Raw genomic sequence first — 57,671 nt, forward strand, 5'->3', positions numbered from 1 at the left:
GTGGAATCGGAGTTGGAGCACATTCTCAAGGATGCCGAACGCTCTTTCGAGCAGAGCAACCGTTCCTTGGAGGATGCGGGGCTCAGCCGCGAGGCCTTGGCGGAAAAGTACCGTCCGGTGGCCGAGAAACAGGTGCGTCGCCACTTCATTCTTGCCAAACTAGTCGAGCAGGAGCAACTGACCTTGGACGATGAGGCGCTGGAACAGGGGTTCCGCGACATGGCGGCCAGTTTCGGCCAGCCGGTGGAACAGGTCAAGGCGTATTATCAACAGGATCCGGACAGTTTGGAATTTTTTAAGCACACTTTGCTTGAAAAGAAGGCGCTCAAGATTATCATTGATAACAATACGATCACGGAAGCCGAAGCGGCGCCAAAGACCGAAGGAGAAGCGGCAAATTCATAGTTTCGATCAGCGCGCCCCTTGCGCTCCAACAGATCGGCGATATAATGAATTCTAACGCACGCACGGCCAAGGGGCCGTGCAAACCCGATGCATCAAGTGCTGCAAAACCAGGGCGAAGCCAATGTGCGTCGGAGTGTAAATATTTGAAAATTATAACTATAATTACCAATAAGGAGTATCGGCGTGCCAGTCATTCCAATGGTCATCGATCAATCCAGTCGCGGCGAACGTGCTTACGATATCTATTCGCGTTTGCTCAAGGACCGTATCATTTTCTTGGGAACCGCCATCAACGACGAGGTGGCCAATCTGTTGATCGCCCAATTGTTGTTTTTGGAATCGGAAGATCCGGACAAGGACATCAATTTTTATATCAACTCCCCCGGCGGTTCGGTAACCGCCGGGTTGGCGGTTTATGATACCATGCAATACATCAAACCGGACATCGCCACCGTCTGCATCGGCCAGGCGGCCAGCATGGGCGCTCTGCTGCTGGCGGCGGGCAGCGCCAAAAAGCGCTATTCGCTGCCCAGCTCGCGGATCATGATCCATCAGCCCATGGGGGGCTTTCAGGGCCAGGCATCGGACATCGAGATCCAGGCCAAGGAGATTCTGCGGGTGAAGGAGATTCTCAACCGGATTCTCAAGGAGCATACCGGCAGGGATCTGACGCAGATCCAGAAAGATACGGATCGGGACTATTTCATGTCGGGGCAGGAAGCAATGGATTACGGCATTGTGGACCATGTGATCCGCAATCGCAATGACCTCGACCAAATCGACAAGATGGAGAAATAACCATCATGGCCAAAAAAGACGACACCAACGACAACCTCTTCTGTTCTTTCTGCGGCAAAAACCAGAAAGAGGTGAAGAAACTGATCGCCGGGCCGGCCGTCTATATCTGTGACGAGTGCATTCAGCTGTGCAGCGAGATCATCGAGGAGGAGGCGGAGAAGGACGAGAGCGAGCTGTCCCACCTGCTGATTCCCAAGGAGATCAAGGGGCGGTTGGATGATTATGTGATCGAGCAGGAGACGGCCAAGCGGATTCTGTCCGTTGCGGTCTACAACCATTATAAACGGCTCGATTCGGCCATCAGCACCAGTGAGGTGGAGATCGAGAAGAGCAATATTTTGCTCATCGGTCCCACGGGCAGCGGCAAGACCCTTTTGGCCCAAACCTTGGCCCGCTTTCTGAACGTGCCCTTCACCATCGCCGATGCCACCAGCCTCACCGAGGCCGGTTATGTGGGCGAGGATGTGGAGAACATCATCTTGTCGTTGTTGCAGAACGCCGATTACGATGTGGAAAAGGCCAAGCGCGGCATCGTTTACATCGACGAGATCGACAAGATCGCCAGCAAATCGGACAATCCGTCCATCACGCGGGATGTGTCCGGCGAAGGGGTCCAGCAGGCCTTGTTGAAAATCATCGAGGGAACCATGGCCAGCGTGCCCCCCAAGGGCGGGCGCAAGCACCCGCAGCAGGATTTCGTCAAGGTGGACACCTCCAATATCCTGTTCATCTGCGGCGGCACCTTCAATGGGCTGGATCAGATCATCAAGCGGCGCCTGGGGTCCAAGACAATGGGTTTCGGCGCCAAAATCCTCAAGGAGAAAGATGCCACCCTGGGTGAGATATTAAAGGAGGTGCAGCCCGAGGACCTGATCAAGTACGGCCTGATCCCCGAATTTCTGGGACGTTTGCCGGTCATGGCCACCTTGGATGAGCTGAGTGCCGAATCCCTGGTGCGGATCCTGACCGAACCGAAAAACGCCCTGGTCAAACAGTACCAGAAGCTGTTCGAGGTGGAAGGGGTCAACCTGCGTTTGACCGACAGCGCCCTGTCGGCGGTGGCCGACCAGGCCATCAAGCGCAAGTCGGGCGCACGGGGCCTGCGCGCCATCTTGGAGGATTGCATGCTTGAAATCATGTACGAATTGCCCTCCATCGAGAATGTCAAGGAGTGCGTCATCGGCGAGGATGTGGTGCTGCACAAGGAAGACCCCATCTTGTTGTACGAGCAAACCAAAAAGCAGGCATAGATTTATAAATGGTTAACATTACACGTTTTTTCAAGGGCGACGACAGTGACAAGGCGGGGCATGTGCTGCCCCTCCTGCCCTTGCGCGATATCGTGATTTTTCCCCAGATGGTCGCGCCGTTGTTCGTCGGACGCCCCAAGTCGGTGGCGGCCCTCTCCAAGGCCATGGACACCGCCGACAAGCACATTTTTCTGGCCACCCAGCGCAGCGCCAATGTGGACAACCCCACTGAAAAGGATATTGCCGTGGTGGGGGTGATCGGTACGGTGTTGCAGCTGTTGCGCCTGCCCGACGGCACGGTCAAGGCACTGGTGGAAGGTCAGGTGCGCGCCAGGGTGCGCCGGTTCATCAAGACCGACGAGCTGTTTCAAGTGGCCCTGGATCCCATCGAAGAGGTGACGGCTTCGGAGCCCGAAGCCGAGGCCCTGGCCCGGTCGGTCAAAGAGGGCTTCGAGGCCTATGCCAAGCTCAACAAGAACATCGCCAAGGACTTGGTGGCCAAGGTGGCCGCCATTACCGATCCGGGTCGGTTGTCCGACGCGGTGGCGTCCCACTTCTCCTTCAAAATTGAAGACAAACAGCGTCTTTTGGAAGCAACACCCATCGAGCGGCGGCTCGGCCTCTTGGTGGAGCTGATCAATCTGGAGATGGAAGTGTTCCGGATGGATCAGCGCATCAAGGTCCGCGTCAAAGAGCAGATGGAGAAAACCCAGAAGAACTACTATCTCAATGAACAAATGCGGGCCATCCGCAAGGAGATGGGGGCCGAGGACGAAGCGGCCGACGAGCTAAAGGAGCTTGAAAAGCGCATCAAGCGCAAACGCATGCCTCGGGAAGCGGCGGCCAAGGCGCGCCAGGAGTTCAAGAAGCTGAAGTTGATGACGCCCATGTCGGCGGAAGCCACCGTGGTGCGCAACTACATCGAGTGGATCATCGGCCTGCCGTGGTACGAGCGCAGCCGGGTGCGTATCGACATCACCGATGCGGAACGGATCCTGGAGGAAGACCACTACGGCCTGGACAAGCCCAAAGAGCGAATCCTGGAGTACTTGGCCGTGCAGGCCCTGGTCAAGAAGATCCGGGGGCCGATTCTTTGTCTGGTGGGACCGCCGGGGGTGGGCAAAACCTCCCTGGCCCGGTCCGTGGCGCGCGCCACCGGACGCCGCTTCATCCGCCTTTCCCTGGGCGGCGTGCGGGACGAGGCGGAAATTCGCGGCCACCGGCGCACTTACATCGGCGCCATGCCGGGCAAGATCATCCAGTCCCTGAAAAAGGCCGGCACCAACAATCCGGTCTTCTGCCTGGATGAAGTGGACAAAATGAGCATGGATTTCCGCGGCGATCCCAGCGCGGCGCTGCTGGAGGTACTCGACCCGGAGCAGAACTACGCCTTCAACGATCACTACCTGGACTTGGATTACGACCTGTCGGAGATCCTGTTCATCACCACGGCCAACACCCTGCCGGACATTCCCCTGCCGTTGCAGGACCGCATGGAGATCATCCGTTTGCCGGGTTACACCGAGCACGAGAAATTCAATATCGCCCGCGCGTTCCTGGTACCCAAACAGATCAAACTCAACGGCTTGCAACCGGAGCAGATCGCCATTTCGGACAACGCCGTTTACACCGTGATCAACCGCTACACCCGGGAAGCGGGGGTGCGCAACCTGGAACGGGAGTTGGCCGGCATTTTCCGTAAGGTGGCCCGCCATGTGGTCAAAACCGAAACCGACAAGGTGGTGCGGGTGACCGACAGTTCCGTGGCCAAATACCTGGGGCCGCCCCGGTTCCGCAGTTCGGCCATCGAGGAGCAGGATCATGTGGGCATGGCCACCGGCATGGCCTGGACCCAGGTGGGCGGGGAGCTGTTGTTCGTGGAAACGCTGACCATGCCCGGCCGGGGCCAGGTGAGCGTAACCGGCAAATTGGGGGATGTAATGAAGGAGTCGGCCCAGGCGGCGGTCAGTTTCGTGCGCTCGCGGGCCGCCCAGTTGGGCATCGATCCACGCTTTTACCGCAAGCTGGATCTGCACATTCACATTCCCGAAGGCGCGATTCCCAAGGATGGCCCTTCGGCCGGCATCGCCATGTGTACCTCGGTGGTTTCGGCCCTGACCAAACGGGCGGTGCGCCGGGAGGTGGCCATGACCGGCGAGATCACCCTGCGCGGGCGGGTGCTGCCCATCGGCGGGGTCAAGGAGAAACTGCTGGCGGCCCATCGCGGGGGCATCAAGAAGATCGTTTTGCCCAAGGAGAACGAAAAGGATCTGAGAGATATTCCGGCCAGCGTCGCCAAACAGTTGGAGATCGTCACCGTGGAGCACATGGACGAGGTGTTGCCCCATGCCCTGGTGCTGGCCGAGGGTGAGCGGCTGTTCTCCGACCACGATATGCCCTTCGATATGAGCAGCGCGAATACCGGCGAAAAACCCGAGGAGCGGGCCCCGATCAATTAAAAATTCCCTTGACACGTTCGGGGTGAAATGATAGCAAAGGCTTTCTGTTTGGGACCCTCGACAGGTTCCATGTATTGGGGGCGGGTAGCTCAGTCGGGAGAGCACCGGCCTTACAAGCCGGGGGTCACAGGTTCAAGCCCTGTTCCGCCTACCATGCAGAAAGTCGTTTTTTGGAAAATTCGTTTTGCGGGGGTGTAGTTCAGTTCGGTTAGAACGCCGGCCTGTCACGCCGGAGGTCGCGAGTTCGAGTCTCGTCGCTCCCGCCATTCATATCAGAGGGCTTATGAGGTATCACTCATAAGCCCTTTTTCTTTTCACCGCCGGGCGCCGCGTTCGGCCCATCCGCAAAAGGTAAACCATGGCCCGTAAAACCAAAATCGTCGCTACCATATCCAATTTGAACTGCGAACCGGCCTTCATCACCCGGCTCTACAAAGCGGGAATGGATGTTGTGCGGCTCAACACGGCCCACATGTCTCATGACGATGCCCTGGTGGTGGTCGGGGCGGTGCGCCAAGTGTCCGACAAGATCGGCATCCTGCTGGATACCAAGGGGCCTGAGATCAGGACCTGCGCGGTGGCCCAGCCGTTTACCGTAAAGAGCGGCGACACCATTCGGGTCAAAGGCGCACCCGACGAGATGTCCCGCGAAGGGATGATCTGCGTCTCCTACCCCGATTTCGTTCGCGATGTGCCGGTGGGCAGTTCGATCATGATCGATGACGGCTACATCGCTCTGGCGGTGATGGACAAGGACGACGAGTGGTTGATCTGCACGGTGGAGAACGACGGCACGATCCGGGGACGCAAAAGCATCAATATCCCGGCCGTGCATGTCAAGCTGCCGGCCCTGAGCGAAAAGGACAAGGGTTTCATCCGTTTCGCCGTGGACAACGATCTCGACTTCATCGCCCACTCCTTCGTGCGCAACAAGGAGGATGTGCTGGCCGTGCAACAAATATTGGATGAACGCGGGTCCGCCATCAAAATCATCGCCAAGATCGAAAACTATGAAGGGGTGTCCAATCTGGAGGAGATTCTGGACCATGCCTACGGTGTGATGATCGCCCGTGGCGATTTGGCGGTGGAGGTGCCCACCGAGCAGATTCCGTTGATCCAGAAGCGGATCATTCGCAAATGCATCGAGCGGCGGCGGCCGGTGATCGTGGCGACGCAAATGCTCCATTCCATGATCGAAGCGCCTCGGCCCACCCGGGCCGAGGTGTCCGATGTGGCCAATGCCTGCCTCGATCATGCCGATGCGTTGATGTTGTCGGGAGAAACCGCCAGCGGCCAATATCCAGAGATGGCGGTGCGCACCATGGCCAAGGTGATCGAGGCGGTGGAGGGCAAGGAGGACGGCGGCTACATCAATGTGCCCTACCGCCAAGAGAACCGGATCACGGCCTATTTGGCCAAGGCGGCGGTCAAGGCCGCGCTTCGGCTCAATACCAAGGCCATCGTGGCCGATTCGGTGAGCGGCACCTCCATTCTGGCGCTGGCGGCCTACCGCGGCGGAAATCCCATTTATGCCCAGGTGTACAATGAGCGCGTGATGCGGCAACTGGCCCTTTCCTACGGTGTGTATGCCGATTACCTGCCGATGGACGAAAACTCCACCGAGCCGTTGCACCAATCCATTTGTCGCCTGGTCGCCGAAAAGCGGTTCGCCGCCGACGATCTGATCATTGTGCTGGCCGGCAGTTTCGGCGCCCGTGCCGGTGCATCCTACATCGAGATCGCCACGGCGGGCCTGTTGCAGGACAAGTGCGCGCTGCCGCGCTGAACCGGTCACCACACATTCCGGTCGGGGAAATCCATGGCTGCGATGAAGGCTTCGTAAAAGCCGGGGTGTAACGAGAGCTCCACGTGGTCGGCCAGATCGGCGATGGCATTGGCCCTTTGCCATTGGGCCTTGGAAATCAAGGCCAAGGTTGCGCCGGTGGCCGCGGCGTTGCCCATCGAAACGATTTTGGCCGGGTCCAGGAAAGGGAGCATGCCGATGCGCATGGCGCTGAGGGGGTTGACGTAATTCCCCAGGGCGCCGGCCATGCAGACCCGGTCGATCCGGTCCACCGTGACCCCCATTTCATCCATCAGCAACTGGACCGCGGCGGCCACGGCGCCTTTGGCGAGTTGCAGCTCGCGGATGTCGTTTTGCAGTAGCTTGATGGTGCGGCCGTCGAAACTCTCTTCCGGCGTGGCGACCACAAAATCCATCACCTCGCTGCGGGGCCGGGGCGCCAGTCGGGCAGGCAGGAGTTCGAATTCGGTGTCCCGGCCATGGTGTCCGAGCACCCCCTCTGCGTCCAGCACGCCGTGGTGCAGCAGCACGGCCGCCAGGTCCACCAGGCCGCTGCCGCACAGTCCCTTGGGCTTGATGTTGCCGATCACATTGTACCGCAGTTCACCTTCCAGGCCGCGTACGCTTTCGATGGCGCCCGACTTGGCGATCATGCCGTGCTGGATGCGGGCGCCTTCCAGGGCCGGACCCGCTGCCGCCGAGCAGGTCAACAGCCGGCGGCCGTTGCCGAGAAAAATCTCTCCGTTGGTGCCCAGATCGAGCCCCAGAACCAGTTCCGTTTCCTGGTCGGCGGCGCCCGAGGCGAGGATGAAGCTGATCAAATCGCCGCCGATGTAACCCGATTTGGCGGGCATTACATAGAGCATGGCATCGGGGTGCAGCTCCAATCCCACTTTTTGGGTGGGGAAGGTGACCCCCTCGGTGATCACCGGTGCAAAGGGGGCTTCGGCGATGCCGCTGGGGTCGAGGCCCAGCAGCAGGTGCTGCATGGTGGTGTTGCCGGCGGCGACGGCCACGAAGATGTGGTGGGGTTCGATGCCGCCGGCACGCGCCAGCCGGCGCAGGATGGCGTTCAGATCGTTGAGCAGCAGGCGGCGCAGGCGACGCAGGCCGTTCTTGGTGTCGCGCAGGTATTGAATGCGGCTGATGATGTTGCTGCCGAAGCGGGTCTGGGCGTTGAGGCGGGAGATCACCCCTTTTTCCACGCCCTGATCCAGGTCGATCAACTTGCCGACCAGGGTGGTGGTGCCGATGTCGAAGATCACCCCGTAGCGCCCGTTGGGGCTGCCCACCGGGGACCAGGCCAGCATGCACTCTCTGTGAAGCAACGCTTCGCCGCGAAATTCGGTGGCGCGCAGATCGGCATAGAGGGTGGACAGACAGCCATGGGTGATTTTCAGGTTGTCACGGGACGCGCCCAGCACACTGCGCAGGCGATGAAAATCCGATGCCGCCGTTTGCAGGTCGGGCGGCGGGACCAGAACCGGAATCCGGTCCAGCAACGGATCGAGGGCGATGTCTTGGGTTTGTCCGTGCTTGAGAATCTGGAACAGCTCGGTGGGATCGCGCTGGGTGTCGCTGAACACCACCAGGTCTTTGCGGATCGGTGTGCGGCAGGCCAAGCGGATGCCCTGGTCCAACTCCTCGCTGCTGAGCAACCGTTGTTCCTGGCGGTCGGGTGGGCCGATGGGGGTGATCACCTTGATTTTGCATTTGCCGCAAGTGCCCAGGCCGTTGCACTCCGTATCGAGGTCGAGGGTGGTTTTGCGCAGCGCTTCATAGATGGTGACGCCGTATTTGACGCGGATCCAGAGATCGTCGGGCAGCACATTGAGCCAGAGGCTCTTTTTGGCGCCGGTGGCGGGGGGCGTGCGCAAGGGGCGTTTTTTTTTCTTGATTTTCGGCGGTTTTTTCATACGGTCAGCCGTTTTGGTGTTGTTTCAGAAAAGCGATCAGGTCGTCGTAATCGGCATCCAGCACGAGCAACGGCAAGGACAAAAAATCGGCGATCCACTGTGCCCGCGCCGTTAGATCGGGGTCCCGGGGCTGGCGAATGTAGACGGTTTGTCGGTAGTGTTCGAAGGTCCAGGCGCGAATTTGTGGATCGTCAAGCTCCAGCGGCGTGCGGCACAAAACATCGAAATTGAGGATCACCTCCTTTTCCAGAAAAAAGGTGCCGGGCTGTCGATCCATTAAACGGCGGTAGGCCGTCCGGCCGAGCAAGATTTCGTAGCAGTGGCCGCAGGCAATGCGGTCGATGCCGCGCGGTTGCAGCAGTTGGTCGATATCCGGACAGCACTGCCCGAAAAGACAGCCGGCGGGTTGACGATCCGTGCTGCGGCAGGCGATGCACTGTTGGAGTTGGTCACGCAGTTTGTGCGGCCGCAGGTGCAGATGGGCGGGCAGGTAGATGATGTTGCCGCTTTCATCCGGCCGGTCCACCCCCAAATGCTGCAAGGCGCTGCGAAATACGTCGCAGGCGATCAGGGGATGGTCCGCATCGATGGTGACCGCAAGCGGCCCACGCCGCTCATGTCCGTTGGTTTTCTTCAATTTCAATGTGCCTGATTTCGGGAAATTGCTTATCGATTTGGTTGCGGCAAACAGCGTCCAATCGGTCTCGACGGTTGGCCAGCATGGTCCGGACCTGGTCGCGGCTGCGGGAGACGAGGGTCGGCTCTCCTTCACGGGTCCACAGGTCGTAGGGCATGCGGACGCTGTGCTGCGGGTAGAAGTGTTGCGTCATCATGTGGTTGACGGTGTGGTCCGCCAGCACATAGTTGCCCCCCGGCCCCGTCGCCACGATCTCCTCCACCGCCAGGGTGGCCGGGGTCACATCGATGCCCTGGCGCAGGCGTTGGATCATGCCGATCATTTCGTGATCGATGAGAAACTGTTCGAAGGCGATGGCATTGCCGGAGTCCAGCATGCCGGCCGCCAGATGGATGTAATCGGCCCCGGCTCGGGCCACCAACAGGTAGGAGAGCATCTTTTCGCCGCCGGCTTGGGCGTCGGGCACCTTGGCGTCGGTGAGTCCGGCCGAAGCATAAATGGGCAGCTGATGCCGATGGGCCAGGGCAACGGCCGCACCGTTGAGCATGGCCGTTTCCACCGAGCCGATGGCCAGGTTCATGCGGCGCAGATCCATGGTGGAGGGAACCGCACCATAGAGCACCGGTGCGCCGGGGTGCAGCGCCTGGATGACCGCCACGGCGCCCAATGCTTCGGCGTGCAGTTGGACCAACGTGCCGGCCAGGGTCACCGGGGCGGTGGCGCCGGCCATGGGGGCCGGCGCGCAGGTCAGGGGGACGCCCCGGCCGGCGCAGAAATCGATGATCGCCAGGGTGCCCGCGTCCAGGGTCAATGGACTGATGGGGTTGGTGATCACCGAGACAAAAGGCCGCTGCCGCAGTTTCTCCGCGTCGCCGGCGATGGCGGCCGCCAGGGCGTGCATCTGACGGGCGCCGGATACGGTATCGCAACCGCCCATGACATGCTTGGCCGTGTTGTTGAAAGCCTGGAAAAAATCGTTCAGGTGATAGTGGGCCGCCGGCAGATCGTGGGCCTGGCAGGGGATGATGAAAAATTGCAGGTGCGGCAGCTGGTCCACCAGGCAGGCGGCGCGGGCGATGTCCGCCAGCACGGTGGGTCGCATGCGGCGGGTGGCGGTCTCCAGAATTTGAAACACGCGTCCACCGTTGCCGAAATGCACCCGGCCGCCGCCCAGCACCAAGTCTTTATCCGGGTCACGGCCGCAGAGGGTGATTTGCCGTGGCGCATCGGCCAGTCGCGTTTTCAACCAGTCGTGCGGCATGCGCACCGTTTCGCCGGTGCTGTCCACGGTGGCCCCGCTGTCGGCCAGGCGCCGCCGTACCATCGGGTCGCTGATGCGCAGACCGGTACGCTCGAGGATCTCGCGCCCGGCGGCATCGATGGCCGCGAGCTGTTCCATTGTCAGCAACGGATCGGATATCGGCATGTCTGGGGCGGGAAGCGGCATTTTATCGGGCGGCCTCCAACAGTTGGTTGATTTGTTGCAGCAGTGCGGCCTCCTTTTCCGGTGCCGGGTTGTGCTCGGCAAGGATGCGGCGCACCTTGTCGTTGCTGCGGCGGTAAAGATCGGGGCCACCTGCGGCCTGCCAGGTGTCGTAGCGCGAGCGGTCCAACAGATCCGGCAGGAACAGCGCCGATTCGAAATGGTCGAAGGTGTGGTCGTCGGTTAGAAAGATGCCCTTGGCACCGGCATCCTTGACCCTTTCCAGGGCGTCCAGCGCCAGAGTGGCGGGGTTGACCGGAATGCCGGCGGTAAAGTGGCGTGCCATGCCGATCAGCTCGTCGGCCAGGGTGACCATTTCCAACGAGGAGGTGCTGCCGTACTCCAGATAGCCCACATCGTGGATCAGGTTGCAGCGCGACAACATGGCGGTGGTGATGGAGAACATCGCTTCGGCGCCGGCCTGGGCATCCACGGTTTTGGCATCGGTGGCGCCGGCAAAGGACCAGATGGGCAAACCGTACAGCTCGTCGCGCATGTCCGCCAGGGCCGCCTGGGTCAGGCTCCATTCGGGGCAGCCGTAGGAGACCACCGCCGACTTCATGTCGAGGGCGCTCACATTGGGACCGAACAGAAAGGGGGCGCCGGGTTGCGTAAGCTGATGGATCACCAGGCCGGCCAGGTTTTCGGCAATACCCAGGGCCATGGCGCCGGCCAGGGTGATGGGGGCGCCACCGCCGGCGTTGGAGCCGGAGGGCAGGCAGATGGGGACCTCCTTGCGGGCGCAGAAGATCAGTTTGTCGACCACGTTTTCGGGAAAGCGCAGCGGGCTGATGGCTTCCGAGTAGTTGAGCAGGAACGGCTTGCGGCGCAGGGCTTCCTCGCCACCGGCCACGGCACATGCGATCTGGTGGATCAGTGCCATGTCCTCGAGGCGGTCGGCGATGAAGACCATCGGTTTGTTGGTGTTGCGCACCATTTCGGCAAAGGCCTGCACATAAATGAAGTCCATATTGGGCACATCCCGGGGGTTGCTCATGGACATGGCGAAGCTGAGATTGGGCAAGGCATCCACCAGACGGGCGAAGCGTCCGGTGTCCGCCAGCACGCAGGGGCGGCGCTGGCCGCTTTCCAGGTCGAGGGTGAAGGTGGTGTCCGAACCGGTGCCGAAGTAGAAATGATCGTCCCGCAGGGCCATGGCCCGTTCGCCCATTTGGTTGTAAAGCAGGATCTGGCGCGGTGCGCTGCGCAGGGCCGCTTCTGCCATGTGGGCCGGTATGCGCACCCAGTATTCGTCATAGAGCCGGGCGCCGTTGGCCAGCAGCAAATCGCGGGCGCCGGCGTGGGCCATTTGGACGCCGAATTTTTCCAATATTTCCAAGGCCGCACTGTGGACGGCCAGGGCTTGCCGGCGATCGAAAACCTTGAGCCGGGGCTGGTGCGTGGGCACCGTGGGCAGTTGCATGGGGTCCTCCTGTGGGGGTTTCCGGGTTACGGTTGGATAGAGGCGCCGACGGGTGTCGCAAGATGCTACACATCGAGCAGCCGCTTGGCTTCCGTGACCGCGCTGCCCGCATCGGGGGCGTAGCAATCGGCACCGACACTGGTGGCGTAGTCGGCGGTCACCGGTGCACCACCGATCATGATCTTGACCGTCTCGCGATGACCGGCCGTGGTCAAGGCGGTGATCGTTTCGGCCATGGCCGGCATGGTGGTGGACAGCAGGGCCGACATGCCCACAATCTGTCCGTTTTCCTTGGCCACGGCCTCCACGAAGGCGGCGGGGGATACATCCACACCCAGATCGACGATCCGGAAGCCGGCCCCTTCGAGCATCATGGCCACCAGGTTTTTCCCGATGTCATGCAGGTCCCCCTTGACCGTACCGAGGATGATGGTGCCTTTGGTGGTCATGCCCGCGCCCTGAAAATGGGGTTTGAGCACCTCCACGCACTGCTGCATGGTTTTGGCCGAACGCAACATCTGGGGAACGAACATGGCGCCTTCGGCAAACTTCCGGCCCACCACGTCCATGGCGGCGATCAGACCCTGATCCAGAATCTGCTGGGCATCGGCACCGTCGTCCAATGCTTTTCGGGTCAGCTCGGCCGCTGCCTGCATATCGCCCTTGATCACTGTTTGCGACAATGTTTCGAATGACATGAAACCTCCGTTGCAAGATGGTTTTGAAGGTTGAGCGACGCGTTGCACACCTTTACGCCAGCCATCCCTGTTCATAGGCCTCGATGAACGCCTCGCAGTAGGGGTCTTCGCCCAGCACCATCGCGGTGGTGAGACGGGAGGCCCGCAGTTGTGGGTCGGTGGGGTCGAGAATGGCGGCATCGAGACCGGCGTGCATGGCCAGGGCCAGGAAGCTGCGATTGATCCGTTTGCGTTCCGGCAGGCCGAAAGAAATGTTGGACAGGCCGCAGATGGTGTTCACCGACGGGTGGTTGCCCTTGATGCCGGCGATGGCCTCCAGGGCGGCGCGCCCCATTTGGGTATCCACGGATACCGGCTGAATCAGAGGGTCTACGAAAATATCCCCGACCGGTTTGCCGGCGGCGGTCAGACGGCCGATCAGCTCGTCGGCCGCCGCCATGCGCTCGGCGGCGGTTGTCGGCATGGCGGTTTGTCCCATGCACAGCGCCACCACTTTACAGGGCCGGTCGAGCACCAGGGGCAGCATGGCCTCATAGCGTTCGGGCTCCAGGGAGATGGAGTTGATCATGGGCACTCCCTGGTGAACGGCCATGGCTTTGTCCAGGGCGGCCGGATTGGGGCTGTCGAGGCACAAAGGCTGCCGGGTGACCGCCTGGACCGTTTCCACCAGCCACAACAGATAATCGGTTTCCTTTTCGACGAAAGTGCCGGCATTGACATCGATAAAGGCGGCGCCGGCCTCGGCCTGGGCGCGGGCGACGGCCTGGATGCGCTCCCGATCGCCCGAGCGGACGGCTTCAGCAATGGAGCGACGGCTGGTGTTGATCAGTTCACCCACGACAATCATGACCACCTCCCTTGGTTGCGGGGTTTGGATCGAAGAAGGGTTGCAGCGACACTTAACAGCACGTCGATCGGCGAAAGCCATGGGGCAGCCGGTTGGGAACAAGCGCGGCGGCAGTTGCAAGAGGTCGAGGAAGACCGGCGGCTAAGGAGACACGAACCGTTAAGCCGTCATGATGTTTGTTGTCATCAGCTTACTACACACCTTTGGGGGGCTGTCAACCGGTAGCGGGACAAAAGGGGGACGGACGGGGATGGCGTTGATCCGTGTCCAAGGGGTTGGAAACGGCGAAGGGGGTTGGATTGTCGCACTGACCGATCAGCTGGGTGGCGACCCGGGCGTCGGCCATCACGGCGTCCGCCCGGATCTGATATCAAGGGGCTAATTGCAGCCGCCATCACCGTTGCCGGGATTGAAACCGTCGCAGGAGACACCCTGCTCGATGTCGTTGCGCACCATGGCTTCCCACAACACATCGGCCAGGGTTTCACTGGTGGCCTTGGTGGGATGAATGCCGTCCCAGGTGGTGTAACGGCGGGCATTGTTTTTGTCGAAGTAGGGTCTTACGTCCACATAGATCGCCTTGATCTGCGGGTGCTCCGCCTGAAACCGTTGCATATCGGCGATGGCCCTTTCGGTGGAAACCTCCAGCACCTGCCACAATTGGTCGTTGTCCGTGTAATAGTAGCCCTGCCACACGATGTTTTCGACCCCGTCGGCCACCATCTTGTCTAACATCGTGCGGGTCACCGCCGCCACGTTGTCGATCACTTGATGGCAGGCCCTGCTCAGATTGGTGCCGTAAGAGGTGCTGCAGTCGCGTTGTGCGCCGATCAGCACATCGTTGCCCCCGCCATCGAGAATCACGGTGCGGATGGGGCCTTCGGCGATGGCCTTGTTATACTGTTTGGGGATGGTGTCGACAAGCAAACCACCGGTCATCTGGGCGCCGCTGATGTAGTATTGCCGATAAGTTTCGCCGGACAGTGCTTCCAGGGCCTTGGTTTCTTCTCCCGACAGGGCGAAAATGGAATCGCCCAGCATGACCACGCAATCCTTGGTTTCTTGCTGGGGTTCGCAGCCCGTGGTCAGCGTCAAGGCCAGTACGATCAGGGCCATTGCGGTTAGCAATACATGTTTTCTGCGCATCGATGTCACCTCCTGGTGGCTTTTGAAAATGGGTTGTGAAACAGATGAATGCCCACCCCGCCGGGACCGTGACGGAGGCCCGGGGCGGCAGGATTTTACAGCCGGGTCGAACCTACGCCACAACGGTCGAAACCGGCAAGCAGGGAAGCCCTACATTCCACCTTCGAAAAACCTGAACCGATATCGGAAAAATCGACCGGTGATGCAGTGACGGCGGCCGGTTCCTTTGCGCTTTGTGTTGAAAATATCGATAAAACAGTGGGTTGATCGGATGCTGCGGTGCTGCTCGAACACCTGTGACCATCGCGCGAAGACGGTTGCATTCCGGTCGTTCTTCTGGCACTGTGATCAATAGATGAAAAAGAGGCAAAATCGGGAGGAAGGTGATGGCTATGATCCAGGCGGAGGCGGCCGAGGCCGCCAATCCTTTGGTATTCGGGGAGAGAAGGCTTCACGAAAGAAAACGGTGTGCCTTCACAGTGGGTGTTGCAGGACGCAACATCCATTTTCGGGGCATGTTGCGCGATTTGAGCTTGGGTGGGGCGCTGGTGGAATTGCCGCCGGAAAAGATGCCCAAGGCGGGCCAGGAAGTGGTGTTGACCATTCCGTTCAGGAAAAAAGGAGGGCAGGTGGCATTGCGGGGCACGGTGGCGCGGGTCCGCTACCATGCCGTGGCGATCACCTTTTCCAAGTCGAGCAATTGAATTTCCGGCCTTAACTCACCCGCTCGACATCCAGAACGTTCTTGATCTTGCGTAGACCGGCCAGCACTTGGTCCAACTGCTCGGTGTCCGCCACCGACAGGGTGAAGTAGCTGGACACCATTTTGCTTTCGCCCGTCTGGGTGTTGGCGCTGATGATGTTGGCCCCGGCCTTGTTGATGGTGGCCGCCACATCGGCAAGCAACCCCATGCGGTCCATGGAGCGAATCTTGATTTTGACGGGGAACGATTCCCGGGCGGACAGGTCCCACTCGACTTCGATGAGCCGTTCGGGATTGGTTTTGCGGGCGTTTACGCATCCGGCGCGGTGCACGGTGACCCCGAAGCCCCTTGTGATGTAGCCGACGATGTTGTCGCCGGGTACCGGCTGGCAGCACTTGCCGAAACGCACCATGATGTCGTCCACCCCTTTGACCACCACGCCGCTGCCGAGCTTCTTTTTGCGCACCCGGCCCATCAGTTTGTTGAGCAGGGACTGGTGTTCGCTCTCTTCGTCCGCCTTGGGCATCAATTTGCGCACCAGCTGCAAAGGCGTGATCTTGCCGTAGCCGATGGCGATGATCAGGTCCTCCACCGTTTTGAGGCCGAAGGAGGTCACCGCCTTTTCCATCTCCGGCGATTTGGCGAGGGTGTTGAAATTGAGACGTACCTTGCGGAACGCCTTTTCGCACATCTCCTGACCCAGTGCCAGACTGCGCTCTTTTTCCTGTGTCTTGATCCATTGCCGGATCTTGGAGCGCGCCTTGACCGTTTTGGCAAAGCTGAGCCAGTCCTTGCTGGGGTGGTGGCCTTTCTGCGTGATGACGGCCACGCTTTCGCCGGTCTGCAGCTCGTACTTGAGGGGCACCATGCGGCCGTTGACCTTGGCGCCCACGCACTGGTCCCCCACCTCCGAATGGATGGCATAGGCGAAATCCACCGGCGTGGCGCCTTTGGGCAGGGACTTGATTTCCCCTTTGGGGGTGAAGACATAGACATCATCGGGAAACAGGTCGATGCGGACATTTTCCAGAAATTCGTCCGGATCCTTGATGTTGGCCTGGTTTTCGACAATGTTTTGCACCCAGGCGAACGCCTGGGCGGTTTTGGGATCTTCGGTGCGTCCTTCTTTGTAGCTCCAGTGGGCGGCGATGCCCGATTTGGCCACCTGGTCCATATCCCGGGTGCGGATCTGGATTTCGATGCGTTCGCCATAGGGCCCGATCACCGTGGTGTGCAGTGATTGGTACATGTTGGGCTTGGGCATGGCGATGTAGTCTTTAAACTTCTTGGCGATGGGTTTCCACAGGGCGTGGACAAGACCCAATGCTTCATAGCATTGGGGGATGGTGTCCAGGATGATGCGGAAAGCGATGATGTCGTAGACTTCTTCGAATTCCAGGTGCTGCTGCTCCATTTTCTGGTGAATGCTGTAGAAATTCTTGTAGCGGCCCATCACCTCGCAGGGCAGGTCGTTTTCGTCCATCTTGCGTTGGATGTAAGTCTTGACCGTTTCGATGTACTTTTCCCGCTCTTCCCTGCCTTTGGCCACCATGCTTTCGATATATTGATACTGTTCAGGCAGGATGTATTTGAAAGCGATGTTCTCCAATTCGTTCTTGATCCAAAAGATACCCAGCCGCGCGGCGATGGCGGCATAGATATCCAGCGTCTCGCGGGCGATTTTACGCTGTTTGGCCGGGTTGCTGTGGTACTGCAGGGTGCGCATGTTGTGCATCCGGTCGGCCAGTTTGATCAACACCACCCGGATGTCGTCGGCCATGGCCAGCAGCATCTTGCGGATGTTCTCCGCTTCCCGGGCCTGGTCGCTGCCAAAGGGCAGGGTGCTCAACTTGGTGACGCCCGAGACGATGTGGCGCACCTCGGGACCGAACATGGCTTCGATCTCTTCGGCGGTGGCATGGGTGTCCTCGATCACATCGTGCAACAGGCCCGCCGCTACGCTGACCACATCCAACTTCATGTCGGCCAGGATGCCGGCCACTTCCAACGGGTGGGACAGATAGGGTTCTCCCGAAAGCCGCACCTGCCCGTCGTGCACCTTGGCTGAAAAGACATAGGCGCGGTCGATCAGATCCAGATCGGCATCGGGATTGTAATCGGTGATCTTGTCGATGATATCGTTGATTCGGATCATATCATATCAATGCCGCCGCTTCGTTCATCCATCATAACTGCCATCTCGCTCAGACATAATATAAATCCGAAAACCCAACCCTATCAACTCAACAAACCCAAAAAACCCAATAAACGCTAATAGGCTTTGGCGAACACCACCCGGCGAGGGCTCGGTTGTCCGCAGCAGATGCAGCGGCCATTTTCTTCCTCGGCATCGAAGGGGATGCAGCGGATGGTGACGGTCAAATCTTCCTTGATGCGTGCTTCGCAGTCGCTGCCGCCGCACCAGTGGGCCAGGGCGAAACCGCCGTGAATTTCCGGCTTCTCCTGGTTGCGGGGGGTGAAAAAGGCGTAAAAATCCGCCTTGCTGTCGACAGCGAGGGTGTTGGCCTCCCGAAAGGCCACGGCGCGCGCCAGCATCTGATCCTGCACGGCATCCAACAGTTGTCCCACCTCGGCAATGAATTGGGCCCGGGGCAGGGCGCTTTTCTGTTTGTGGGGCAGATCGCGCCGGCCTACGAAGACCGCATCGTTGGCGATGTCCCGCGGGCCGATCTCCACCCGCAGCGGTACCCCGCGTTTGATCCACTCCCAGTTACGCGCGCCGCCGATTTCCCGGCTGTCCGTTTCCACCCGCAAGGGGCGTCCGCCGTAGGTCACGCGGCGCAACTCGCCGGCCAATGCCTCAGTGTAATCCATCACCTGCTGCCGGTCTTCCGGCTTGTGGGCGATGGGCAGCAACACCACTTGGGCCGGCGCGACGCGGGGGGGCAGCACCAAACCGTCATCATCGCCGTGGGTCATGATGACACCGCCGATCAATCGGGTGGATGCGCCCCAGGAGGTGGTCCAGGCAAAGGCTTCCGCCTCTTCGGCGGTCTGGAAACGGATGTTGGAGGCCTTGGCGAAGTTCTGGCCCAGGAAATGGGAGGTGCCCGCCTGCAATGCTTTGCGATCTTGCATCATGGCTTCGATGCACTGGGTGTCCACGGCGCCCGGGAAGCGTTCGGCGGCGCTTTTGCTGCCTTTGATCACAGGGATGGCCAAGAAGGATTCGGCCAGGCGGGCATAGATGTCGAGCATCAGGGCGGTGCGCGCTTCGGCCTCCTCGGCCGTGGCGTGGGCGGTGTGCCCCTCCTGCCATAGAAATTCGCTGGTGCGCAGGAAGATCCGGGTACGCATCTCCCAGCGCACCACGTTGGCCCATTGATTGATCAGCAGGGGCAGGTCCCGGTAGCTGGCGATCCACTTGGAAAAGGCGTCGCCGATGATGGTTTCCGAGGTGGGACGCACCACCAGCGGTTCGGCCAACGGTCCGCCGGGTACCAAGCGACCATCGGGACCCTTTTCCAGTCGGTGGTGGGTCACCACGGCGCACTCCTTGGCGAACCCCTCCACGTGCTCGGCCTCTTTTTCCAGAAAGCTCAAAGGAATGAACAGCGGAAAGTAGGCGTTCTTGACGCCGGTGGCCTTGAACATGTCGTCCAGCTCGCGCTGGATGTTCTCCCACAGGGCGTATCCCCAGGGTTTGATCACCATGCAGCCGCGCACCGGGGAGCGCTCGGCCATGTCCGAGGCCTTGACCACCTGTTGATACCATTCGGGATAATCCGCCTCCCGGGTGGGGGTGATGGCGGTCTTTATTTTGGAAGCCATTGCCGTTCAGCTCCTTTCATCGGTTGTTGCCGCGCCGTTTTCCTTTTCCCACTGGTCCACTTCCGCCAGCAGCACCGCCACCAGTTGGTCGCGGGGCACTTTGCGGATCACCTTGCCTTTTTTGAATAGAATGCCCACGCCTTCGCCGCCGGCGATGCCGATGTCCGCCTCGCGCGCTTCTCCCGGTCCGTTGACCACGCAGCCCATGATGGCCAGCTTGATGGGAACGGTGCGGGGCAACAGTGCTTTTTCCACCTGGTCCACCACCTCGATCAGGTCGATACCGCAGCGGCCGCAGGTGGGACAGGAGATGATTTCCGGGCCGCGGCGACGGATGTCCAGGGCCTTGAGAATCTCAAAGCCGACGCGCACCTCTTCCACGCAGTCGCGGGTCAAGGAGACCCGCAGGGTGTCACCGATGCCCTCGGCCAGCAGCATGCCGATGCCCATGGCCGATTTGACCACACCGGCATAGAGGGAGCCGGCTTCGGTGATGCCCAGGTGCAGCGGGTGGTCGGTCTGTTGCGCCAGCAGTCGGTAGGCGGCCACCGTTCGCGGCACGTCCGAGGCTTTGATGGATATCTTGATCCGCTCGAAGCCCGCGTCCTCCAGCAGCCGCACATGGCCCATGGCGCTCTCCACCATCGCCGCCGGGGTGGCGCCGCCATGGGTCGCCAGCAGATCCTTTTCCAGGGAACCGCTGTTGACGCCGATGCGGATGGGCAGTTGCCGGTCGCGGGCGCAGGCCACCACCTCATCCACCTTTTTGCGACCACCGATGTTGCCCGGGTTGATGCGCAGTGCGTCGGCGCCGTGCTGTGCGGCGGCGATGGCCAAACGATGGTCGAAGTGGATGTCGGCGATCAAAGGAATGGTGATCCGGGCCTTGATGGCGCCGATGGCCGCCGCCGCGTCCATGTCCGGCACCGCCACCCGCACCAGTTCGCATCCGGACGCCTCCAGGCGGTGGATCTGCGCCACCGTGGCGTCCACGTCCGCCGTGGGCGTGTTGGTCATGGACTGCACCGTGATGGGCGCACCATCCCCCACGGGCACATTGCCCACCTGAATGCGTCGGGTCGCACGGCGTGTGATCTCAATCGGCATGGGGGTGATCTATACTGGAAACCGCCTGTAAATACAAACCCGTTCCACCCGACCGGGCCACCTGAACAACAATGCGACTAGGCAACAGACCCAACCCCATCTAACCGACAGAATTCCTTCACTTAAAACTTTAAACTTAAAACTTTAAACTCCTTATCTATCCTCCATCACCCACACTTAGTGAAACCACAAAAATGGCAGGTCTGGCATCCCTCCTGATATGTGGCGGTCTGGCCGCATTCGGGGCAGGTGTCGCCCAGCAGGCTTTTGCCCGGGTTGCGGGCGGCGGCCCGGTCGCCCTTGAGGTAGCGTCGTTCCAGGACCCGTGCGATGGCGTCGGGGATGGAGAGCACCAGGCCGTCCTCCTGAAAGATGGGGTACTCACCGCCGATGCCCTTGAGCTGCTCCACGATCTGGTGGACTTCCACCCCCGAGCGCAGGGCCAGGGAGACCAGGCGGCCGATGGCTTCGGTCTTGGCGGTGGTGGAGCGGCCCGATTTGCCGATGGTGGCGAACACCTCGAAGGGGCGCTCGTCCAGCTCGGTGACGGTGACGTAGAGGTGGCCGTAGCCGGTGCGGATCTTGGTGGTGAAACCCTCGAGGGTTTCAGGCCGCTGGCGTACGGGAGTCAAGTGGGCGGGCGCCGGACGGTCGGCGGTGGCGCCGGTGGAGAGCACCTGGTGTTCCTTGCTGCCGTCGCGATAGATGGTGACCCCTTTGCAGCCGAGCTGATAGGCCAGGTCGTAGATGCTGCGCACCTCCTCCACTGTTGCCTCCCGGGGCAGGTTGACGGTCTTGGATACGGCGTTGTCGGTGAATTTCTGGAAGGCGGCCTGCATGCGCACATGCCATTCGGGCGATATGTCGTGGGCCGTGACGAACACCTGCTTGACATCGTCGGGGATGCCTTCCACATGCTGGATGGACCCCCGGCGGGCAATGGTTTCCATCAGTTCCCGGGAGTAGAAGCCCCGCTGCCGGGCAACCGCCTCGAACACCGGGTTTACTTCCAGCAGCCGGTCATCATCCATTACGTTGCGCACAAAGCTCAGCGCGAAAAGGGGCTCGATGCCGCTGGAGCAGTTGGCGATGATGCTCAGGGTGCCGGTGGGCGCGATGGTGGTCAGCGTGGCGTTGCGCTGGGCCGGTTGCTCCATATCGGCATATATGCTGCGGTGGTGGTTGGCGAACGGACCGCGTTGGGACGCCAACGCGCGGGAAGCGGCCACCGCTTCGGTCTGGATGAAGCTCATCACCGCTGCCGCCGTTTCCAGCGCCGCTTCGGAGTTGTAGGGGATACCCAGCTTGAACAGCAGGTCGGCGAACCCCATCACCCCCAGCCCCACCTTGCGGTTGCCCTTGACCATGGCGTCGATTTCAGCCAGGGGATAACGGGACATGTCGATGGTGTTGTCGAGAAAGTGGACCGCGTCGTGGACGATGCGCCCCAGCTTGTCGTAGTCGACGGTCGCCTTCTCCGCAGTGACGGTCACGCAGCGCGCCAGGTTGATGGATCCCAGGTTGCACGCCTCCATGGGCAGCAGCGGCTGTTCGCCGCAAGGATTGGTGCTTTCCACTTCGCCCAGGGCGGGTGTGGGGTTGTCCCGATTGATGCGGTCGAGGAACAGGATGCCCGGATCGCCGTTTTTCCAGGCCTGGCGCACCAGGGCGTTGTAAACTTCGGTCGCGTTGAGCGTGGCGGTTCTTGTACCGGTGGCCGGGTCGATCAGATCGTACATCTCCCCCCGGGCGGCGGCCGCCATGAAGGCGTCGGTCACCCCCACCGAGATGTTGAAGTTGTTCAGGTCGCCGTTGTTCTGTTTGCAGAAGATGAACTCGAGAATATCGGGGTGATCGACCCGCAAAACGGCCATGTTGGCGCCGCGACGGGTGCCGCCCTGCTTGACCTGTTCGGTGGCGGTGTTGAAGATTTTCATGAACGACACCGGTCCCGAAGCGACGCCGCCGGTGGTGCCCACCATGGCGTTTTTGGGCCGCAGGCGCGAGAACGAGAAACCGGTGCCCCCGCCCGATTTGTGGATGATGGCGGCGTTTTTCAAGGTTTCGAAAATGGCGTCCATGCTGTCTTCCACGGGCAGCACGAAACAGGCTGCCAATTGCCCCAGGCGCCGGCCGGCATTCATCAGGGTGGGTGAGTTGGGCAGAAACACCAGGTCGGTCATCAGCTTGAGGAAGGTTTCGGCCGTGGCCTGCACATTGGCCCGGGGGTCGTAGTTGCGCTCGGCGTCGGCGATGTGGCGGGCCACCCGCTCAAACATCTGCAACGGTCTTTCCAGCAAACGGCCTTCGGTGTCTTTGCGCAGGTAGCGCCGTTCCAGCACCGTGCGGGCGTTGGGTGTCAGGTCCAACCCGTTGGGCACGAACAGGGATTTGTCCAGGGCCAGCCGGATCGGCCGGGTCACGCCGCGCTCTTCCAGGACGGCCTTGAGCACGGTGTCCAGGACGGCGGGCGTGATGCAGTTCACTTTCAGTGCATCAACGGCCTCGCGCACCAGGCGGCTGATCACCAGGGCCTGCTCCGGTGTCATGGGGTGTTGTTGCATCAGCAACGCGGCAAAGCGCTGGTCATCCAATTGGTAAACGGCCAGATCGACCGCTCCTTCCTTGGTCTCTATGATTTTGGCTTTCTGTTCCACCGGCAACGCTCCTTGTCGGCCATCGAAAGAATAGAACAAACACCGCACCGTGGGGGCTCGCAAGGGCCCCGGCCCGGCAATCGATGAACAATTAACGACGCAATGCTCACTCTATCGCCCACAATATATGGTATGTCAAGACCTGTTTTGATCAACATCTTGCAATTTTTCATTGACAGTTCCGCGGCCGCTGATGTAACAAACAGGTCAATGATCGCCGCCCCGAAATGGCTTCGGACCGGGGCCCGAACCCGGTCCGAAGCCATTGCCGCTTTGTCGCACCCCGCCGTTCACAGGCCTTTGGCACAGCGGTCCGAAGCTGCAGTTGTTCCATTCCACGGTTGACCCCTTACCCCGCAAAGGAGTGCATGGTGTTCGAGGAAATCAAAAAGCGCGATGGCCGTATTGTTGAGTTCGATTCCACCAAAATCACCACCGCTCTGGTCAAGGCCGGCCAGGCCACCCGGGAGTTCGGCGAACGCGAGGCGCGCAAGCTCACCCTGCGGGTGCTGACCCTGGCCCATGAAATGCGCCTGGGGCCCATGCCCGAGGTGGAGGAGATCCAGGATATCGTGGAACATGTACTGATCGACTCCCCCTATCATGCCACCGCCAAGGCCTACATCCTCTACCGCGAGCAGCATGCCCAGATCCGCAGCATCGCCACCAAGGCCAACGTGGATCTGGTGGACCACTACATCCAGCGCCTCGATTGGAAGATCAAAGAGAACAGCAACATGTGTTACTCTTTGCAGGGGCTCAACAACTACATCTCTTCGGATGTGACGTCCGAATATTGGCTCAACAAGATCTACCCACCGGCCATCCGCCGGGCCCACAAGGCGGGGGATCTGCATATCCATGACCTGAGCCTGCTGTCGGTCTATTGCGTGGGATGGGACCTGCGGGATTTGCTCAAGAACGGCTTCAAGGGGGTCGAGGGCAAGGTGGAGAGCGCACCGCCGAAACACCTGCGTTCGGCCCTCGGGCAGATCGTCAATTTTTTCTACACCCTGCAGGGGGAGGCGGCCGGCGCCCAGGCGCTGTCCAATTTCGACACCCTGCTGGCTCCCTTCGTGCGCTATGACAACTTGACCTATGACAAAATCAAGCAGGCCATGCAGGAGTTCATCTTCAACATCAACATCCCCACGCGGGTCGGTTTTCAGACGCCGTTCACCAATATCACCATGGATTTGTGCGTGCCGTCCATTCTCAAAGACCACCCGGTGATCGTGGGCGGCGTCGAGCAGGAGGCCACTTATGCCGAATTCCAACCGGAGATGGATCTGCTCAACAGGGCCTTCGCCGAGGTGATGATGGCCGGGGACGCCAAGGGGCGGGTGTTCACCTTTCCCATCCCCACCTATAACATCACCCCCGATTTCGACTGGGACAACCCCAACCTCGACCTGGTTTGGCAGATGACCGCCAAGTACGGCATTCCCTACTTCTCCAATTTCGTCAACTCCGACATGTCCCCCGAGGACGCTCGCTCCATGTGCTGCCGCTTGCGTCTGGACAATCGGGAACTGCTCAAACGCGGCGGCGGGCTGTTCGGTGCCAATCCCCTGACCGGCTCCATCGGCGTGGTGACCCTCAACCTGCCGCGCATCGGTTTCGAGGCCGAGGGCGAGAAGGATTTCTTCCGGATCCTGGAGAACCGTGTTCAGCTGGCGGTGGAGAGTCTGGTGATCAAACGCAAGGTCTTGGAGAAGTTCACCGAGCGCAACCTCTATCCCTACTCCCGTTTCTACCTGCGGGAGATCAAACAGGGCAGCGACCTGTACTGGAAAAACCACTTTTCCACCATCGGCATCATCGGCATGAACGAAGCGTGTCTCAATTTCATCGGCAAGGACATCGGCACCATGGAGGGGCAAGCCTTCGCCCTTAAAGTGATGGACGCCCTGCGCGACATGCTTTCGCGTCATCAGGACGCCACCGGCGACATTTTCAATCTGGAGGCCACGCCGGCCGAAGGGACTTCCTACCGCTTGGCCATGCTGGACAAACGCAACCATCCGGAGCTCATCTGTTCCAATGAGGCGGAGTTCCAAAAAGGGGCGGCGCCTTACTACACCAACTCCACCCAGCTGCCGGTGAACTATACGGACGATCTTTTCCAGACGTTGCAACTGCAAGACCGCCTGCAGGCCAAATACACCGGGGGAACGGTGCTGCATGTGTTTCTGGGTGAACAGTTGAGCGACATCGAGGCCGTCAAGGCCCTGGTGCGCAAAATCGCAGGCAACTACCGGCTGCCTTACTTCACCCTCACCCCGACCTTCAGTATCTGCCCGTCCCACGGCTACCTGCGCGGTGAGCAGCCGCGTTGCGCCCACTGCAACCAGGAGACCGAGGTGTATTCCCGGGTGGTCGGCTATCTGCGACCCGTCAAACAGTGGAACGACGGAAAACAGGCCGAGTACGCCCTGCGCAAAACCTTTCGTGTGGGCTCCATCGATCCGGACTGGTCGGCCGTTCCGGCGGCACGCAGCCAAAAGCAGGGACGGCGCACGACGGCCGGTGCGGTCGACGCAACCGCCACGCCGGTGCCCATGGCGGCCCGGGCCGATTCGGCCGGCCGCTGAGCAGCGGCAAGGAAAGGTGCCGGGATCCCATGTGTGTTCAAGTGCGGGATGGGCAGCCGCTGCTGGCGGGATTGCAGAAAAATACGCTGATCGATTTTCCGGGTCGGGTCGGTTGCGTGGTCTTTTTCACCGGCTGCAATTTTGCCTGCCCCTATTGCCACAATCCGGAATTGGCGCGGGGCGCATGGCCCCAACGGATTACGCTCCGTGAACTGATCGATTTTCTGCAACCCCGCCGGCATTTGATCGACGGTGTGGTCATATCCGGCGGTGAACCCACTTTGCACCCAGCTTTGCCTGAGCTGTGTCGGGCCATTCGTCGGATCGGTCAGGCCGTCAAGCTGGACACCAACGGCAGTCGTCCGGCCGTAGTGGAAAAGTTGCTGCAAGACCGACTGGTCGATTATGTGGCCATGGATATCAAGACCGCGCCGGATCATTATGCGTCACCTTGGGCGGCGCCGGGCGCCGGCGCGGCGGTGGTCGAGAGTATGCGCCTGTTGATGCGCGGCACCATCCCCTATGAGTTTCGCACCACATGTGTGCGCCCCTTCGTGGATACCCCCACGGTGGCCGCTATTGCCGGCGCCGTCAAAGGCGCGCGCCGCTACACCCTCCAAACCTTTCGCACCGTCGATCTGTTGCACCCCGGCTTCTTCGACGGCGCCGATCCCGGTTTCAGCCCGTCGGAAATGGCCGAACTGCAGCGTGTCGTCGCCCCCTTCGTGGGTGAGTGCCTGGTGCGCTGATCCGGACCGTTTCGGTAGCTCGGCCCAGCCAGCAACCCATTCTTGACAGATGGGGAAACCAGGGATTATGATCTGAAGTGTTCATCAGATAATAAATCCTGTTCTCTTCGCTGTCGCTCGCACGGACCGACCTATCCTCTGTTTCGCTTTGCACGGGCCGACCGGCCGTTTTCCGGAACCTTGGCCGAGGCGCCGCCGATTTGGATCGACACAGGACCGACCGGGTTGCAATGGCGGGCGCGCCGCGATCCTTGCATACCAATTGCACCTGCCCGACAACCGTTTGAAAGGAGGTCCACATGACCAACCCGCACGAAGCCGCCTTTATTCAGTCGATCAAGGATCCGGCCGGATTCTGGGCGGAAGCCGCTCAAGAGATCGAGTGGGTTCGCCCATGGGATACGGTGCTGGACGACAGCCGCCCGCCTTTTTACCGCTGGTTCGCGGGAGGGCGCTTGAACACATGCTACAATGCGCTGGATCGTCATGTGGCGGCGGGTCGCGGGGATCAACCGGCCTTGATTTACGACAGTCCGGTGACCGATACGGTCAAAACCTACACATATCGTCAGTTGCGCGACGAGGTGGCGCTTTTTGCCGGCGTTCTGCAATCCCGGGGTGTGGTCAAGGGCGATCGGGTCATTGTTTATATGCCCATGATTCCCGAGGCGGCGATCGCCATGCTGGCATGTGCCCGGATCGGAGCGGTGCACTCGGTGGTCTTCGGCGGTTTCGCCGCCAAGGAGTTGGCCACGCGCATCGATGATGCCAAACCCAAGGTGATCGTGTCGGCCTCCTGCGGCATCGAAGTGCAGCGGGTGATTCCTTATAAGCCGCTGTTGGACGGTGCCATCGAAATGGCCGCAGCGAAACCGGAGTGCTGTATCGTCCTGCAGCGTTCAATGCAGCCGTGCGACCTGAGCGCCGGACGTGATTTCGATTGGAACGAAGTCATGGCCCGGGCCCGGCCGGTCGACTGCGTACCGGTGGCGGCCACCGATCCGCTCTACATTCTGTACACTTCAGGAACCACGGGGCAACCCAAGGGGGTCGTACGGGACAACGGCGGCCATGCCGTGGCGCTCCATTGGTCCATGAAAGCCGTTTACAATCTGGATGCCGGGGAAGTGTTCTGGGCCGCTTCGGACGTGGGGTGGGTGGTGGGCCACTCCTATATCGTTTATGGCCCCCTGCTCAAGGGCTGCACGACGATCCTGTTCGAAGGCAAGCCGGTGGGGACGCCCGATGCCGGTGTTTTCTGGCGGGTCATCGCCCAGCACAAAGTGTGCACCATGTTCACCGCACCGACCGCCTTCCGGGCCATCAAACGGGAGGACCCGGAAGGCGTATTGATCCGCCAATACGATCTCTCCCATTTCCGGGCGCTGTTTTTGGCCGGTGAGCGCCTGGATCCCGACACTCTCAAGTGGGCGCGCCAAAAGTTGCAAGTGCCGGTGATCGATCACTGGTGGCAAACCGAAACCGGCTGGGCCATTTGCGCCAATTGCCTTGGGCTGCACCACTATCCGGTCAAAGAAGGGTCGCCCACGAAAGCGGTGCCCGGATGGCATTTACAGGTGCTGGATCCCATCGCAAAAACCCCTGTGCCGGCGGGTGAGATCGGTGCCTTGGTGGTTCAGTTGCCGTTGCCGCCCGGCAGCTTGCCGACCTTGTGGAACAACGACCAGCGCTACATAGATGCTTACCTGGAGGAGTTTCCCGGGTACTATAAAACCGCCGATGCCGGTTTTATCGACGACGAAGGCTATGTGTTCGTCATGTCCCGTACCGACGACATCATCAACGTTGCCGGTCATCGGCTCTCCACGGGCGCCATGGAGGAGGTGCTGTCCGATCATCCCTCCGTGGCCGAATGTGCGGTACTGGGGGTCGACGACCCCCTCAAAGGGCAAGTGCCGGTTGGGTTTTTGGTGCTCAAGGCCGGTGTGCGCCAATCCGAGGAGCAGATCGTGGCGGAGGTGATTCAGATGGTGCGGGAGCGGATCGGTCCGGTGGCGGCCTTCAAGGTGGCCACGGTGGTCAAACGGCTGCCCAAAACCCGCTCGGGCAAAATCCTGCGCGGCACCATCCAGAAAATTGCAGACAATCAGGCGTACAACGTGCCGCCCACCATCGATGACCCCATGATTTTGGAAGAGATCGAAACGGCCCTGAAGACCATCGGCCTGGCCGGCGCCCGGTCCGGTCGGAAATGAGTCCGGTGCTTTACAGTATGTAAACAAACCCTACACGTTTTGGGTTTGCCGCCCCGGATCCGCGGGATGCGGGACAAAGGGCCGCCGCCACGGAATCGATGACGAACAAAGGGATGCGCGACCGATATTCATCTGATGCGGCATGGCATGCTTTCTGCTGAATGTATTGGATGAAGGGTCGGGACCGGTCTTCGTCAGGTTGGGCGACGGAACAATTCAGACAAAGGAAGGGGCTTTATGAACAGACGATTGCTGATTGCCGTGGACGGTTCCCTGCATGCCAATCAAGGGCTGATGTATGCAGCGGATTTGTTGGCAGGCCGGGAAGACATCAGTTGTACGCTGATTCACATTCAACCGGTGGTTTCGCAATATTTCATCGACGAGGCCAAAAGCGATCCGCAAATTCAAGAGACCCTCAAGCGGGTCCAGGAGCACAACCGGCGCCAGTCGGAAGAGATTCTGCAAAAGAGCAAGCAGATCCTGGTGGATCGCGGCGTCGCGCCGGCGGTGATCGAGACGGTGGGCAAGGCCCGTTCCATGGGGCTGGCCAAGGACATTTTGGAATACGCCCACACCCACTTGTACGATGCCATCGTCGCCGGTCGACGGGGCTTGGCCCGGGTGCAGAAGATTTTCATGGGCAGCGTCAGTTCAAAATTGGCGGAATACAGCGGCGGCATTCCGTTGTGGGTGGTGGACGGCGATATCCGTCCCGCCAAGTTTCTGGTGGCCGTCGACATCACCGCCCCGTGGCGCCATATTCTCGACCATTTGGCGGTGATGTGCGCGGGCTTGCCGGAGCTGAAGCTGACCTTTTTCCACGTGATGCAGAACGGCGCCGTCGAGACCGATGAAACCTTTGCCATTCCGGGCGTAAAGGAGATCGGCGAGTTGATGGCGCGTAACGAAAAGCAGGTGCTGGACCGTTTTTGGGAAGAGGCCACCCGGGAGTTGACGGCCGCCGGCTTCAAGCGCCACCAGCTGGAAATGCTGGCCCCGGGCCGCAGTGGAAAAATCGGCCGCATGATCAGCGACTACGCCACCGCCAACAATTACGATACGGTGGTCATCGGGCGTCGCGGCGGGGATCAGGCCTACTATTTCGGCAGCGTGTCGCGCTACGTGGTGGAACGCCTTTCCGGCTGCGCGGTCTGGGTGCTGGGATAGGTGGCCCCTATTTCAGGCGCCGCTGGATCGCGTTGAAGAGTTGATCAGGTTGGATCGGCTTGGCCAGATAGTCGTCCATGCCGGCAGCGAGGCACATTTCCCGATCCCCCTTCATGGCGTGGGCCGTCATGGCGATGATGGGAACGGCGGGGTTCTTCACACCCGTCGTCGCATCCCGAATGGCGCGGGTGGCCTCCAGGCCGTCCATTTCCGGCATTTGAACGTCCATCAGCACCAGGTCGTAGGGGGCCTTTTTCAGAGCGGCCACCGCTTCCAGGCCATTGGCCGCCGCATCGGCTTGAAAACCGAACTTTTCCAGCAAGTGCAGGGCCAATTTGCGGTTGATGGTGTTGTCTTCTGCCAACAGGATGCGGGCCCGTTTGCGCTTGGCATCCGCCAGGCTGTGACGGGTCACCAACAACCGCTTTTCCCCGTCCGTCCGCCCCTTCTTGCCGCTTAGCACCATCACCAGCGTATCGAACAGCTGGGAGCGCCGGATCGGTTTGGTCAGGTAGGCGGAAAAGCCGATGGCGCGCATTGCGGCGGCTTCGCCGCGCATGCCTTGGGAGGTGAGCATGACGATGGGCGTGCGGGACAAGGCGCTGTCGGCTTTGATGCGGCGCCCCAGTTCGGCGCCATTGATCTCCGGCATGCGCATGTCGATCAGGACAAGGTCGAAGGGAGCGCCCACCCGGGCCACCGCCTGCAAGAGCGAATAGGCCATCTCCGCATCCCGGGCACTGTCGCAAACACATCCCCAGGCCTGCAAATAACCCGTCAGCACATCCCGATTGGTGCGGTTGTCATCCACCACCAGAATCCGCTTGCGGCGCAACGGCTCGGGCAACAGGTCGGCGGCTTCCTGCACATTGGGCTGCTTTTCGAAGCGGGTCGTGAACCAGAAGGTGGAGCCCGCGCCGAGTTGGCTTTGCACCCCGATTTCGCCTCCCATCATTTCGGCCAATTGCTTGGATATGGCCAACCCCAAGCCGGTGCCCCCATATTTGCGGGTGGTCGAGGCATCCACCTGATGAAACGACTGAAAAAGCCGCTGTTGATCCTCCACGGCGATGCCGATGCCGGTATCGGAGATGGCGAACCGGATCTTGACGTGGGTGTCGCCTTCCTCCTCGAGGGTCGCCCGCAACACCACCTCGCCGGTCTTGGTGAATTTGATGGCGTTGGCGGTCAAGTTGGTGATGATTTGGCGCAAGCGGCCCGGATCGCCCCGGAGCAGGGAGGGGATGTCGGGTTGGACGTGATAGACGAACTCCAGCGCTTTCTGGTGCGCTTGCATGGCCGGCAGTTCGATCACCTCCTCGATGGCCTGCCGCAGATCGAAGTCGAGGATTTCCAGGTCCATTTTACCGGCTTCGATCTTGGAAAAATCCAGGATGTCGTTGATCAGGGTCAGCAGGCTGTCGGCGCTGCGCTTGCCCGTTTCTACATAGTCCGCTTGTTCCGCGTCCAGGTCGGTGGACAACAGAAGGTTGTACATGCCGATGACGCCGTTGAGGGGTGTGCGGATTTCATGGCTCATGTTGGCGAGAAATTCGCTTTTAGAGTGGGTGGCCGTTTCGGCCTCCTCCTTGGCGAGCTGCAGGTCCAGTTCCACCTGTTTCATGGCGGTGATGTCCCGTACAATACCGCGAAAACCGATGGCTTCACCGGCATGATTTTTCATCAAGCTTACGGAAGAGTCGAGGTAGCGGATGCTGCCGTCCTTGGCAACGCTTTCATATTGTACGTTTTTGACTGGCTTGCCGGTTAGAAAAACCTTTTTGTAAACCTCCTTGAGTTGCCGGCCGACCTCCTCGTTGACATAGCGTTGATAGGGTAGCAGGTGCAGTTCGGCAGGACTGTAGCCATGGATGGTGGAAACGGCATCGTTGAAAAAGGTGAGCCGGCCCTTTAAATCCACCTCGTAAAACCCGTCTTCAATGGTATCGAGCAGGTTGCGATAGCGTTCTTTGCCATGCCATTCCGAGGGTTCGGCCGAAGGTACCGAACGCGCCTTTTCAAGTGTGGCGGCAGCGGCAAAGACAATGGCGCGCCACAAAGAACGGCCATTCAGCGTTTCCTCCGATAGGTGGTTGTGTACCCCCGAACGGGCCAGTTGCAGCAACCCCTCGGCCGCGACGGGCGGCGAAATGACAATCAGCGTGCCGGGTCGCGGGTCGGACAACAGGACTTCGATGGCTTTTTCACCGTGAGGGGGGGGCGATGCCAGCACCAACAGGACGACGTCCGCCGCGTCCTCGGGCAGGTCGCCAAGATGGTTGGGCAGACCCTGCGCCATTTCCAAAACATACGGCAAGCCTGGAGGGGCGGCCAGCAATTCCGCCGCACGTTGGGCATTGGCGGCCGTCTCGCCGAAGACTTGGATGCGGATCGTTGCCTGGGAGGGTGGTGTGTGCATCGCCATTTCCGATTGGTGTTGTTGGCCCACCTGATACATCGGCCGTTGACCGGCGAACTTTAATCGTCGTTGCACCACCCGGCGGCCGATGATCGCTTCACTGCCAGCTGATGGCCGCTGGATTGCGCAATGCAAGCCGGTGGTAACGAAATCGAGGATAACCCACCATGAAAGGCAACTGCTGCTGCGTCGGGGCGGCGATGATGCCGGCCGGGCAGACGGCGGCGCAAATGCCGTCGTGACGGCACCTTTGCGGATCAATGGTCAGCAGGGTCATGGATGGCTCCTTGAATGATGTAGCGTTAGAACACCATTATGAGGGGTGACGGCGGCTGCGTCAATCCCGGAAGGGTTTGGCCGTGGCTGTGAATGAATATCATTCATTTTCGAAAAGAAAAGCTTTCTTCCCTATCCGCCATTGGCAGTATGATCAATTGATATTGACAAGGCGGCCGATTCTGACGTACAAAAAATCATCTACTGAATGCAGTCCATAATTTTATCAGGCCAAAACAGTTTTTCTTTACGCGCAGGAAATATCGAAGCCTTTGTCTCTTATCCAAAGGAGTCGAATTGTTGGCCCCATCGCTGGCGTGTGCAAGACATTGCAGGTATTCGAAGGAATCGTCCCCGATGGTCGGTGCCCGGCACCGAACCGCCAATGTCCAGGCCGACCGGTGGTCTTCCGGATTCTTCCGGTACGTTCACCCCATCTTCCCAGCCGAATCCCTCCGGTTTCAGCGCCGGAGATCCATTGCAATTGTGGCCGACGGTGTCCATCCGCCAGGCGGATTGCGTGACGTGTCAACCAATCAGGGAAAGGAGCAGTTATGAAAACGGTTAGGTCTTTGATCATCATATCGCTTGTTTGTGTATTGGCGCTGGCGGTCGGCGTGCCTGCCTGGGGCAAGGACACGATCAAAATCGGGGTCATCGGGCCGATGCAGTTCGTCCAGGGCAAGGGGCACTGGAACGGCGCGGTCATGGCCATGGAGGAGATCAACGCCGCCGGCGGTGTGAATGTGGGCGGCAAAAAAATGAAAATCGAGCTGGTGCAGGCCGACTCCAATGAGTTTCTCAATGTGACCGACGCCACCAACGCCATGGAACTGCTGATGACGCGCCATCGGGTGGATTTCGTGGTGGGCGGTTTCCGCACCGAGGCGGTGCTGGCCATGCAGGACATCGCCATGGAGTACGAGAAGATCTTCTTCGGTGCCGGCGCGGCACATCCGGAGCTTTGTTTGCGCGTGGCACAGGATTACGATACCTATAAGTACTTCTTCCGGGCGGCGCCTTTCAACTCCAACTTCCTGGTGCGTACCAGTTTCCTGCACCTGCAGTTCGTGGCCGGTATTCTCAAATCCCAGCTTGACCTTCCGAACATAAAGGTGGCCATCGTGGCGGAAAAGGCCATGTGGGCCGACCCCATGGTCACCGCCTCCGAAGGCGTGATTCCCAAATTCGGCATGGAAGTGGCCGGGGTGTGGCGTCCATCACCGGTTGCCACCGATGTGACGGCCGAATTGTCGGCCATCCAGCGCTCCGGCGCGCACGTCATCTTCACCATCTTCTCCTCTTCCGTCGGCATTCCCTTCGCCCGTCAAGCAGGCGAGCTGAAGATCCCGGCCGTGCAGGTGGGGATCAATGTCGAAGCCCAGAAAGACGGCTTCTGGGAGGCGACCCAGGGACAGGGCAACTACATCTTCACCTTGAACACCTATGCCCGCGGGGTGGAGCAGACCGAGCTGACACTGCCATTTGTCAATAAATATGTGGAGCGGTTCGGCGAAACCCCGACCTACACCGCCGACACCTATTCCGCCATCCGCTACAGCCTGGTGCCCGCCATAGAGAATGCCGGCACCCTGGATTCGGACAAGCTGGTGGAGGTGATTCGCGACCAGGTGGTAAAAACCCCCACCGGAACGATCAAGTATATGAAAGACGAACAGGGCCGTTATTTGCATGAGCTGACCTGGGGCCCCGGCTACCTGCTCGGGTTGGGTGTTCAGTGGCAGGACGGCAAGATGGCCGGCGTTTGGCCCAACAAATGGAAGGCCGCACCGGAAGCACCGGAGATCACCTATAAAGGCATTGTGGATTACAAGATCCCGCCTTGGGTTGTCGAGGCCTACAAAAAGTAGTCTTCATTCCTCCTTTTCACCATTCAACGGAACCGCGCAGCCGCTCTCGCGGGAAACGCCGCAAGGCGGCTGCGCCGGTTTGTGCGATGAGGCGCTATGATATTCGACATTGTGATCACCAGCTTGATCAAAGGCAGCACCTATGCCATGCTGGCCATCGGCTTTTCCCTCATCTTCGGCGTGGCCCGCATCGTCAATATCGCCCACACGGCGTTCTACATGGTGGCCGCCTACTGCATTTTCTACACGACGACCCAACTGGGCTTCAATCCGATCCTTGCCATCTTTGTCGCGGTGATACTGGTTTCTTTGCTGGGGCTGATCACCTTCAAGCTGCTGATCGCACCGATCCGCGAACATGAAGCCGCGGTGTTGATCGCTACCATTGCCCTGGCCATCGCCCTGCAGGAAGTGATGATGATTCTGTTCACGGGCGATTACCGCAGCGTGCCGCCCCTGGTGCCGGGTTTTGCCACCATCATGGGGGTCAAGGTGTTCTATCAGCAACTGCTGACATTCGTGTCGGTGCTGGTGGTGCTGGGGCTCATGTACCTGTTTCTGCAATACACCCGCCTGGGGTTGGCCATTCGCGCCACCGCCCAGGACCGGGAGGTGGCCAACTTGATGGGGATGAACGAAAGTCAGGTGGCCATGCTGGCCATGGGCATCTCCGTGGGTTTGGCCGGCGTGACCGGGGCCGTGTTGGCGCCACTGTCCATCGTTGAGCCCCACATGTGGAACCACCCCCTGGCCATGATGCTGGCGGTGGTCGTGCTGGGGGGGTTGGGCAGCATCAAGGGCAGTCTCTATGCCGCTTTCATCCTGGGCACCGCCGAAGCCTTGGTGGTGTTCATGATTCCCGCGGGCGCCTACCTCAAGGGTGCGGTGGCGCTTTCGATTATGGTGTTTGTACTGCTGGTCCGGCCGGCCGGCCTCTTTGGCGTTCAATTCGAAGAAGAGAGATGACCATGAATTTGTTGCGCTACTACTTGCGAAAAGTGTTCACGGTGTTACGAAACGAAGTGCTCGTGCTGCCCAGCCGGATCGTGGTGTTGCTTTTCTTCTTGTCGATGCTGCTGATTCCCTTGGTGGTCGACGATCCCTATTTCATCCGCATTCTGGTGTTGACCAGCATTTTCGCGATCTTCGCCGCCAGTTGGGACCTGCTTTCCGGTTTCACCGGCCAGATCAACTTCGGCCATGCCCTCTTTTTCGGGGTCGGGGCCTATGGCAGCGCCATCATGAACCAGCATGGGTTGCCCCACTGGGCCACCATTCCTTTGGGTGCCTTGGTGGCCGTTGCCGCCGGACTGGTGGTCGGCGTCCCCTGCCTGCGGTTGCGCGGCACCTACCTGGCGTTGACCACCTTGGCCTTTCCCATCATTCTGTTGGGCATCGTCTTCGCCTTTCCGGGCCTGACGGGCGGCGAGCTGGGGATATCGGGCCTGACGCGCCTGTCCACATCCCGAACGGTCACCTATTACATCGTGGTCGTCATCATGCTGCTCTCCTGCGCCGCGATGTGGAAGATCACCGACTCCAAGATCGGAATCATTTTTCACGCCATTCGTGAGGATGAACTGGCGGTGAAGGCCGCCGGCATCAATACCACCCTCTACAAATTGCTGGCCTTTTGCCTCAGCGGCTTTTTCGCCGGCATCGCCGGTGGCCTTTATGCCCACTTCATGCGCATTGCAGGGCCTTCGACCCTGGAAGTGCAGATGTCCTTTCAAGTGGTCATCTACAGCGTGTTCGGCGGTATCGCGACCATCTGGGGTCCGGTGGGGGCGGTGTTCATTCTGGTGCCCCTGATGGAGTTTTTCCGCTTGTGGCCGGAGTTCAGGACCCTGATGTTCGCCTTCGTGGTGATTCTGATTCTGCTTTACATGCCCGGCGGCTTGCTGCCATGGATTCGCAACAAGGTGGAAGAGGAGTGCCCGCGGTGCAAAATCCGCAACCTTGTCACGCGACGGGTTTGCCGCGTTTGCGCGGCCGACATGCGATAATTGTCGCCGCCGGCGTACCGATTGCCTCATATCAACCGTGCCAGGAAGGATATCAACGATGCGTTCGAAAGATCCCTACACCAGCAAGCCCTGGTTGAAATTCTACCCCGAAGATGTTCCAGCGACCATCGAAGAGAGCGAGATCCCAGCGGTTTCCGTGCCGGAGTTGCTGGACCAGACGGCCCGCAAGTATCCGCGCAAGGCGGCCCTGATATTTTACGGCAAGAAACTCACTTACAACGATTTGGTCGATCAGGTCGACCGCTTCGCCACGGCGCTGGCCGGCTTGGGTGTCAAAAAGAACGACACCGTGGCGATTTACCTGCTCAACTCGCCCCAGTTCGTGATCAGCTATTTCGGCGCGCTCAAGGCGGGCGCCAAGGTGACGCCGGTCAGCCCGGTTTACACCAGCAAGGAGGTCAAGCATCAGTTGCTGGACAGCGAGGCGCACACGGTGGTTTGCGAGGACATGCTCTACGCCAATGTGGAGCGCACCGGTGTGCCGTTGGACAACATCATTCTGTCCAATCTGGGCGACTACCTGCCCTTTTGGAAGCGCAGCTTCGCCAAGAAGATGATCAGCAAGGCCTATGAGGGGTTGCAGCCGCCCAGCGCCGAAGAGATCAAGCGCCTTGGGTTGCATGTCTTCAAGGAGCTGTTGAAGAGCAATCCGCCCAAACCGCCCGAGGTCACCATCGATCCCAAAACCGATATCGCCGCCTTGCCCTATACCGGCGGCACCACGGGGTTGCCCAAGGCGGCCATGCTGACCCACTTCAACATGGTGGCCACACAGCATCTGGGCAAGGCGTGGTGGCCTTTCATCGAGGAGGGCAAGGAGACCGTCATCGCCTTTCTGCCGCTGTTTCACATCTACGGGCAAGCGGTGCTGATGCTCACCGGACTGACCCAGGGCCAGACCCTGGTGTTGTTCACCACCCCCGATCTGGACGAGATCCTGACCGCCGTGGAGCGCTACCAGGCCTCTTCGTTCTACGGCGTGCCGACGCTCTATGAATATCTGAAGGAGTACGACAAAACATCACGGGTCAACTGGAAACGGCTCAAGGTGATCGTCTGCGGCGCCGACAGCCTGCACGACACCACCTGCGAAGGGTGGGAGCGGCGTACCGGCACCAAGATCCTGGAGGGTTTCGGCATGACCGAGTGCACCTCCCTGAGCCACAGCAATCCCTACACCCGGCCCAAGAAGGGCTCCTTCGGCGTACCCATCCCCGGGGTGGACGCGGCGGTGATCGACATGGAGGATCATCAATTCAAGCCGGTCAACGAGGAGGGGGAGATGGTGCTGGCCGGTCCCAACGTCATGCTGGGCTACTGGAAGCGGCCCGACGCGGATGCCGAGACCTTCGTGGAAATCGACGGCAAGCGCTGGATGCGCACCGGCGACATGGTACGCATGGACGACGAGGGCTATTTTCACTTCTTCGACCGAAAGCGCGACCTGATCAAGCACAAGGGTTACTCGGTGTTCGCCCGTCACGTGGAAGAGGTGCTCTACACCCATCCGCAGGTCAAGGCGGCCGGCGTGGTGGGGGTGCCCGATCCCAAGGTGGGGCAGATCATCAAAGCCTACGTGGTGCTGCAGGGCGAAGCGCGCGGCAAGCTTTCCGAGGAAGAGATCATCGAATTCTGCCGCAACAACCTGGCCCACTACAAGGTGCCGGGTATTGTGGAGTTCAGGGGTGAATTGCCCAAGACCGATGTGGGTAAGGTGTCGCGCCGCGAACTGCGCGACGAGGCGGAGGGCAGGATATGACCGAGCCGTTTTTGCAGGTGACCGATCTGAGCAAGCGTTTCGGTGGGTTGAAAGCCACCAACAATGTCAGCTTCAATATCGCGCGGGACGAGATCGTCGGGTTGATCGGCCCCAACGGCGCGGGCAAGACGACGCTGTTGCGCCTGATCACCGGCATTCTCAAACCCGATGCCGGCACCATCCGTTTCAAAGGAAAAAACATCACCGGCATGAAGGTGTGGGACATTGTCAATCTGGGCATCGCGGGCACCTTTCAGAACATGCGGCCCTTCCGCCGGTTGCCGATCATCGCCAATGTGATGGTCTCCTGCCTGAGCCCGCGGGCCATGAAGACCGGTGAGTGGGTCAAGCGCATCGAGGCCAAGGCCATGGACGCCCTGGAGTTCGCCGGCATTTCCGACATGGCCCTGGAAAAGGCGTCCACCCTTTCCCAGGGGGACCTCAAGCGCTTGGAAGTGGCCCGCGCCATCGCCACCGAACCGGAACTGCTGCTTTTGGACGAACCCTTCGGCGGGTTGAGCCCGGCCGAGGCCGACCTGATGGCCCAATCGGTCAAACGATTGCACAAGGGGGGACGTTTCGGCCGTCTGCACAGCGAGGGACCGGCCATGATCATCATCGAGCACAAATTGCAACAGTTGATGCGCATCGTGGATCGCGTCATCGTGCTCAACTACGGGGAGGTGCTGTTGGAAAGCTCTCCGGAGGAGGTGGTCAAACATCCGGCGGTCATCGAGAGCTACCTGGGCAAAGGAGATGAATAACGGTGCTGGAAATCAATGATTTGACAGTATGCTACGACAAGGCGATGATCCTCAACGGCATCAGCCTGCGGGTCGATGAAGGGGAGCTGGTGAGCCTCGTGGGGCCCAACGGCGCCGGCAAATCCACCACCATGCGCGCGGTCAGCGGCTTGGTGCAGTGGGAGAAGGCGCAGCATCGGGGCAATGAGGGGGACATCACCATCAAGGGCACCATCGAATTCATGGGGCACCCCATTCACCGCAAACCGGCGCACAAGATCGCCGAAATGGGGTTGATTCTCTGCCCCGAACGCCGGCGGCCGTTCAAAGAGATGACGGTGTTCGAAAACCTGCGCGCCGGGGCCTATATGATCAAGGACAAGAAGGAGGCCGAGCACAATCTGCAGAATGTCTACAAGCTGTTTCCCATCCTCCAGGAGCGTTCCCACCAGTTGTCGGGCACCCTTTCCGGTGGGGAGCAGCAGATGCTGGCCATCGGCCGGTCGCTGATGTGCAATCCCAAACTGCTGTGCATCGACGAACCCTCCACCGGGTTGTCCCCCATCATGCGGGCCGAGGTGTTCCGTAAGATCATGGAGATCAAGGCGATGGGCATCACCGTGCTGCTGGTGGAGCAGGAGGTGAGCATGGTGTTCAAAATGACCCAGCGCAACTATGTGCTCTCTTCGGGCAAGATCATCGCCGAGGGCTCGGGGGAGGAGCTGCTCAAAGACGAAGTGCTGCGCAAAACCTATCTTGGCATGTAAATCAACCGATCGTCCGTTTGACGATACCCAACACCTTGTCCGGATCGAAGGGCTTGGCGACAAAGGCCACGGCGTCCTTGATGGCGTGGTCGCCGTCGATGCCGCTGATGACCAGCACGGGGGTGTCCCGCAGCGCCTTGTCCTGGCGTAGCTTGCGATAGAAGCGCGGGCCCCACTCCCCCGGCATTTCCAGGTCCAGGGTGATCAGGTCCGGCTTCTCGGCCTTGACCAGGTCCAACCCCTCGGCGCTGTTCGCGGCGGTGAAGACGGTGTAGCCGTTGTCTTCGAACAGGGCCTGCAGATATTTCAAGATCACCGGGTCATCGTCGATTATCAAGATCTTCTTGGACATTCCTATGCTCCTGTTCTCAAGGCTTGACGTGGCATTCGGCGCAGGTGACGGGACCCTTGCGCTCCGTCAAATGACACCCTTTACAGCTTTGGTGAAACGCCTTGCGCAATCCCGGCATGCCACCCTGGTCTTCGAGGCCGTGGCAATCGGCACACGCCTGGTCCTCGGACGACTCCCAGTCCGACTGAACGCCCTGTTCGTCGTACACATGATGGCAGATCATGCAGTCCCACAATTCGGCCGTTTCGTTATGGCGGTCATGTTCGAACACGGCCGGCGGCCGCTGGGGATTGGGGAAATAGTAGTTCTCCACCACCTGCATTTCATACTGGCCGAAGGCCAACACCACCAGCACAGATCCCAGCAAAACGGCCAGCAATATGCCGATCTTGATCTTCATCCCGACTCCCTTCCAATGAACCGATATCCCGATGGCCTTGAGATCCGATGACCTATTCCCGCCATCGGTTTGCCATTTCCGCAGGCCCTTGTGCCCAATGAATGGGGCCCTGTCCGCCAAGGCTCAGGGGCCGCATCACTCTTTTTCCATGCACTCGTAGATGATGTCACCGAAGAACTTGATCTCCAAACCCACCTCGTAATGGTGCACGATGTCGTGCAAACCGCTGTGGCAGTTGTGACACGGGGCGATCATGGTCTGTGCGCCGCGGCTTTTGGCATCGAACAGCTGTTCGGCCTTGATCTTGTTGCCCAGCACCCGGGTGTTCTTGAAGGGCGGGCCGCAGTTGATCACGCCGCCGCCGGCGGCACAGCAGTAGTTGTATTCGCGGTTGGGGTGCATCTCCACCACCTGTTCGCAGATCTGATCGGCCACGTAGCGCGCCATCTCGTGCAGACCGGCGCCCCGCGAAACATTGCAGGGGTCGTGCAGGGTGACCGGTTTTTCATATTTGCGGGCGATACGCAGACGGCCCGACTTGAGCAGTTCGTAGTAAAACTCGATGGCGTGCACGATGGGTATCGGCGGCCGGGCCCAACCCAGCCATCGGTTGCCCATGTCGTAGACCGATCGGAAAGCGTGGCCGCACTCCCCCATGACGATCCGCTTGACCCGCAGCCGGGCGGCGGTGTCGAAGTGGGCCCGCTTGATGCGCCCCATGATCTCGTTGTCACCGCTGAACATGGCCATGTCGCTGTTGTCCCAGCCCATGGTGGCCGGCATGGTCCAGCGTACGCCGGCGGTGTGCATGATGGCGGCCATCTGGTAAATCAACTGGGCTTGGAATTTGGGCTCGGGGGCGATCACCGAATACATGATATCGGCGCCTTCCACCTCCAGCGGGATGCGCAGGGACGGGAATTCGGCACGGGCCTCCTCCTCCTGCCACTGCAAAGTGTCGATCCACTCGTCCCCCTTGACCCACATCTGGTTCATGGTGGCTGCGTGGCTGTGAGCCGTGTCCTGCAAATAAAGGGGCGTTGCGCCCAGTTTGTGAATTACGCGCCGCACCATGCTCATCAGATAGGCGATGTCGATGCCGAAGGGGCAGTAGATGGCGCAGCGCTTGCACAGGTTGCACTCCGTGTGGGCGATCCGTGCCGCCTGCCGAATCATTTCGGCATCCACTTTGCCCTTGGCCTTGAGCATGGGCCAGACGGTCTGCTTGACCTTGCCGGCCGGGGAAAAGCGCGGATCCTTGTCCCGCGAGAGGTAGAAGTGGCAAGCGTCCGCGCACAAGCCGCAATGAATGCAGGTCTCCACATAAGCCCGAAAGCGCGCGCCGGTTTCGCGATTGAATACCGCGTTGATGGCGGCTTCGATTTTTTCAGGGGTCAGACGGGAGACACCGAAGTCGATGCCCTCGTCCAGTTTTTCGTGGTTCGGTTTTTGGTTTTCTTCCATGATCTGCACCTTTATATGTGTTCCGCCCGCTGCCGGCGCGGTGCGGTCATTTTCAATGGGTTCTCAATAGTCCCGCGCCCGCCGTACGCCGCCGAACTCCGATCCCATGTAGGCCCGGGTAAGCCATCCGAGGAGCATGTGGCGCAAACGGGTGAAGGGGATGGCCGCCAGCAGCACTTGGCCGCTGATCATGTGGGCGATGGTCATCCCTGCGCCCTGGGTCACCTGGTGATAGGCCAGAAAGCCGGTGACAAATGGCGCCGCGGTCAGCGCCAGAAGGAAATAGTCCGAAGCGTCCGTCAAGAAGCGCACTTCCCGGCGCACGATGCGCCGGCCGGCGAAGAACAGGCAGCCGGCGATGACCACCACGGTCATGACGTCGGCCACTGCATCGGGCAGGGCCCACCACTGCACGCCCCAGGCCTCGTCCCACAACACGATGTGGGACAATACAAACACGGGTGTCACCAGAAGACAGAGGTGAAAGGCGAAGGTCGCCACCGTCATCACCGGGCTGGTGCGCCAGCGCAAGGTGGCGAACGGCACCAGCCAGCGGCCGATGGAACGCAGGCTGAATTTCCAGCTCATGTAAGTGAAGATGAACGGTTCGGTTTTGCGAACCATCACCAGCACCTGCACCAATCGGAAAACAAGGCCGATCACGAAGACCGCGAAGGCCACCCACGTCAGCGGTCCGGCCACCCATTCATACAATGCATGCATCTGTTCGTTATCCTCGCTGGTATGGCGGTTCCTAAATATCCGTGAGCGGTACGATCCGCCGGTGGTACACCCCGTCCTGCACGTAGCGCAGCAGCAGTGCGTCACCATCGTCGCTGAAGCACGGATCCCAGGCCATGTCGCACGGCTGCCCCCGGAAGCGGTCGTTGACGACAAAGGTGTAGCGGCCTTCCCGTTCCACCTTGGCGGCCACGTTGGCGCCATCGCTGGAGAACACCGGGGGCCAGGCCATGTCGAAAACGTTGCGCCACACTTGATCATCCACGACAACATGCCAATGGGCATCCTGTTTGGCCAGGGCGGCGATGCGTCGGCCATCCGGACTGAATGTCAGATCGGTGACCATGGCGTTGAAGGTGTTGCGCCAGGGTTCGCCGTCCACCGCCACGGTCCATCGACCGAAGCGGGGCGCGCAGATGGCGGCCAGCCGGTCGCCGTCCGTACTGAACTGTTGCTGCCAAAGCTGCACAAAGGGCTTTTGCCAGATGATCTCGCCGTCTTGGACCATGTACCATTTACCGGCCTGTCGCACCGGGGCGACCACATGGGCGGTGTGGGGATGGAAGCAGGGCGCCCAAATACCGCCATACGTTTTTCCCCACGGTCGGCCGTCGACGGCAATGGTGTAACGGTAAAGGTCTAAACGCACTTCGGCGGCCACCTGTCGCTCGTCCGGGCTGAAAGCCGGTTGCCACACATTGACGAAAACGTTGTCCCACGCTTGCCCGTCGACGGCGATGGTGTAGGTGCCTTCCTGAAAGCGATGGACTTGCCCGGAGTCTGCGGCCCGGACTTGCACGACGGCGGCACTGCGTGTTCCGGAGGCGCTCGACACCCAATGGCCGATATCGGCAAAATCGTTTTCCCATTTGGCACCGTCGATGGCGATGGCATAGCGCCCGCCTTGCTGCACGGATACGGCGATGTGATCGCCCCGCGCGCTGACCACGGGTTGCCAGGCATAATCGAAGGCCTCCGCCCAAGGGGTGCCCGCGACGGCCACGGTCCACTGGTCCATGTCGGCCACCAGGGCGTATGGACGGCCTTCCGGGGTGAACCGCAAGTGCCAGATCTTGTCGAAATCCTTTTCCCAGGTTTGGCCGTTGACACACACATTGAAGGTCTCTTCGCCGGTGTTGACGATGGCGGCGACCGTTTCGCCGTCGGGACTTGCCTGAAGCTCCTCCACCCACTCGAACCGTTCCTTCCAGGTGCCGATATCAACGGTTTTCTCTTCGGTGGTCCAGTCCCGGGATTTACCTTCAACCATGAGCTCTCCTTGCTGTTGGCCCGTGTCGCCGCTTTTGATGTCCCCGCTCTCGATGCGTGGTAAGCGTCGCCGGGCAAGGGTGCCGGGCAGCGAACCCCTTGCCGATGCGGTATAGGAGCGGTGGTTCATAAATTAATTGCGCATCACCAAATCTGGTATGAAACCGGTTCCATGTCAAGGAAAACCGAATCGCATCAGGAGTCAGTCGACCAAGGCGCGTCCGCCACTTCGCCGGCCCGCGCCGCCCGCTTCGGTTTTGCTTGTCATACCCACCCCGGTCGTGCTAAGGAAAACATCTTGTCAAAGCCAGCCAAGACCAGATTCAATATCCGGACCGCGGTCGGCCGCGCCGCCGCGGATCGGGTCAAAGCCATCAGGAGGTTGTCGTCATGGGCCAGGTGAATCGCTTTGCGCCGTTCATTCTTTTGATTGTTCTCTTCGTCGTGCTGCAACCCCTCTTGATCATCGTGGATGGCAAGAAAACGCCTGAAACCACCGCCAAATCGTTCCTCAAGGATTACTATTATCTCGATGCCGCCATGGAAAAGTGGCTTTGTGCGGATCTGGCCGCCGGCGGCGAGGCGGTGGAAAACTTCTTGTACGCCAAAAACACAGAGGCCCGCGAACGGGGTTTTGAAATCTCCTTTTTGCGCCACATGTTCACCCACATGGAGTTGGCCACCATCGATCGGGAAGACGACAGGGCCCGTGTCCATGCGACGGGTACCACCCGCGTGGCGATCAACCCGGTTTTCATGGTCATCGGGCGCTGGTTCGGCCTTGGACAAAACCATCCGGTGGACATCACCCTGGACCTGGTCCGGCAGGACGGTCGCTGGCAGGTGTGCGGCGGCGTGCCGGGGTTGGATGATGGAGTCCTGAGGTAAGGTACCAATGACGAATGCATAGTGAAGCGTGCCATGGGTTCCTGGATCATGATCGATGGCACGCTTTCATTGGACACAGGACTCACCCGCCGCCTTCCCCGCGATCCCTTTCACTGTTAAAAATCGCAGCCCCTTTTTCCCCATACCCATGAAGGATCGATAGCGCTGAATGACCTTCAGCGCAAAACGCCTGCCTGCCTGTGATTTCCGGCAATTTCATTGACGCTGCGGGCGGTGGTGCGTATAATCGATCAAACGTTCGCTTTTTAGAGCTGCGCCTGCGAGGTTTTCGATCCCTGCCGTCAACCGTTGATCGGCCGTGACCAATACGTTTTGTCATCTTGCTTCAATTCCGGGAGCCATCGAAACATCGTGTTCAAAATCGATCTGCATGTGCATACAGTGTTGGGCGGCGATGCCGACATTCTCCCCGATGCGGTTGTCGCCCAAGCCCGTCGCGTGGGTCTGGACGGGGTGTGCATCACCGAGCACCACTCCTACGATCTGAGTCGCCCCTTCGAGCGTATCGCCGCGCAGACCGGCTTTCCGATTTTCCGCGGTTTCGAGTATCGCGCCGCCGAAGGCCATTTGTTGATCTACGGCGTTCGGGCGGGCCGGGGGGATTTTCTGCCCGGGTTGCCCATGCAACAGGTCGTGGAGTGGATTCAAGGGCGGGGCGGTGTGGCCGTCGCCGCTCACCCCTATCAAAACCCCATGATCGGTGCCCCTTTGGGGGACCGGGTGTTGCAACTGAGCGGCCTGGCGGCCATCGAGACCCTCAACGGCAGTGTAGGACCGGAGGAGAACCGGCTCGCCCAAGCGGCGGCCGCGAAAATGGGTTTGCCGGGCGTCGGCGGCTCCGATGCCCATGGGCTGCAAACCCTGGGCAAAGCATTCACCCTGTTCGACGAACCGATCACCAGTGAAGCGCATCTGGTGCAAAAATTGCGTGAAGGATGCTTCCGCCCCGGGATGGCCGGCGATACGCTTGACACCGCAAGGGGCGTTCATAGTTTGCATCATTGATTCGACACCACCCTTTCACGGGACATGTTTGTGCGGCAGCATGACGCGGCGCCGTCATCATCGGGCGCCGCGTTTTTCCTGACGGACCGATTTACCATCCACCCACCAACCACAAGGGAGGCGTTATGGGCATTCGCACAGTGCAAGAGTACAAAGAGAGTTTACGTGATGGCCGGAAGGTTTACATCAGCGGCGAGAAAGTGGACGATGTCACCCAGCATCGCGTATTGGGTTTGACGGTGGACACCATCGGCGCGGGATATGAAATGGCGGCCACCGACGATCCGGCCATCCGCGACTTGCTGGTGGCATCCCATCCGGAGACCGGTGAGCCGATCAACCGCTTTTTCGTCACCCCCCGCACCGCCGAGGACCTGCGCAATCGGACCCGCTTGATCCATACGCTGATGCGCACCACCGGCGGGCTTCCTTTCGGCAAGGACATCGGCACCGACTGCCTCAACGCCGCCATGGCCGTGGCGCGGCAGATGGGCAATCCACAATACGAGGAGAATGCCAGGAACTTCCTGGAGCATTTGCGCAAAAACGATCTGCACACCTGCGGCGCCATCACCTGCGTCAAGGGTGATCGCTCCAAGGAGCCCTCCCAGCAAAAGCATCCCGATTACTATTTGCACGTGGTGGACAAGAACAAGGACGGAATCGTGGTCAAGGGCGCCAAGATTCATATCACCAGCGCGCCGGCGGCCAACGAGATTTTGGTGGTGCCCACGCGCCAGATGCGCGAGAACGAAGCGGACTACGCGGTCAGCTTCGCCATCCCCGCCAACACCGAGGGCATCACTTTCATCTGCCGCAACGGCCGCGGGCCCTGGTCGGACAAGGAGTTTCATCCGGATCGCCCGGTGCGCGAGCTGACCGAGGCCATGATCGTCTTCGACAATGTGTTCGTGCCCTGGGAGCGGGTTTTCATGTGCGGTGAGTGGCAGTTCTCCATGTACCTGGCCTACACCTTCGCCACTTTCCACCGCTTTACGGCCATCAGTTACAAGGTGCCCAGCGTGGAGGTCATGGCCGGTTGCGCGGTGGCCATGGCCAAATACAACGGTTTGTTCAAAGTGGGCCACATCCGGGAGAAACTGGCCGACATCGCCGCCTACGTGGAGACCCTGCGCGCCTTGGCCAACGCGGCGGCCAATGATCCGGTGATGTACGGCGACATCGCCGTGCCCAATCCGCTGATCGCCAATATGGCCAAGTTGCACTTCGCCGGCAAATATCATGATTTCGTCAAACTGATTCAGGATATCGGCGGCGGTATCCTGGCCACCTCGCCGGACAAGCGGGATTGGGAAAACCCGGATATCCACGACTATTTGGATCACTACCTGGGCGGCGCGCAGGAGTTCAGCACCATGGAGCGGCTGCAGATGATCCATGAAACCATGCGCCACGTCTGCTCGCACGAGTCGGCGTTCCACGAGGTGACCACGGTGCATGCCGAGGGTTCCATGGCGGCGCAGAAGATGATGATTCTGCACGAATCGCCCCTCAAGCAATACGAGGAACGGGCCAAGGTGGCCGCGGGCATTCTGCCTTGGGGAAGCGTGAAGTTCTAAGGCCGCAGCGATTTTGAAATCGACAGCGTAGCTGTCCTGCGCAGCAGGCGAAGGGGCACGGCTTGCCGTGCCCTTGCGGCTACGTCGAGGATTTCAAAAGAGCGAGAACCCAGAGATGGACCGCCGGATGCCGTTTCCGGATGGGTTTCGCGAACCCTTAGCTTTGCAACAGGCGCACCAGAACCAGAACAAAGAAGGCCAGGGGGTAGTAGCTGGCCTTGTTGAACAGTGCCATGGCATCGTCCCGCTGCCGGTTGCGGTTCAGTCGCATGACCGGGCGCAATAAAAGCAGCAGGTTGACGGCCACGGCGATGAGCAGGTAGACCCCGCCGAACCGCAGGGGGGAGAGCCCCAGCAGGGCCACGTTCAGGAACATGGCCGCCGTCAGGCATGCCAGGGCGAGGATCCCGGCCCGTGCCGGCCCCAGCCGCAGGGGAATGGTGCGTGCGCCGAAGCGGCGGTCTTCCTCCACATCGGTCCAGTCGTTGGGGATGTTCTGCCCCCCGATTTCCCAGACAAAAATCCAGGCGAACAACACCGCCACAAAGACGGGGGAAGGGGCGGGGTTGACGGCGTATACCGCCGCTAAAGGGCCAAGGGTTTTGACGATGCCGTTGATGACGGTGCGCCAGGGGGTGACGCGCCAAAGGGTGCAGTAGAGCGCTTCCAGCAGGCAACCGGCCGCGAAGATGTAAAGGCAAACCGGATTGAGCCAGTAGGCGCCGAACAGCGCCACCACGCCCCAGGCCGCTGTCCAGGCCGCGCCGGCGCCGAAGGACAACGCCCCCCGGGCCATGGGGTGGCGCATCATCACCCCGTCCAGGTCGTGTCCCGCCACTTGGTGCCCCCCGTTGGCGGCCTTGCGGCGGTCGGCGCGCAGGTCCACCAGGTCGTTGACCGCATAAACGGCCGTATAGCCGGCGAACACCGTGATGAGTCCCACCAAAACCACCGTCGGCGGCGGAAAGGATCCCAGGCACAACAGGGCCGCCAGGGCGGGCGCGGCCATGTCGATCAGGGCGTGGGGGGTGCGGGAAAGGGCCAGAAACGGTTGCAGCCGCTCAAACAGCCGCGTGGCGGAAAGGTTCAACGAATGACTCCTGGATCCTTGTGCGGTTGTTCTTTTCCGGGCGCGCTTAATCGTCCAGTTTTTCGAAGTACTCTTTTTCGGCGCCGCATTTGGGGCAAACCCAATCATCGGGCAGATCTTCGAACGGCGTGCCGATGGCAATGTTGTGCTCGGCATCGCCTTCCGCAGGGTCGTACACATAGCCGCAGGGACATTCATATCGATGCATGGACACCTCCTTGTGGTTTTTGTTGCAATTGTATACAAGAGTTTGGCGCGTCTGGCTACGGAATATTAAAGGAGTTCGGATTCACAATGATGGTTTTGTCGCTCAAGGAGGTGGCCCGGCAGTTGCGAATGCCCGTTGAAACGGTGCGCCGCTGGGTGCTGCAGGGAAAGATTCCCATGCAGATGAACCGGGGGGAGTATACCATACGGCAGGAGATGTTGCGCCGCTGGGCCGGCGAGCACCATTTGAAAATCTACGGGGCGCCGGCGGATGAAACAGTGCCTTTCGACCAGGTGGAGCCGGTCTTTGACGGCATTCTGCCCGCCATGCAGCGCGGGGGTGTTTTCCATGATTTGAAAGGCGACACCAAGGTCGATGCATTGCGGGCCGCCGTGGAGCGGATTCCCAACATCCCGCCGGCGGTCCGCGATCAGCTGTGTGCCAAACTGATGGAGCGGGAGCAGTTGGCCTCCACCGGCATCGGGCACGGCATCGCCATGCCCCACCCACGGTCCAATCCCGATTGGCCGCTGGCCGTACCGCAAATCAGTACCTGCTTCTTGGCCCGGCCCGTGGCCTTCGACGCCATCGACGGCCGACCGGTATCGGTGCTGATGGTGCTGCTCAGCGGTTCCACCCGACTGCACCTGACGATGATGTCCAAGTTGGCATTCCACTTGCGGGACAAAGCCTTCCGGGATTTCCTGCTGGCAATGCCTTCGGCCGAGGCGCTTTGGGCGCAAGTGGCCGCCGTGGAAACGGCCGGGGGGCAGGAGTGACCGTTTCTCAAGGGAAAGGCGGCATTTTTGCCGCCGTCAGGGAAAAGTGGGCCATCGTCCGTTCGGATGACCGTTTGATGGTCATCGCCCTGGCGGCCTGCGTGGGGCTGTTCAGTGGATTGGCCGCCGTGGCCCTGACCCGCGCCTTGCATTTCATGGCCCATCACTTGGCCGGCGCCCACCACCAATGGTGGGGGTTTTTATTGCCGGCTCTCGGGGCCACCCTCGCGGCACTGTTCATCAATGTCATCCTGCGGGAGCGACCGGGGCACGGCGTGCCCGAAGTGGTGCTGGCGGTGTTGCGGCACGGGGGGCGGTTGCGCTTTCGCTCCAGCTTCTCCCGTTTGGTGGCCAGTAGCCTGACCATCGGCAGTGGTGGTTCGGCGGGCCCCGAAGCGCCGGTCGTGGTCAGCGGGGCGGCCCTGGGGTCCAACTTCGGTCAATTGTTCGGCCTGAACGAGCGCCAGCGCACCACCCTGGTGGGCTGCGGCGCGGCCGGCGCCATCGGCGCCATCTTCAATGCCCCCATTGCCGGGCTGGTGTTCACGGTGGAGGTGATCCTGGGCGAGTGGCGCGCCTTCAATGTCGTGCCCATCGCCATCGCGGCGGTGGCCGGCACCCAGATCAGCCGGGTGCTGCAGGGCAACCAGATCGCCTTCGCCCACCAACAGTTTCACATCGGCCTGGCCGACATCGGCGCCAGCTTCGGGGTGGCGGTCATGGCCACCATCGGCGCCGTGGCCTTGGCGCGCATGATCAACGGCATGCAACATGTGGCCGCCCGAACACCGCTGCCGCGCTGGTTGCGCCCGGCCGTGGGCGGCGCGGCCGTGGGACTGATCGGCATCTTCCTGCCCTTCGTCATGGGCGAGGGGTACCAGTCGGTGCAACAGGCCATCGACGGCGTTTTCGCCCAAGGGGTGGCCTGGGCGGCCCTGGCGGTGGCGGCCAAGATCTTGGCCACCACGTTGACCATCGGCTGGGGCGGGGCCGGTGGCATTTTCGCGCCCAGCTTGATGGTGGGCAGTTTGATCGGGGTGCTTTACTATCGTTTGCTGATCTGGGCCTTGCCGATGGCCGACTGGACCAATGAGGGCTTTTTCGCCCTGCTGGGCATGGCGGGCATGATCAGCGGCATTTTGCAGGCGCCGTTGACCGGGATTTTTCTGGTGGTGGAGATCACCGGTGGCTACGACGTGATCGTGCCTTTGATCATTGTGTCGGTGCTGACCGCCACTTTCTGCCACTATCTGGAGCCGGGATCCTTCTACCTGCGGGAGTTGATCGAAAGGGGCGATTACATGCGCCCCGGAACCGACGCGCGGGTGCTGGCCGACCTGAAGGTCCAGGAAGTGATGACCGCCGAACCGGTCAACGTGCCCAACGATATGCTGCTGGGGGATTTCGTCAATTTGCTGGAACAGACGCCGGGCTTGGTATATCCGGTGTACGATTGCGGTTCCGGCGACTATCTGGGGATGGTGTTCGCGGATCGTATCCGTCCCTACTTGTTCGATCCCCGGATGCACACCATGCTCATCGTAGAGCAACTGATGGCCGACGACATTCCCGCCGTTCAGGCCGGTGACGACCTGGCCGGTGCACTGGAGCTGATGGACGCCCACGGCTTGCAGCATCTGCCGGTGGTGGCGGGCCACCGCTGCATCGGTGTGCTTTCCAAGGAGAAACTGCTCGACCACTATCGCAAAGAGCTGATCGTGCAGACCGGCGGTTGAGCGCCCGGTTGGTGATTGCCGCTACTGCCCCTTGGCCTCGAAAGCATAGAGCCGGTCAATGAGGAACGTCACGTAGCGCTGGCATTTGTCCTTCCAAATCTCCGATTGCCGAAATCGTTTGTATTCCCCGTCTTGGGAAAAATCGATGCCCAGCAGCTCGCCGCAGGCGATGGCACCGAATTCATTTTCGAATTCGACGGCCAGTCGGCCGGCCAGACCGCGGATGGTGTTGCGCGCCTGTTTTGCGGCCGGTTTGTCCGCAAGCGGCTTGCGGTGATGCAGCCCGAGGGCGACGGCGGCCGCCGAAAGGGCGCCGCAGGGCGCCTTCTGATGGCCGCTGATACCCGACAAGAACGGGATGCCGGCCCATAGAAAATCTTCGTTGTCCATGCCATAGCTTTCCCACATAACTTGCAGGAGGGCCGGACCTCAGTGGTAACCTTTGTGCATCAGCGCCAAGGCCCGTTCCCGGGCCTCGGTCAGGGGCAAGGTCATCGTCATCGGTGTCATTCCTTTTCGTGGTTAACTGCAAAGCCCAAGTCGGGGCTTGCCCTGTTTAGTGTGGTACGTTCATGTCCCGCAGCATCTCTGCGAGTCCCGCTTCCCACGAACGCCGGGTGATGCCGAAGCGTTCTTCCAGGCTGCCGCAGTCCAAAACCGAGTAGGCCGGCCGGGCGGCGGGGGTGGGATAGTCGGCGGTCGAAATGGGCACGACTTGCCGCACCGCCAACGGCTCCCGGTCCCGGGCCATGTCGATGATACGGCAGGCGAAGGCCCACCAGGTGACCGCCGGCGGATTGCAGAAATGGTATGTGCCCCATCCCGAACGGCGGTCCAATGCATGGCCGGCGATGGTCAGCAGGGCGTCGGCCAGGTCGCCGGCGTAGGTGGGGCAGCCCACCTGATCGTCCACCACGCGCAGGGTGTCCCGTTCGCCTGCCAGGCGCAGCATGGTACGCACGAAGTTGGCCCCGTGGCGGCCGAACAGCCAGGAGGTGCGCACGATGATGTGCTGCTGCCAACGGCGACGCAGTTGCGTTTCTCCTTCCGCCTTGCTGTGTCCGTATACACCCACCGGTTGAATCGGATCGTCGGGTCGGTAGGGCCTGGCCTGACGGCCGTCGAACACATAGTCGGTGGAAACATGGATCAGCGGCAGTTGTCGCCCGCGGCAGAGGTCGGCCAGTGCCGCCACGCCGTCCCGATTGACGGCGAAGGCGGTTGCGGCATCGCTTTCGGCGGCGTCGACGGCCGTATAGGCGGCGGCGTTGATCACCACCTGCAAATCGCCGGCGCCCTCCACCAGCGCCTGCAAGCTTGCCGGGTCGCTGATATCGCATCGGGGCAGGTCGCCGCCGACCGCTGCCCAACCGCGCGCGGCCGCCATGGTCATGAGATCGCGGCCCAGTTGGCCGTTGCTGCCGATGATCAAGGTGCGCATGGCGGAATCACGCTCCGTAAACCGGCAGCCGGTCGGCCGCGACTTGCGCCAGCGGCGGGAAGTCGCGGTCGCGGTCGGAGAGCAGTGGATCGTCGACGGGCCACCGGATGTCCAGGGCGGGATCGTTCCAGACCACGCCCCCTTCGTTTTGCGGCGCGTAATAAGTGCTGCATTTGTAGAGAAAAAGGGCGGTGTCGCTGAGGACACAGAAGCCGTGGGCGAACCCCGCCGGGATGAAAAGCTGTTGCGGCCTGTCCGCGTTGAGGGTCACCCCCACCCATTGTCCGAAGGTGGGGGCGCCGCGGCGCACATCCACCGCCACATCGAAGATTTCGCCCGCCAACACCTGCACCAGCTTGGCTTGGCCGCCGGGATGCTGGTAGTGAAGGCCGCGCAGGGTGTTGCGGCGCGAAAAGGAAATATTGTCCTGTACGAAGGTGGCACCGATGCCGGCCTCGGCATAGCGCCGCTGTTGATAGGTTTCCATGAAATAGCCGCGTTGATCCCCGAAGCGTTGCGGTTCCACGAGCAACACCTCCGGCAGTCGGGTGGGGGTTACCTTCATGGCGCCATCTCCTTGCGGGCGATCAAGTCCATCAGGTATTGGCCGTAGCCGTTGTTGCGCAACGGGTGGGCCAGTTCAAGTACCTGCTCGCTGTCGATGTAGCCCATGCGGTAAGCGATCTCCTCGACGCAGGCCACTTTCAATCCTTGGCGCTGTTCGATCACTTCGATGAAGCTGGAGGCCTGCATCATGCTTTCGTGGGTGCCGGTGTCCAGCCAGGCGATGCCGCGCCCCAGCTTTTCCACGAACAGTTGCCCTCTTTCCAGATAGGTGCGGTTCACATCGGTGATCTCCAACTCCCCCCGGGGCGAGGGACGCAAATCGGCGGCGATTTGCGTCACCTGCTGGTCGTAAAAGTAAAGGCCGGTAACAGCCCATTGGGAGGGCGGTACCTGCGGTTTTTCCTGGATATCGATGGCCCGGCCTTGCCCATCGAAGGCCACCACGCCGTACCGTTGGGGGTTTTTGACCCAGTAGCCGAAGACCGAAGCGCCGGCTTCGCGGTGCATCGCATGGGCCAGGGTGGCGGGCAGTCCGTGACCGTAAAAGATGTTGTCGCCCAGCACCAGGCACACCGGCCGGCCGTCGATGAAGCGGCGGGCGATGAGGAACGCCTGGGCGATGCCTTCCGGCCGCGGCTGTTCGGCGTAGCTGAAGGAGAGGCCCCACTGGCTGCCGTCGCCCAGCAGCTCCTCGAAACGGGGCAGGTCCTGGGGGGTGGAGATGAGGCAGATGTCCCGGATGCCGGCCAACATCAAAACGGACAAGGGATAGTAGACCATGGGCTTGTCGTAGATGGGCAGCAACTGCTTGCTCACCACCCGGGTGATGGGGTAGAGGCGCGTGCCGCTGCCCCCGGCCAGAATGATGCCTTTCATCGGTGTGCGTGCTCCTTGGTGGGTGTCGCCGGACCCCGCGTGCCGTCGGGGCCGTATTGGGTTTCCATCCAGCGGCGGTAATCGCCGCTGCGGATGAAGTCGATCCAGGGGCCGTTGGCCAGGTACCAGTCCACCGTTTCGGCCAGGGCCGTTTCGAAGCGGTAGCGGGGCCGCCAGCCCAGTTCCCGTTGGATCTTGCCGGCATCGATGGCGTAGCGCCGGTCATGTCCCGGCCGATCGGTGACGAAGCGGATCAGTCGGCGGCTGCAACCGTCGCCGCTGCGGCCCAGGCGCTGGTCGAGCAGGGCGCACAATTGTTCCACCACATCGATGTTGCGCCGTTCGGCACCGCCGCCGATGTTGTAGGTCTGCCCCGGCACGCCCCTTTCCAGCACGGTGGCCAGCGCTTCGCAATGGTCCACCACATAGAGCCAGTCGCGCACGTTGGCACCGTCGCCGTAGACCGGCAGCGGCTTTTCTTCCAGGATGTTGAGGATCATCAAGGGAATCAGCTTTTCGGGAAACTGATAGGGACCGTAGTTGTTGGAGCAATTGGTCACCATGGCCGGAAAATCGTAGGTCCGATGCCAGGCGCGCACCAGGTGATCGGCGGCCGCCTTGGACGCGGAGTAGGGGCTGGAGGGGTCGTAGGGCGTGGTTTCGCTGAAATAGTCCTCCGGGCCCAGACTGCCGTATACTTCGTCGGTGGAGACATGCAGAAAGCGAAAGGCGGCCGGTCGTCCCATCTGTTCCCAATAGGCCCGGCAGGCCATCAGCAACCGTGCGGTGCCGGTCACATTGGTCTCCACGAAGGCCAGGGGTCCCGCGATGGAGCGGTCCACGTGGGACTCGGCGGCGAAGTGGATCACGGCGGCGGGGGATTCCTCATGCAACAGACGTTGCAGCAGGTCGCTGTCGTTGATATCGCCGTGCACAAAGCGGTAGCGTTCCGGCGCGTCGCGGGCCACATCGTCCAGGTTGGCGGCATTGCCCGCATAGGTGAGGGCATCCAGGTTGACGATGCGGCATTCGGACATTTGGACCAGTGTGTGCCGAATGAAATTGGTGCCGATGAAACCGGCGCCGCCGGTGACCAGGAGGGTTGACGCGGATCGGTTCATGAGGCGGCCTCCGTTTTGCCGGATGGGTTCCCCGCCGCGCCGTTGTGACGCCCGTACACATCGTCCAGGCGGATCACATCGTCCTCGGCCAGGTAGCTGCCCGACTGGATCTCCACCAGTTCCAGGGGGATTTTGCCCGGGTTTTCCAGGCGGTGCACGGTGCCCAGGGGGATGTAGGTGGATTGGTCCTCCTTGAGCAGAAACTGCTCCTCGCCCCGGGTGACCAGGGCCGTTCCCTTGACCACTACCCAATGCTCGGCCCGGTGCATGTGGCGCTGCATGGAGAGTTGGGCGCCCGGTTTGACGGTGATGCGCTTGACCAGAAAGCGCTCCGACACATCGATGTCCTCGTAGCCGCCCCATGGGCGGTAGACATTGCGGTGATCCACGGTCTCCGGACGGTCGTCCGTCTTGAGCCGGTCCACCAGGGCCTTGACCTGCTGCACGCAGTGGCGCGGCGCTACGAAAACCGCATCCTTGGTCTCCACCACCACATGGTTGTCCAGGCCCACGGCGGTCACCAGTCGGCTGGAAGCGTGCACGAAGGAGCGGTGGACATCCTGCAAGTAGACATCGCCGTGAATCACATTGTCTTGCCCATCCTTAGTGCCGGCCTGCCACAGCGCTTCCCAGGAGCCCAAGTCGCTCCAGTCACTGGCCAGGGCCACCATCACCCCGTCGTCGGTTTTTTCCATCACGGCGTAATCGATGGAATCCGAAGGGCTTTGTGCAAAGGCCGCCTTGTCCAAGCGAAAGAAATCCAGGTCTGTGCGGCCCCGGGCGACGGCCAGGCGGCAGGCGGCCGCAATTTCGGGGGCATGCCGCTCCATCTGTTCGATCAGTTTGCCGGCGCGGAACATGAACATGCCACTGTTCCAGCAATAGTCGCCGGAATTGACGTATTGCTGCGCCGTTTGCCGGTCCGGCTTCTCCACGAACCGGTCGATGGCCCAGGCCGGCGGGCTGTCCCCATTCAAAGCGCTTCCTTTGCGGATGTAGCCGTAGCCGGTTTCCGGCGCGTCCGGGGTAATGCCGAAGGTCACCATGCGCCCCTCGGCGGCCAGGGCGGCGCCCTTGCGCACCGTGGCGACGAAGCCGTCCACATCGCGTATGTGGTGGTCGGCGGGCAACACCAGCAGGATCGGGTCGGTTTCGTCAGTGCCGGCGAGCAGCGCCGCCACCGTCAGGGCCGGGGCTGTGTTGCGCGCCGCCGGTTCCAGCACGATGGCCGCCGGAGTGAGGCCCATGCGCCGGATCTGCTCAGCCACCACGAAGCGGTGCGCTTCGTTGCACAACAGGATGGGCGCTGCGATCCCATCCAAGGCCTGGAGGCGCAACAGGGTGCTCTGGAGCAGGGTCGGTGTGTCCACCAAGGACATGAACTGTTTTGGATAGAGGCTGCGGGACAGGGGCCACAAACGTGTTCCCGATCCGCCGGCCAACACGACGGGCGTAATGGTCATGGGGATACCGTCATTGTCGCTTTTCGGTTAAGGAGCCGTTCGGCGGACCCGGCGGAGGGGCACCGGGGGCACCGTCTCTTTTTTGCATTACCAACAGATTCATTTAACACATCCGGTGCCCGATGATCAATTGCCGGCATGGATGGCCGTCGGGGCGCCGCGCCGACCGACTGCCGCCGGCAGTTGAGAAGCCCGGCTTTCAACAGATCGCTTACCGCCCTAAAACGTCGCGAATTTTGGCCCGCAGCTGCTCCATGTTGAACGGCTTCTGGATGAAACCGGCACAGCCGCGCGCCAGGATCTCTTCGGCCTGCTCGCTGAGGCTGTAACCGCTGGAGAGCAGCACCTTGACGTCCTGCCGGCGTGCCTTGAGCCGGTCGAACACCAGGCCGCCGCTCATGTCGGGCATGATCATGTCCAGGATGACGAGGTCGATCCGCTTGCCCTCTTTTTCGAAAACCCGCAAGGCTTCCTTGCCGCCGACGGCCGGCAAGACGGTATAACCCATTTTTTCCAACATGTTCTGATTGACGGTCAGGATCATCTGCTCGTCATCCACCAGCAAGATGGTGCCCGATCCGGCGGCAAGTCCCGCAGCGTCGGATTGCGGGTGGTCCGGTCGGCCGTTGGTGGCGGGCAGATAGAAAAAGAAGGTGGTGCCTTCGCCCTCCCGGCTGACAAAGTCGATGGTGCCGTCGTGGTTTTTGATGATGCCGTAGGCCGATGCCAACCCCAGACCCGTGCCGCGCCCCATCTCTTTGGTCGTGAAGAAGGGCTCGAAGATGCGCTCCTGGGTGGTGACGTCCATGCCGACCCCCGCATCGGCCACGGACACCTTCACATAATGACCGGGCGAAATGCCCAGCGGCCGCGCCTCCGCCGCGGCGAGCACCACATTGTTGGTGGTTACATGGATATTGCCCCCTTCGGGCATGGCCTGCCAGGCATTGATG

At 60.8% G+C, this 57,671-nt stretch carries 48 protein-coding genes and 2 tRNA genes (2 of these 50 cut by a window edge); 23 read left to right on the forward strand and 27 right to left on the reverse strand.

Annotation, left to right across the window (positions count from 1 at the left end):
- The 7 genes from tig to pyk all read left to right on the forward strand — a co-directional run.
- Positions 1–405 carry the 3' portion of a trigger factor gene (gene tig, locus MRX98_RS07370; RefSeq protein WP_246904607.1) on the forward strand. It extends 927 nt beyond the left edge of the window, so only the last 405 of its 1,332 coding nucleotides appear in the window; the start codon falls outside the window, past its left edge; its stop codon occupies positions 403–405.
- A 183-nt stretch (positions 406–588) separates the two neighbouring features.
- Positions 589–1,203, forward strand: a complete 615-nt coding sequence (gene clpP / locus MRX98_RS07375) for an ATP-dependent Clp endopeptidase proteolytic subunit ClpP (RefSeq protein WP_425523874.1) — start codon at positions 589–591, stop codon at positions 1,201–1,203.
- 5 nt (positions 1,204–1,208) lie between these two features.
- Positions 1,209–2,453 (forward strand): ATP-dependent Clp protease ATP-binding subunit ClpX, encoded by a 1,245-nt coding sequence (gene clpX, locus MRX98_RS07380; protein WP_246904623.1) that lies wholly within the window; start codon positions 1,209–1,211, stop codon positions 2,451–2,453.
- An 8-nt stretch (positions 2,454–2,461) separates the two neighbouring features.
- Positions 2,462–4,912, forward strand: a complete 2,451-nt coding sequence (gene lon / locus MRX98_RS07385) for an endopeptidase La (protein ID WP_246904626.1) — start codon at positions 2,462–2,464, stop codon at positions 4,910–4,912.
- Positions 4,913–4,990: 78 nt separating this feature from the next.
- Positions 4,991–5,066: transfer RNA gene (locus MRX98_RS07390), tRNA-Val, on the forward strand.
- Between the two features lie 34 nt (positions 5,067–5,100).
- Positions 5,101–5,178, forward strand: a tRNA-Asp gene (locus tag MRX98_RS07395).
- A 92-nt stretch (positions 5,179–5,270) separates the two neighbouring features.
- A complete protein-coding gene (gene pyk, locus MRX98_RS07400; RefSeq protein ID WP_246904631.1) occupies positions 5,271–6,698 on the forward strand; it encodes a pyruvate kinase in 1,428 nt (475 codons plus the stop codon).
- Between the two features lie 5 nt (positions 6,699–6,703).
- Here the strand turns inward: pyk and MRX98_RS07405 are convergent, their stop codons facing one another.
- The 7 genes from MRX98_RS07405 to MRX98_RS07435 all read right to left on the reverse strand — a co-directional run bounded on the left by MRX98_RS07405 (position 6,704) and on the right by MRX98_RS07435 (position 14,866).
- Positions 6,704–8,632: an ASKHA domain-containing protein gene (locus tag MRX98_RS07405; RefSeq protein ID WP_246904643.1), complete on the reverse strand. Its 1,929-nt coding sequence runs from the start codon at positions 8,630–8,632 to the stop codon at positions 6,704–6,706.
- A 4-nt stretch (positions 8,633–8,636) separates the two neighbouring features.
- Complete coding sequence (locus tag MRX98_RS07410) at positions 8,637–9,269, reverse strand: DUF1638 domain-containing protein (RefSeq protein WP_246904645.1); 633 nt, start codon at positions 9,267–9,269, stop codon at positions 8,637–8,639.
- Positions 9,247–10,716 carry a trimethylamine methyltransferase family protein gene (locus MRX98_RS07415; protein WP_246904650.1) on the reverse strand — a complete coding sequence of 490 codons (1,470 nt, stop codon included), beginning with the start codon at positions 10,714–10,716 and terminating at the stop codon, positions 9,247–9,249. The genes MRX98_RS07410 and MRX98_RS07415 overlap by 23 nt, the downstream gene beginning before the upstream one ends.
- A gap of 1 nt (position 10,717) precedes the next feature.
- Entirely contained in the window at positions 10,718–12,175 is a 1,458-nt protein-coding gene (locus tag MRX98_RS07420) for a trimethylamine methyltransferase family protein (RefSeq protein ID WP_246904663.1), read from the reverse strand.
- A gap of 65 nt (positions 12,176–12,240) precedes the next feature.
- Entirely contained in the window at positions 12,241–12,873 is a 633-nt protein-coding gene (locus MRX98_RS07425) for a corrinoid protein (RefSeq protein ID WP_246904666.1), read from the reverse strand.
- Between the two features lie 52 nt (positions 12,874–12,925).
- Positions 12,926–13,720 carry a dihydropteroate synthase gene (locus MRX98_RS07430; protein WP_246904668.1) on the reverse strand — a complete coding sequence of 265 codons (795 nt, stop codon included), beginning with the start codon at positions 13,718–13,720 and terminating at the stop codon, positions 12,926–12,928.
- 378 nt (positions 13,721–14,098) lie between these two features.
- Complete coding sequence (locus MRX98_RS07435) at positions 14,099–14,866, reverse strand: SGNH/GDSL hydrolase family protein (RefSeq protein WP_246904671.1); 768 nt, start codon at positions 14,864–14,866, stop codon at positions 14,099–14,101.
- Between the two features lie 386 nt (positions 14,867–15,252).
- On the opposite strand from MRX98_RS07435, the gene MRX98_RS07440 reads away from it, so the two are divergent.
- Positions 15,253–15,570: a PilZ domain-containing protein gene (locus tag MRX98_RS07440; protein WP_246904673.1), complete on the forward strand. Its 318-nt coding sequence runs from the start codon at positions 15,253–15,255 to the stop codon at positions 15,568–15,570.
- 10 nt (positions 15,571–15,580) lie between these two features.
- Here the strand turns inward: MRX98_RS07440 and MRX98_RS07445 are convergent, their stop codons facing one another.
- The 4 genes from MRX98_RS07445 to MRX98_RS07460 all read right to left on the reverse strand — a co-directional run bounded on the left by MRX98_RS07445 (position 15,581) and on the right by MRX98_RS07460 (position 23,126).
- Positions 15,581–17,725, reverse strand: a complete 2,145-nt coding sequence (locus tag MRX98_RS07445) for a RelA/SpoT family protein (RefSeq protein WP_246904676.1) — start codon at positions 17,723–17,725, stop codon at positions 15,581–15,583.
- Between the two features lie 116 nt (positions 17,726–17,841).
- Entirely contained in the window at positions 17,842–19,362 is a 1,521-nt protein-coding gene (gene proS / locus MRX98_RS07450) for a proline--tRNA ligase (protein ID WP_246904679.1), read from the reverse strand.
- A gap of 6 nt (positions 19,363–19,368) precedes the next feature.
- The gene (gene ispG / locus MRX98_RS07455; RefSeq protein WP_281432250.1) at positions 19,369–20,469 is read right to left on the reverse strand and encodes a flavodoxin-dependent (E)-4-hydroxy-3-methylbut-2-enyl-diphosphate synthase; all 1,101 of its coding nucleotides are present in this window, start codon (positions 20,467–20,469) and stop codon (positions 19,369–19,371) included.
- 167 nt (positions 20,470–20,636) lie between these two features.
- Positions 20,637–23,126, reverse strand: a complete 2,490-nt coding sequence (locus tag MRX98_RS07460) for a vitamin B12-dependent ribonucleotide reductase (protein WP_246904682.1) — start codon at positions 23,124–23,126, stop codon at positions 20,637–20,639.
- 371 nt (positions 23,127–23,497) lie between these two features.
- Between MRX98_RS07460 and MRX98_RS07465 the strand changes: the two genes are divergently transcribed.
- The 4 genes from MRX98_RS07465 to MRX98_RS07480 all read left to right on the forward strand — a co-directional run bounded on the left by MRX98_RS07465 (position 23,498) and on the right by MRX98_RS07480 (position 29,855).
- The gene (locus MRX98_RS07465) at positions 23,498–25,720 is read left to right on the forward strand and encodes a ribonucleoside triphosphate reductase (RefSeq protein WP_246904988.1); all 2,223 of its coding nucleotides are present in this window, start codon (positions 23,498–23,500) and stop codon (positions 25,718–25,720) included.
- A 29-nt stretch (positions 25,721–25,749) separates the two neighbouring features.
- Positions 25,750–26,469 (forward strand): anaerobic ribonucleoside-triphosphate reductase activating protein, encoded by a 720-nt coding sequence (locus tag MRX98_RS07470; RefSeq protein WP_246904707.1) that lies wholly within the window; start codon positions 25,750–25,752, stop codon positions 26,467–26,469.
- Positions 26,470–26,768: 299 nt separating this feature from the next.
- On the forward strand, positions 26,769–28,685 hold the full coding sequence (locus MRX98_RS07475) for a propionyl-CoA synthetase (RefSeq protein ID WP_246904710.1): 1,917 nt from the start codon (positions 26,769–26,771) through the stop codon (positions 28,683–28,685).
- A gap of 237 nt (positions 28,686–28,922) precedes the next feature.
- A complete protein-coding gene (locus MRX98_RS07480; RefSeq protein WP_246904713.1) occupies positions 28,923–29,855 on the forward strand; it encodes a universal stress protein in 933 nt (310 codons plus the stop codon).
- 7 nt (positions 29,856–29,862) lie between these two features.
- Here MRX98_RS07480 and MRX98_RS07485 read toward each other — a convergent pair whose 3' ends face one another.
- Positions 29,863–32,274 (reverse strand): hybrid sensor histidine kinase/response regulator, encoded by a 2,412-nt coding sequence (locus MRX98_RS07485; RefSeq protein ID WP_246904716.1) that lies wholly within the window; start codon positions 32,272–32,274, stop codon positions 29,863–29,865.
- A gap of 97 nt (positions 32,275–32,371) precedes the next feature.
- Entirely contained in the window at positions 32,372–32,551 is a 180-nt protein-coding gene (locus MRX98_RS07490) for a 4Fe-4S binding protein (RefSeq protein ID WP_246904718.1), read from the reverse strand.
- A gap of 553 nt (positions 32,552–33,104) precedes the next feature.
- Between MRX98_RS07490 and MRX98_RS07495 the strand changes: the two genes are divergently transcribed.
- From MRX98_RS07495 to MRX98_RS07520, 6 genes are all read left to right on the forward strand, one after another.
- On the forward strand, positions 33,105–34,421 hold the full coding sequence (locus tag MRX98_RS07495) for an ABC transporter substrate-binding protein (protein WP_246904720.1): 1,317 nt from the start codon (positions 33,105–33,107) through the stop codon (positions 34,419–34,421).
- A 96-nt stretch (positions 34,422–34,517) separates the two neighbouring features.
- The gene (locus tag MRX98_RS07500; RefSeq protein WP_246904722.1) at positions 34,518–35,387 is read left to right on the forward strand and encodes a branched-chain amino acid ABC transporter permease; all 870 of its coding nucleotides are present in this window, start codon (positions 34,518–34,520) and stop codon (positions 35,385–35,387) included.
- Positions 35,384–36,427 (forward strand): branched-chain amino acid ABC transporter permease, encoded by a 1,044-nt coding sequence (locus MRX98_RS07505; RefSeq protein ID WP_246904724.1) that lies wholly within the window; start codon positions 35,384–35,386, stop codon positions 36,425–36,427. The genes MRX98_RS07500 and MRX98_RS07505 overlap by 4 nt, the downstream gene beginning before the upstream one ends.
- A 58-nt stretch (positions 36,428–36,485) precedes the next feature.
- Positions 36,486–38,207, forward strand: a complete 1,722-nt coding sequence (locus MRX98_RS07510) for a long-chain-fatty-acid--CoA ligase (RefSeq protein ID WP_246904726.1) — start codon at positions 36,486–36,488, stop codon at positions 38,205–38,207.
- Positions 38,204–38,971, forward strand: coding sequence for an ABC transporter ATP-binding protein (locus MRX98_RS07515; protein WP_246904728.1), 768 nt, complete (start codon positions 38,204–38,206; stop codon positions 38,969–38,971). The genes MRX98_RS07510 and MRX98_RS07515 overlap by 4 nt, the downstream gene beginning before the upstream one ends.
- A gap of 2 nt (positions 38,972–38,973) precedes the next feature.
- On the forward strand, positions 38,974–39,717 hold the full coding sequence (locus MRX98_RS07520; protein WP_246904731.1) for an ABC transporter ATP-binding protein: 744 nt from the start codon (positions 38,974–38,976) through the stop codon (positions 39,715–39,717).
- Position 39,718: 1 nt separating this feature from the next.
- Here MRX98_RS07520 and divK read toward each other — a convergent pair whose 3' ends face one another.
- From divK to tmcD, 5 genes are all read right to left on the reverse strand, one after another.
- On the reverse strand, positions 39,719–40,069 hold the full coding sequence (gene divK / locus MRX98_RS07525) for a DVU0259 family response regulator domain-containing protein (protein ID WP_246904734.1): 351 nt from the start codon (positions 40,067–40,069) through the stop codon (positions 39,719–39,721).
- A gap of 16 nt (positions 40,070–40,085) precedes the next feature.
- Positions 40,086–40,469 (reverse strand): acidic tetraheme cytochrome c3 TmcA, encoded by a 384-nt coding sequence (gene tmcA, locus MRX98_RS07530; RefSeq protein WP_246904736.1) that lies wholly within the window; start codon positions 40,467–40,469, stop codon positions 40,086–40,088.
- Between the two features lie 135 nt (positions 40,470–40,604).
- Complete coding sequence (gene tmcB / locus MRX98_RS07535; RefSeq protein ID WP_246904739.1) at positions 40,605–41,933, reverse strand: electron transfer complex ferredoxin TmcB; 1,329 nt, start codon at positions 41,931–41,933, stop codon at positions 40,605–40,607.
- Between the two features lie 63 nt (positions 41,934–41,996).
- On the reverse strand, positions 41,997–42,656 hold the full coding sequence (tmcC, locus tag MRX98_RS07540; protein WP_246904742.1) for a TmcC family electron transfer complex membrane anchor subunit: 660 nt from the start codon (positions 42,654–42,656) through the stop codon (positions 41,997–41,999).
- Positions 42,657–42,687: 31 nt separating this feature from the next.
- Positions 42,688–43,944, reverse strand: a complete 1,257-nt coding sequence (gene tmcD, locus MRX98_RS07545; RefSeq protein ID WP_246904743.1) for an electron transfer complex subunit TmcD — start codon at positions 43,942–43,944, stop codon at positions 42,688–42,690.
- A 389-nt stretch (positions 43,945–44,333) separates the two neighbouring features.
- On the opposite strand from tmcD, the gene MRX98_RS07550 reads away from it, so the two are divergent.
- From MRX98_RS07550 to MRX98_RS07560, 3 genes are all read left to right on the forward strand, one after another.
- Positions 44,334–44,831 carry a hypothetical protein gene (locus MRX98_RS07550; protein WP_246904745.1) on the forward strand — a complete coding sequence of 166 codons (498 nt, stop codon included), beginning with the start codon at positions 44,334–44,336 and terminating at the stop codon, positions 44,829–44,831.
- A gap of 372 nt (positions 44,832–45,203) precedes the next feature.
- A complete protein-coding gene (locus tag MRX98_RS07555) occupies positions 45,204–45,857 on the forward strand; it encodes a PHP domain-containing protein (protein WP_246904747.1) in 654 nt (217 codons plus the stop codon).
- Positions 45,858–45,982: 125 nt separating this feature from the next.
- On the forward strand, positions 45,983–47,437 hold the full coding sequence (locus tag MRX98_RS07560; protein ID WP_246904749.1) for a 4-hydroxyphenylacetate 3-hydroxylase N-terminal domain-containing protein: 1,455 nt from the start codon (positions 45,983–45,985) through the stop codon (positions 47,435–47,437).
- Between the two features lie 157 nt (positions 47,438–47,594).
- On the opposite strand, the gene MRX98_RS07565 is transcribed toward MRX98_RS07560, so the two are convergent.
- Both MRX98_RS07565 and MRX98_RS07570 read right to left on the reverse strand, forming a co-directional pair.
- Positions 47,595–48,527, reverse strand: a complete 933-nt coding sequence (locus MRX98_RS07565) for a UbiA family prenyltransferase (RefSeq protein ID WP_246904751.1) — start codon at positions 48,525–48,527, stop codon at positions 47,595–47,597.
- A gap of 46 nt (positions 48,528–48,573) precedes the next feature.
- On the reverse strand, positions 48,574–48,735 hold the full coding sequence (locus MRX98_RS07570) for a rubredoxin (protein ID WP_246904753.1): 162 nt from the start codon (positions 48,733–48,735) through the stop codon (positions 48,574–48,576).
- Positions 48,736–48,821: 86 nt separating this feature from the next.
- On the opposite strand from MRX98_RS07570, the gene MRX98_RS07575 reads away from it, so the two are divergent.
- Positions 48,822–49,514 carry a PTS sugar transporter subunit IIA gene (locus MRX98_RS07575; protein ID WP_246904756.1) on the forward strand — a complete coding sequence of 231 codons (693 nt, stop codon included), beginning with the start codon at positions 48,822–48,824 and terminating at the stop codon, positions 49,512–49,514.
- Complete coding sequence (locus MRX98_RS07580; RefSeq protein ID WP_246904759.1) at positions 49,511–51,250, forward strand: chloride channel protein; 1,740 nt, start codon at positions 49,511–49,513, stop codon at positions 51,248–51,250. The genes MRX98_RS07575 and MRX98_RS07580 overlap by 4 nt, the downstream gene beginning before the upstream one ends.
- Positions 51,251–51,271: 21 nt before the next feature.
- Here MRX98_RS07580 and MRX98_RS07585 read toward each other — a convergent pair whose 3' ends face one another.
- The 7 genes from MRX98_RS07585 to MRX98_RS07615 all read right to left on the reverse strand — a co-directional run.
- Positions 51,272–51,751, reverse strand: a complete 480-nt coding sequence (locus MRX98_RS07585; RefSeq protein ID WP_264297309.1) for a C-GCAxxG-C-C family protein — start codon at positions 51,749–51,751, stop codon at positions 51,272–51,274.
- A gap of 55 nt (positions 51,752–51,806) precedes the next feature.
- Complete coding sequence (gene rfbD / locus MRX98_RS07590; RefSeq protein ID WP_246904765.1) at positions 51,807–52,691, reverse strand: dTDP-4-dehydrorhamnose reductase; 885 nt, start codon at positions 52,689–52,691, stop codon at positions 51,807–51,809.
- 7 nt (positions 52,692–52,698) lie between these two features.
- Positions 52,699–53,256 (reverse strand): dTDP-4-dehydrorhamnose 3,5-epimerase, encoded by a 558-nt coding sequence (rfbC, locus tag MRX98_RS07595; RefSeq protein WP_246904768.1) that lies wholly within the window; start codon positions 53,254–53,256, stop codon positions 52,699–52,701.
- Positions 53,253–54,134, reverse strand: a complete 882-nt coding sequence (gene rfbA, locus MRX98_RS07600; protein ID WP_246904769.1) for a glucose-1-phosphate thymidylyltransferase RfbA — start codon at positions 54,132–54,134, stop codon at positions 53,253–53,255. The genes rfbC and rfbA overlap by 4 nt, the downstream gene beginning before the upstream one ends.
- Positions 54,131–55,255, reverse strand: a complete 1,125-nt coding sequence (gene rfbB / locus MRX98_RS07605) for a dTDP-glucose 4,6-dehydratase (protein ID WP_246904773.1) — start codon at positions 55,253–55,255, stop codon at positions 54,131–54,133. Before rfbB ends, rfbA begins: the two co-directional genes overlap by 4 nt.
- Positions 55,252–56,718 carry a mannose-1-phosphate guanylyltransferase/mannose-6-phosphate isomerase gene (locus MRX98_RS07610; RefSeq protein WP_246904776.1) on the reverse strand — a complete coding sequence of 489 codons (1,467 nt, stop codon included), beginning with the start codon at positions 56,716–56,718 and terminating at the stop codon, positions 55,252–55,254. Before MRX98_RS07610 ends, rfbB begins: the two co-directional genes overlap by 4 nt.
- Positions 56,719–56,929: 211 nt before the next feature.
- Positions 56,930–57,671, reverse strand: partial view of a PAS domain S-box protein gene (locus tag MRX98_RS07615; RefSeq protein ID WP_246904778.1) — the 3' end only. Its footprint extends 2,525 nt past the window's final position; the window shows 742 of its 3,267 coding nt (coding positions 2,526–3,267); its start codon lies off the right edge, out of view; it ends in the stop codon at positions 56,930–56,932.

Origin of the sequence: Desulfatitalea alkaliphila, from assembly GCF_022968795.1 — a bacterium.
Classification (GTDB): Bacteria; Desulfobacterota; Desulfobacteria; order Desulfobacterales; family Desulfosarcinaceae; genus Desulfatitalea; species Desulfatitalea alkaliphila.

Bases quoted from the DNA above. Each gene is read 5' to 3' on its own strand.
- MRX98_RS07610 (WP_246904776.1), bottom strand. From the start codon at position 56,718: ATGACCATTACGCCCGTCGTGTTGGCCGGCGGATCGGGAACACGTTTG.
- MRX98_RS07500 (WP_246904722.1), top strand. From the start codon at position 34,518: ATGATATTCGACATTGTGATCACCAGCTTGATCAAAGGCAGCACCTAT.
- tmcB (WP_246904739.1), bottom strand. From the start codon at position 41,933: ATGGAAGAAAACCAAAAACCGAACCACGAAAAACTGGACGAGGGCATC.
- rfbC (WP_246904768.1), bottom strand. From the start codon at position 53,256: ATGAAGGTAACCCCCACCCGACTGCCGGAGGTGTTGCTCGTGGAACCG.
- tmcC (WP_246904742.1), bottom strand. From the start codon at position 42,656: ATGCATGCATTGTATGAATGGGTGGCCGGACCGCTGACGTGGGTGGCC.
- MRX98_RS07495 (WP_246904720.1), top strand. From the start codon at position 33,105: ATGAAAACGGTTAGGTCTTTGATCATCATATCGCTTGTTTGTGTATTG.
- MRX98_RS07440 (WP_246904673.1), top strand. From the start codon at position 15,253: ATGGCTATGATCCAGGCGGAGGCGGCCGAGGCCGCCAATCCTTTGGTA.
- MRX98_RS07570 (WP_246904753.1), bottom strand. From the start codon at position 48,735: ATGCATCGATATGAATGTCCCTGCGGCTATGTGTACGACCCTGCGGAA.
- tmcD (WP_246904743.1), bottom strand. From the start codon at position 43,944: ATGGTTGAAGGTAAATCCCGGGACTGGACCACCGAAGAGAAAACCGTT.
- clpX (WP_246904623.1), top strand. From the start codon at position 1,209: ATGGCCAAAAAAGACGACACCAACGACAACCTCTTCTGTTCTTTCTGC.
- MRX98_RS07415 (WP_246904650.1), bottom strand. From the start codon at position 10,716: ATGCCGCTTCCCGCCCCAGACATGCCGATATCCGATCCGTTGCTGACA.
- MRX98_RS07425 (WP_246904666.1), bottom strand. From the start codon at position 12,873: ATGTCATTCGAAACATTGTCGCAAACAGTGATCAAGGGCGATATGCAG.
- MRX98_RS07490 (WP_246904718.1), bottom strand. From the start codon at position 32,551: ATGACCCTGCTGACCATTGATCCGCAAAGGTGCCGTCACGACGGCATT.
- MRX98_RS07420 (WP_246904663.1), bottom strand. From the start codon at position 12,175: ATGCAACTGCCCACGGTGCCCACGCACCAGCCCCGGCTCAAGGTTTTC.
- MRX98_RS07480 (WP_246904713.1), top strand. From the start codon at position 28,923: ATGAACAGACGATTGCTGATTGCCGTGGACGGTTCCCTGCATGCCAAT.
- pyk (WP_246904631.1), top strand. From the start codon at position 5,271: ATGGCCCGTAAAACCAAAATCGTCGCTACCATATCCAATTTGAACTGC.
- MRX98_RS07485 (WP_246904716.1), bottom strand. From the start codon at position 32,274: ATGCACACACCACCCTCCCAGGCAACGATCCGCATCCAAGTCTTCGGC.
- MRX98_RS07435 (WP_246904671.1), bottom strand. From the start codon at position 14,866: ATGCGCAGAAAACATGTATTGCTAACCGCAATGGCCCTGATCGTACTG.
- MRX98_RS07470 (WP_246904707.1), top strand. From the start codon at position 25,750: ATGTGTGTTCAAGTGCGGGATGGGCAGCCGCTGCTGGCGGGATTGCAG.
- rfbB (WP_246904773.1), bottom strand. From the start codon at position 55,255: ATGAACCGATCCGCGTCAACCCTCCTGGTCACCGGCGGCGCCGGTTTC.
- tmcA (WP_246904736.1), bottom strand. From the start codon at position 40,469: ATGAAGATCAAGATCGGCATATTGCTGGCCGTTTTGCTGGGATCTGTG.
- rfbA (WP_246904769.1), bottom strand. From the start codon at position 54,134: ATGAAAGGCATCATTCTGGCCGGGGGCAGCGGCACGCGCCTCTACCCC.
- proS (WP_246904679.1), bottom strand. From the start codon at position 19,362: ATGGCTTCCAAAATAAAGACCGCCATCACCCCCACCCGGGAGGCGGAT.
- rfbD (WP_246904765.1), bottom strand. From the start codon at position 52,691: ATGCGCACCTTGATCATCGGCAGCAACGGCCAACTGGGCCGCGATCTC.
- MRX98_RS07430 (WP_246904668.1), bottom strand. From the start codon at position 13,720: ATGATTGTCGTGGGTGAACTGATCAACACCAGCCGTCGCTCCATTGCT.
- MRX98_RS07475 (WP_246904710.1), top strand. From the start codon at position 26,769: ATGACCAACCCGCACGAAGCCGCCTTTATTCAGTCGATCAAGGATCCG.
- divK (WP_246904734.1), bottom strand. From the start codon at position 40,069: ATGTCCAAGAAGATCTTGATAATCGACGATGACCCGGTGATCTTGAAA.
- MRX98_RS07550 (WP_246904745.1), top strand. From the start codon at position 44,334: ATGGGCCAGGTGAATCGCTTTGCGCCGTTCATTCTTTTGATTGTTCTC.
- MRX98_RS07575 (WP_246904756.1), top strand. From the start codon at position 48,822: ATGATGGTTTTGTCGCTCAAGGAGGTGGCCCGGCAGTTGCGAATGCCC.
- MRX98_RS07510 (WP_246904726.1), top strand. From the start codon at position 36,486: ATGCGTTCGAAAGATCCCTACACCAGCAAGCCCTGGTTGAAATTCTAC.
- MRX98_RS07405 (WP_246904643.1), bottom strand. From the start codon at position 8,632: ATGAAAAAACCGCCGAAAATCAAGAAAAAAAAACGCCCCTTGCGCACG.
- MRX98_RS07445 (WP_246904676.1), bottom strand. From the start codon at position 17,725: ATGATCCGAATCAACGATATCATCGACAAGATCACCGATTACAATCCC.
- lon (WP_246904626.1), top strand. From the start codon at position 2,462: ATGGTTAACATTACACGTTTTTTCAAGGGCGACGACAGTGACAAGGCG.
- MRX98_RS07505 (WP_246904724.1), top strand. From the start codon at position 35,384: ATGACCATGAATTTGTTGCGCTACTACTTGCGAAAAGTGTTCACGGTG.
- MRX98_RS07560 (WP_246904749.1), top strand. From the start codon at position 45,983: ATGGGCATTCGCACAGTGCAAGAGTACAAAGAGAGTTTACGTGATGGC.
- MRX98_RS07515 (WP_246904728.1), top strand. From the start codon at position 38,204: ATGACCGAGCCGTTTTTGCAGGTGACCGATCTGAGCAAGCGTTTCGGT.
- ispG (WP_281432250.1), bottom strand. From the start codon at position 20,469: ATGCCGATTGAGATCACACGCCGTGCGACCCGACGCATTCAGGTGGGC.